Origin of the sequence: Prevotella sp. 10(H), assembly GCF_000711235.1 — a bacterium.
GTDB lineage: Bacteria > Bacteroidota > Bacteroidia > Bacteroidales > Dysgonomonadaceae > Dysgonomonas.
In genome coordinates this window covers 115344-173014 of record NZ_JOMI01000007.1, presented here as the reverse complement: position 1 = coordinate 173014, position 57671 = coordinate 115344, and the positions used below count along the sequence as shown (strand labels likewise).

Genomic DNA, 57671 nt, shown 5'->3' with positions numbered 1-57671 from the left:
GCGCTCAGAAAAGTTTCGATGAGAAAAAACAGGATTATTTCCGGCGTATCAATTCGATGAACCTGCGCAATCCGCGTCTGATAGGTTTCGGTATTTCTAACAAAGCTACTTTAGAAGCCGCACAGGAAAATTCAAGCGGGGCCATTATAGGCAGTAAGTTTATTACTTTTTTAAAGGAAAGTGATAGTATAAAAGAGGCTGTGAAGAATTTGAAAGAGGCATTGAGTAAATAAACAATCAAAATATAAAAAGAAGTAAGGTATAACCTGCAATGAGATTTCTCGAATTAATTTATAAGAATGACATTTTTTGATAAATACTTAGCTTAAGTTAGTATCAAAATCATGGGAAACCTATAAAAATTATTTAAGATTACTATGCTTAGAAGGATATTCGTATATTTGCACTTCTATTTATAATATGTCGAACATACAGGAATATTTAAAGAAAGCAGGTAAATTTATTTACAAATATAAATTTACTGTCTTATGCCTCTCTTACTTCTGCACAATATCTATACTATCGCAATATATTGTGAGTAAGCCTGCCATAATAAATGCATTATCCTTTATTTTGGTTCTGAATATACTGGCAAAGACAAAATATTCTTTGTGGCTTTCCCTTATATTATCCTTTTTTATCTCATTCGATGCCTATTTTGCCTTTGTCTACTCAAACAAAGCTTCGATAGGAACAATGGCTTCGATACTGGAAACCAATGCTACTGAAGCCGGCGGTGTTTTATCTGAAGTTATATTTATTGCTTTGGCCTGTCTGGCGGCCAGTATATTCCTGATTTTAATGTCGCAGCGCGAACTGAAAGAAAGTAAGTTTACACGTAAATCAGCGGCAATAATGTTATTGATTTACTGGATTGTAGTAATGCCCGCCATAGGATATTGGAAAATAAAAGCCTTGAAGTGGGAATACTATGTTTCTACATTCCCTGTAATAAGCCTGAATAATCTGGTAGGGAATAATTTTCCGCTTGTATATATCGACATTGCTAATATTGTGGCTTATATGCGAGAAAAGCATCATATGAAGCTTTATATGCAATTGGAAAAACAGATGCCTGACGGAATATCTTTCAATTCCCAGAAAGAAAGCCCGAAAAAGATATTCTTTATTATCGGGGAAAGTGCTTCCCGCAAGCATTACTCATTGTATGGATACAAGGAAAAGACAAGTCCTTTTCTGGATAGTCTCGCACAGATAATGCCTGACGATTTACACTATTATGATGCCTATTCTCCGGCATCTATTACACGTGATGCATTGCGTCTCATCCTCTCGTTTTCCACTCCTCAGAATATTCAGCCTTTCTATGATTATTTCAATGTTATAGATATGGCAAATATAGCTGGATATGAAACTATATGGATATCTAATCAGGATAAGGTGGGTGAAAGTGAGAGCTATATAGGATATGTTGCCAGCAATGCAACACAATCTTTCTACGGAAGTTCATTTATCAGGGACGATTTCAATCTTCTACCCTATCTTGAAAAAGTCTATATTCCTGGTAAAAAGCAATTTTTTGCAATCCATCTCAACGGCAGCCACGTACCATATGGAGAACGTTATGATGAGATAGACGTCAAAGCGTTGCCGGGTGCAAACACTAAAACAAGAGAATATGATCGCTCTCTGCATCATACCGATCGTCTATTAGAGAAAATTTACAAAATTATGAAAAGGGAAAATTCGTCTATTCTCTATTATTTCTCCGATCATGCGGAACTGGTAGAAGGAGGCGGGCACGGTGTTCTGGTAATGGATCACAATTTGTTCGACACTCCTCTGGTAACGATTAATAATAGCACTGTTCCTGTTGATTCTATTGTAAAGAAGTATATCGATCCTGAAATGTCATTGATTAATAATTCCAACAGCACCTATATAATGTCTGAAATAATGGGTTATGATGTGTTGGACAAGAATGTAAAAAAAGCAATAGAAGACGGGCAATATATTTTCCACGTAGATAAAAGTTCTTATCTGTATAAAGATTTAGGGCCTAAATAATTTCAGCTTTTAGTTTATATCTATTTGAAATTCAAAAGATATGACATACAGTCCTTTTCATTTTCTATTATCAGCTTTCAACAAAAATTAGCACATTGGCATATATGCTAATTAGCACATTAATTTTCGTTACCTTTGTAACCGGTAACAGGAATAAACAACATACATGGCAGATTCCCTTAAGAAAAAGACAGGTTTGGCCTTGTTCTGGAGCTTTATAGATAAAGGCGGACAACAGGTTATTTCCCTGCTTTTTTTCTATATTCTCGTCCGGCTGATATCAAAAGAAGATATCGGTACGGTCAATCTTCTTGCCATATTTACTATTATATCGGGATTGTTGCAGGATAGCGGTTTTTCGTCGGCCCTTGTGCGAAAAAAAGAAGTGCACCCCGATGAATATACATCTGTTTTTTACATCAATATAACAATCAGCTTTATATTGTATTTCATTTTGTTTATATGCGCACCATTCATCGGGTCATTCTATGACAAACCTGTATTGACCGACTTATCACGTTTCATATTCCTAGGCTTCGTATTTAATGCTTTTGCCGTCGTTCAGAATGTAAACCTTATCAGGGAGATGAACTTCAAGCTGAACACGCGTATCACATTATTTGCATGGTGTATATCTGGATTAATTGCTATCTACATGGCATACAACGGATACGGAATCTGGAGTATGGCAGCGCAGCAGGTTATTCAAAGCTTCCTGAGGTGTCTATTGCTTTGGTTGTTTGTACGATGGCGTCCTAACGGACACTTCTCTTTTCAACGAATCAAGGAGATGTCGCGATATAGTATAAATTTGTTGTTATCCAGCCTTTTCGGACAGATATGCAATAATATATCGCCGTTGATTATCGGTAAGAAGTTCTCGCTGTCGCAGGTGGCTACATATACTCAGGGCTTAAAGCTAACCAATATACCGCAGTCAGTAATCAGTGACGGGATGAAAAGCGTAGCCTATCCTTTACTATCAAAAATCGGTGAAGATAAAGAGAGAGGAAAAAGAGCATACAGGAAAGTAATACGCATCACATCTTTTATATCCTTTCCTGTGGCTGCAATGCTTATAGTGACAGCGAACCCGATAGTATCTATATACCTCACAGAAGAATGGACGGACGTAATACCTATCTTGCAGATACTGGCTGTCGGCGGTTCATTTCTGCCATTCTTCGGATTGATATCATCCCTTTTGCAATATGAGGGAAGGTCGGGTATGTTATTAAAAATCGAAGCATGCAAAAATATACTTATACTGGTTGCTATAGCTATCGGCATACAATTCGGAATACAGGGACTTGTTGCAGGATTGAGTATAGTGAACGTACTTTCTTATTTTATCAGCATGTACATCGCCGGAAAGAATATATCTTACTCTTTCAGGGAGATACTTAAAGACACGGCGCCTTATATTGTGATTGCTATAGCATCCTTTTCACCGTTCTTTTTGCTATATAAGGCAGGTATAGATAATGTATTTCTAAGGCTTGCAATTCCCGTTTTGGCAGGTAGCGGAATCTATCTGCTGATTATGAGAATGTTCGGGTCGGTTATCCTGCGGGAAACAATTGATTTTGTAAAACAATCGTTACGGAAACTCAATATATAATACTATGCCGAAAGTTTCAGTATTAATGCCGGTTTATAATGCGGGGAAATATCTTTCCCGGGCAATAGACAGTATTATACACCAGACTTTCAAGGATTGGGAACTTATACTGATTAATGACGGCTCGACGGATGATAGTGAAGAAATTATTACCCGATACGAGGAAGCACGCATCTATTATGTAAAGAACGAAACTAATCTGGGATTGATAAAAACCCTGAACAAAGGAATCGCCCTGTGCGGCGGAGAGTATATTGCACGCATGGATGCCGACGATATATCTCATCCGGAAAGATTAAAAAAACAGGTCGATTTTCTTGACAAACACCCAGACTACCTGATGTGCGGAACAAATGCCGCAGTAATCGATAACTCGGGGAAAAAGACCGGGCGAATCAGGAATCTTACGAAGAATGACTTCCTACAGATATGCCTGTTATTTACGCCCTCTTTTGTTCACCCCAGCATGATGATACGCGCCGATGTATTACGGCAAAACCCATATGAAGTGGCTTATAAGCATGTTGAAGATTACGAACTGTGGTGCAGAATAGCTAAACAAGGGAAAATCGCTAATCTAAAGGACGAGCTGTTAGAATACAGATGGCACGACACGAATGTATCCGTATTAAATAATGAGGTACAGGACAAACTGAAAGATAAAATTATATCTGATGAACTCCGACATCTCGATATAATACCGACAGAAGATGAATTGTATTGCCATAAAATCACATTCCAATTATATAGCTTAGGCAATAAACAGGCAATAAACATCGAACGATTCGATGATATTCTGGCATGGTTTACAAAGCTAATCAGGCAAAATGAGATGAAAGACATCTATGAGCAAGAAAGCTTTATTGCCTTTCTCTGGTCACGTTGGATTGTACTTTGCCTTTCGCAAAAGAGATATAGTAAAGTCATACCGTCTTTTGCATCCTTTAGTCCTTCTGTAATAGGTAAACTTTTAAAACTAATCCTCTTTCTAAAAGATAAATAATGGCAGACGAAGACCTGAAAGCAATATATAACCCCGAGGGTTCGGAACTAAGGACATTACAGCTTAAGATGCTGGATATACTGATAACTGTAGCGAAGATATGCGACAAGCATAATCTCCCCTATTGGATCAGCGGCGGCACATTGCTCGGAGCAGTACGGCACGACGGTTTTATCCCGTGGGACGATGATATAGACATAGAACTGCTGCGCCCCGATTATAAAAAACTGCTCAGGATATTACCGAATGAATTACCCGATAATCTCTATCTGCAAACGCCAAAAGAAAAGAGTTATCGCCTACTTTTTTCCAAGGTTAGAGATAGAAATTCCATAGTACATTCCGAAGAAGAAGATATGGCGAGATATAAGGAAAAGGGTGTATTCATCGATATATTCAGTGAAGAGAGGAGTTACCGCTGGATGAAGAATATAGTCGATTTCTTCTATGGACGGGCTTTCAGACGGTTAAAACGCGGCAGACCTTTTCACTCACTGAAGTATTTCTATGAATATGCAACATCGCTATTCCTGTACCCTATCGGTATAATACTGATGTGGATTGCCAGAGGAATCTGTGCTATTACGAAGCCTGACAATATACTACATAGCTATGGTATAGGTAATTCGACCAATCACAATGCTTCATACATGTTTCCGGTAGGAAAGGTAACCTTTGAAGGATATGAATTTTCAGCACCAAAAGATATAGATACCTATCTGCGAAAACAATACGGAGACTATATGTCCATCCCTCCAAAAGAGAAACGGGCCTCACATTTTATGAAAGTCGAGTATCTCTGATTAGAAATAAAACTCTGCAAACAATTTGGATTCTTTTTTCTTAGCTATTTCTACAGAAGCCGGATCATCAGGATCGATTCCATATTTTTCGGGAGCAGGAATCACCAAAACAGCACCTAAATCTACATTATTCGGGTTAGTGATTGTACCCTTATTTTCTTCATAAATATATACCCAGAAAGTGTTTTTGCCGTAATATTTCTTTGCCAGAGCGCCAAGTGTATCTCCCTCCTTTATAGTTTCTGTTGCCAATGGCACATCGGCAATCGGGATAGGCTCATGATTCTGGATTAAAGAATCTGCCGGCGCTATTTTATCTAATACGACAACAACCTGCTTATCTTTATCGGAACCTGTAGTCTGTTCGCCGGTTATAAATTTAGCAACCTCCTGAAAATAATATCCTCCTACAGCAAATCCGGCTATTATCAAGAAGATAATGAATCCGAGAGAGATATAACGTCTGCGTCTGGCTCTCTTTCGGTGATTTTCGAATGCTGAATCTATATTGTCGGTAGAGGTCAATACCTGTTCTTCTTCTGCAAGTACAAACCCGGCATTCGTCTGTATGTTCTCTTCAGTATCAACAGCCATGTAAGTACTTCCCACAGGCATTTCTTCGGACACTTCTGTTTTATCTTCTTTAACTGATGAGACTGTTTCGATAACATCCTCTGCCGGCGTTTCCGGTTCAATGATAGCCTCTTCTTCCGCCTGTTCGACAGCCGATACAGCCTCTTCCTCCCTTTCCTCTTCAGGAGATTCAATAGCAATAGATTCCGGTTCCTGTGGCTCTTCTACATCTTGTTGTTGCACAGTTACTGATTCCTCTTCTTGTTTTATTGGAGGTGTAACAGCTTCTGAAATTTCTGCAATTGTATCTTCTTCCGTTAAATCTATATCATCCAGACTTTCCTGTATCTGGTCACTTATCTGATCGATATTATCGAATGAAACACCCTCCTCTAAAACTACACTCTCGAAGTTGGCAAAAGGGCGGTTTATAGCCTCTTTCAACAGTTTATCCGGAGTAAAACTCAGTTTATAATGTGCGGGAATTTCTATAGCTTCTCCGGTATTCACATCCACACTTCTACGGGAGTTTACCTTTACAAGTTTGAATGTACCAAAGTCCTTTATTTTTACGGGTTCGTTTTTTTCTATCGTCGCTGAAATGATGCTAAAGAACTCACGCAAAAACGTTTCCGATTCTTTTTTTGTTATACCTTGCTTTCTTGCCAGAAAGTCAATCAAATCCTGAAGGCTAAGACGTTCATTCATTTACTTCCAGATTTTTAAGGTTATCTTTTATTGTCTGACCGGGACGAAATGCGAGAGTGATTTTAGGGGGAACCAAAAAACGTTGTTTCGATACCGGATTTACCGATATACGTTCGTTTTTCTTCTTTGTTTCAAAAAGGCCGAATCCCTGAATATTGATGGAATTACCGCTTTCCAGATTAGTATTCATAATAGATACTGTAGCTTCGAGTATCTCGGATGTCTGACGCTGTGTCCATCCTGTTTTTTTGGCTAAGGCTGCTACTAATTCCTGGTTTGTCATAGCAATTGTTTTAGTTTAAACTAGTTCACCGTATAGGTCGAAAGGTTGTGCTGCTGTTATTTTTATATCATAAAAGTTTCCAATATTAAGCATTTTATTTTTCTTTATCAATACCTCGGGGTCAACTTCGGGCGAATCATACTCTGTCCGACCTATGTAATAATCAGGCTCTTCCCTGTCTACAACCACTTTTAAGGTACTTCCAATTTTTTGCTCATTTATTTCAAGAGCTATCCTTTCCTGTATGGCCATCAATACATCCATACGTTCCTGTTTCAGTTCGTCCGACACCTCATCCTTGTAATGAGAGTATGCATATGTGCCGTCTTCGTGCGAATAAGGAAATGCTCCCATCCGGTCGAAGCGCATATCTTTTACAAACTGCAAAAGCTCTTCAAAGTCTTTGTGCGACTCACCCGGATGCCCTACCATCAACGTTGTGCGGATATGAATACCCGGAACTTCTTCACGTATGCGTTTCATAAGAGTATAAGTCTCATCCTTAGTTATATGGCGGCGCATCTTTTTCAGCATATTATCGCTCACATGCTGAAGAGCTATATCGAGATAGTTGCATACATTATCGTTTTCCCTTATCACCCTGAGCAAATCAAACGGAAAATTTGCAGGATAAGCATAATGCAGCCGTATCCATTCTACTCCTTCAATTTTTGCCAGTCGTTCTATCAGTTCAGGAAGTTTTGCCTGCTTATAGTTATCCAGTCCGTAATAGGATAAATCCTGTGCAATCACCTGAAATTCCTTTACTCCCGATGCAACAAGGTGTCTCACTTCCTCCTCTATTTCCTCTATAGGACGGGATTGGTGCTTGCCTGTCATTATCGGAATTGAACAATACGAACATGTACGGTTACACCCCTCAGATATTTTCAGATATGCATAATGCGCAGGGGTGGTTATGTTCCGTTCCAGAGCCAGATCCTGATTGTATGATTTCCCCAGATCGGCTATCAGTGCTTTCCAGTTGAACTTCCCATAGAAATTATCTACTTCCGGAATTTCTACCCGCAACTCTTCCATATATCGTTCGGTGAGGCATCCCATAACAAAAAGCTTATTCAGTTTTCGTTCTTTTTTCGCCTCTGCAAATTCGAGTATCATATTTATGGACTCTTCTTTTGCATCCCCGATAAATCCGCATGTATTAATAACAACAATCTCACCTTCCGATCTATCTGGATCGTGTTTTACTGTGTAACCATTGGCCAGTAGTTGTTTCATCAGCAACTCGGAGTCGACCAGGTTTTTTGAACAACCGAGCGTGATGACATCTATTCTGTTTTTCTTCATTCCTTATTCTCCAAAGAGGCTGTCGACAAACTCGCGGCGCCTGAACACCTGAAGATCATCTATTCCCTCTCCCAAACCTATATATTTTACAGGTATTCTAAATTGATCCGAGATACCGATTACCACACCGCCTTTTGCTGTGCCATCCAGTTTTGTAATGGCCAGCGCGGTAACATCGGTAGCTGCTGTAAATTGTGTAGCCTGCTCAAAAGCATTTTGCCCGGTTGAGCCGTCAAGTACAAGCAGTACTTCATGCGGTGCTCCCGGAACTATTTTATCCATCACTTTCTTTATTTTCGAAAGCTCGTTCATTAATCCTACCTTATTGTGAAGACGGCCTGCCGTATCGATAATCACCACATCGGCATTATTTGATTTTGCAGAACTCAATGTATCGAAAGCAACTGAAGCGGGGTCGGAACCCATCGCCTGTTTGATAACCGGAACCCCAACACGCTCTCCCCATATTACAAGCTGCTCAACGGCAGCAGCGCGAAAAGTATCGGCTGCACCGAGGTATACGGATTTTCCGGCTTTCTTGAATTGGTTAGCGAGTTTGCCTATAGTGGTGGTTTTTCCTACTCCGTTAACGCCGACAACCATTATTACATATGGTTTCACGTTTTCCGAGACAGAGAAATCTTCGTTATCTACAGCATTGTTTTCTGTGAGCAGGTCGGCTATTTCTTCGCGAAGGATATTTTTGAGTTCCTTTTCATCAACATATTTGTCCTTAGCCACCCGCTTTTCGATGCGCTCGATGATTTTCAATGTGGTATTTACTCCCACATCCGATGTAATGAGAACTTCCTCCAGTTCGTCGAGCACATCGTCATCTACCTTCGATTTTCCGGCAACGATACGCGACAACTTGGAAAACATCGATTCTTTGGTCTTTTCCAGACCTTTATCCAGTGTTTCTTTCTTTTGTTTCGAAAAGAAATCGAATAATCCCATAGATTTTATTCTTTTTGATTTTAAAGGAGATAAATGTATCTCTTCTATCCTGTTACCACTCTGTATATACCTTATACAAAGCTACAAAATGGATAATAAAAAACCTCCCTACATATGAATGAAGGAGGCGTTTTAGATATTTTTAACAAGATTATTTCGCGAAATAATCTTTTACTGATTCGTTTGGAACCATTTCTTCCTTAAATGTGTAAGCTCCTGTTTTCGGAGATTTTACCATTTTGATTACTTTAGCGTAGTTACGACCGTCTTTTGCAGATGGGTCACGGTAACCAGCGACTGTTTTCTTTGCCATGGTCTATCTTATTTTTACTTGATTTCTTTATGTACTGTTACCTTCTTCAATACCGGATTGTATTTTTTCAATTCCAGTCTTTCAGTTGTATTTTTTCTGTTCTTAGTAGTAATGTAACGGGATGTGCCCGGCATACCACTGGCTTTGTGCTCTGTGCACTCCAGTATTACCTGGATTCTGTTTCCTTTTGCTTTCTTAGCCATTTTTTCTGTTCCTCCTTAATTAAGCGTTTAAAAAACCGTCTGCGGCCGCTCTTTTGATTGCAGCGTCCAATCCTATTTTATTGATTGTACGAAGGCCTGCTGCTGAAACATTAAGGCTGACCCAACAATCTTCTTCTACCCAGTAGAATTTTTTCTTGAAAAGATTGACATTAAATTTTCTCTTAGTCTTTCTGTTCGAGTGAGAAACATTATTGCCAACCATAGCTTTTTTTCCTGTAATTTGACAAATTTTGGACATCGCTATTGTGTTTTATATGTTTATTTTTATATTATATCCTATCCAAATCGGGATGCAAATTTAGTCATATTTTTCAAACCTACAAATATTTATATCGTTAAAGTTCGGTCATTTTAAAGAAATAACATCTAAGGCTTGTATAGATAAAGATATACATAACTTATTAATTTGCCTTGGATAATATACTAACGCGCCTACCGGCTTGTTTTTCATTTTGGCATTGCCCAAAACAAAACAAAAAGCTAGTGCTCCGTTCCCCGCCGACCTGTCATCGGCTTGTCGGCTGAAAGTGACATACGGGCTATCGCCCCGTCCCTTTCTACGCCGCCTACACCGGACAGGTACCCGTCTTGGGAACTAATGCACGGAAAGCTGACGCCCTAGTAGAAAACTTTTATATACACATATTTATCAGGTTTAAGTAAAAGAAATCCAAGTATTCTTCAATTATACGCAGTTATAAATATTCCACTTCAATGCGTTATCGAATTGAGATATATAATATTATTGTAAATTTGTAACCGATATGAACACCAAACGTATACTTATCACAGGAGCCAGTGGCTTTATTGGCAGTTTCCTCGTAGAAAAAGCCCTCGAAAAAAATTTCGAGGTATGGGCAGGTATCCGCAAAAGCAGCAGCCGCGAATACCTGAAAGATGAACGCATCCAGTTCATCGACCTAAACTTTAGCAATACTGAAAAACTGACAGAGCAATTGAAAGATTTTGCAGCCGAACATGGCAAATTCGATTATATCATACATAATGCGGGAGTAACGAAATGCCTCAATACCGACGACTTCGACAGGGTGAACTTCCAATATACGGCTAATTTCATCGATGCGCTTATTGCAGCAAATAGCACTCCTGAAAAATTTGTACTGATGAGTAGCCTCAGCGCTTTCGGACTGGGCGATGAGATAAATTATACACCTATAAAGCTAAGCGATGCGCCCCACCCGAATACAGCATATGGAATAAGCAAGCTTAAGGCAGAAAAGTACCTGCAAGAAAAGAAAGATTTTCCTTATATAATATTACGTCCGACGGGAGTATATGGCCCGCGTGAGAAAGATTACTTCCTGATGCTGAAAACAGTGAAATCGGGGCTGGATGTCGGTGCCGGGTTTAAACCGCAGCACCTTACGTTCATATACGTAAAAGATCTGGTAGATGCTGCATTCCTCGGACTGGAAAGCACAGTAAGCAACCGTGCTTATTTCGTTGCAGACGGTGACGTATATACCGACAAGGAGTATACCCGGCTGGTAAAAGAAGTGATAGAAAAAAAGCATGTACTAAGCCTGAAAGTGCCGTTATGGCTGCTAAAAACAATATCCGTTATCGCTGAAGATATTTCAAAAATAACAAAGAAGCCTTCGACGCTGAACAGGGATAAATACAAAATCATGAAGCAGCGAAACTGGGAATGCGATATTACCCCGCTTATCAACGATCTACATTTTTCACCCAAATATAACCTGCAAAAAGGACTGGAAGAGTCGGTAAAATGGTATAGAGATAACAGGTGGCTATAAGATGATTTACCTTGCTATCCGTATTGAATAAAACATAAAAATTCCTAACCGATATTACTGCTTTTAACCAAAATAGTCAAAAAGCCAACCCGACATTACAAAATGGGTAAAAACGTGATTATCATTACAAAAAACAGTTGTTTTGGCATTAAAAATAGCTAACGGATGTCTTAAATAATAAATATTTTTGTTACTTTTGTATGGCTTTAAGAAAAGGATGTTTTATAACATAAAATACATATTCCGAGAATAAGCGTTATACAAGGATATACTCAATTTTTTAACTATAAAATTAAAACGAAATGATTAAAGTAGGTATTAACGGTTTTGGACGTATCGGTCGTCTCGTATTCCGTGCTGCACAAGGCAGAAGTGACATTCAGGTTGTTGGTATCAATGACCTTATCGATGTTGAATACATGGCATATATGCTAAAATATGACACTGTTCACGGAAAATTCGACGGTACTGTTGAAGTAAAAGACGGTAAGTTGGTTGTAAACGGAAACGCTATCCGCGTAACATCTGAAAGAAATCCTGCCGACCTGAAATGGAACGAAATCGGCGCTGAATATATCGTTGAGTCTACAGGTCTTTTCCTTGAAAAACCTAAAGCTCAAGGTCATATCGACGCAGGTGCTAAATATGTAATCATGTCTGGTCCTTCAAAAGACGATACTCGTATGTTCGTTTGCGGAGTAAACCACGATAAATATGAAAAAGGAGAGCAATTCGTTTCTAATGCATCTTGTACTACAAACTGTCTTGCTCCTATCGCTAAAGTATTGAATGACAAATTCGGTATCGTAGAAGCGTTGATGACTACAGTACATGCTACTACTGCTACTCAGAAAACAGTAGACGGACCTTCAGCTAAAGACTGGAGAGGCGGACGTGCTGCTGCTGGCAACATCATCCCTTCTTCTACAGGTGCTGCTAAGGCTGTAGGTAAAGTTATCCCTGAGTTGAACGGAAAACTTACAGGTATGTCAATGCGTGTTCCTACTCTTGACGTTTCTGTAGTTGACCTTACTGCACGTCTTGCTAAGGAAACTTCTTACGAAGAAATCTGTAAAGCTATGAAAGAAGCTTCAGAAGGCGAATTAAAAGGTGTTCTGGGATATACTGAAGATGCTGTTGTTTCTTCTGACTTTATCGGTGACCCACGCACTTCTATCTTCGACGCTAAAGCTGGTATCCAGTTGAGCCCAACATTCGTAAAAGTTGTTAGCTGGTATGACAACGAGTGGGGATTCTCTACTAAAATGCTTGAGCTTATCGCTCACATGGCTAAAGTTAACGCATAATATACGTTATCACTATATGAGAAAGAGCAGCCGTTTGGCTGCTCTTTTTTTATCGGCGCATTTATTTTACATTTGCATATCAACCTTATTTTTGCTAATATGAAAAACTTGCTATTCTACCTGCTTATACCTCTTATATCCTGCAATTGCCTGGCACAATGTACCGATACTGTTTATACCGTTGTGGAAAAGATGCCCTCTTATCCGGGAGGAGAGGCGGAAATGCATAAATTCCTGCATGAAAATCTTACATATCCGGTTATTCCCGAAGATAAAGTAATGGAGAACTTTAGTACAGTTGTCAAGTTCACTGTTACGAAGACCGGGGAGATAAAGGATATTCATCCCGCTATGGAAAAATATAAGGGAACAATACTTACCGACTCACTGACAGCAGTTGTAAAACGGATGCCGAAATGGATTCCCGGAAAGCACAATGGCAAGAATGTAAATGTATATTATTCGCTGCCTTTGCGGGTAAATTTGCAAAGATAAATAACGTAGCTAAGTATTATCTTAAAAACAAACCGCAATACCTAAATTCACCGCGCTATTTCCAAAATTTTTACGCACCTTATTTGCTATAGAATACGGCATATAATGATATTCGAGATATAAACCGACTTTCTTATATCTGACATTTACCCCGCCGAATACATCCAGCGTTTCGAAAGTCTCCCATTTACTTTCATCACTATCGTAATATTCCTTTTCAAGGTCTGTCTGTACCGAAACAATCCCCGCCCCAACGTAAGTAGTCCAGTATACATTTTTAGCAGCTTCCTGCTGATAACGGAAACGGATATTAGCATTCACCATCAGGTCGGCTTCGGTTTCGTACGGTACCCTGCGGTCGTAAAAATCAAACAGGCTTTTATTTACGGGAAAGGCTACCTGAAAACCTATATCGACAGCCATTACCTTCTTTATTGGAAAGCCCATATAAGCTCCCAGTGACGGCGCCGCCTTAAAAGAGCGACTAAGATTACCGAGAGGAACCCAGCTTCCCGCCCTTACCTCAAAGAGATTGATAAGGTATTCTTTTTCTTCCTTTTCCGGCTGCGGATGATTTTCATATTGCGGAATACTGAACTGATTATATCCGCCTTCAGGCAGTTGAGTTATACTCATTACTTCCTGCAGAAGCGGAGCCAGTTCATAATCATCCCTGTTGTATCCGTAGTTGCTAAGAACACAGCTTACATATCTGCCTCTTACTTCCTGAACGATATAATAAACGACAAGCGGGTCTGTACGGCGTCCGACTCCCGACTTCTGCTTATATACAATCCTGTGAGCAAGTGAGGGTATTTCTTCAAAAACGACATCCACATCATTTTCTGCCAGAATGGTCATATTATCGTTCACATTGGCGTCGATGCGGGTGTTTATATCCAGCATAGCGCTCTCGAACGACGGAAACTCCGACCAACTCATCTGTCCTCCTTTACAATGAACATTATGCGGGCTCATCCATTTACAAGCCGAGCCAAGATAGATTTTTCTTCCTGCAAAATCTATTTCGTTCGCTGCCAAGTCTGCTTCGATATATGGCTCAAGTCCGTTTTCAAGATATTCTTTGATGACTTCCTGTTCAAGGATTACATCCCGCTGATTTAAAGTCGAAAACATAACAATATCAACTTCTTTATCCGACTTGTTGAAAATATAATATACCTGATTCAGTTTTACTTTCGGCCTGTCCTTTACTTTCGATTCGGCTTCTATAATCTTATTTGTACGGGAAATCTGCGGTTCGGAATATTCGGCCAGCACAGCCTCTATATTATACTTTTTCTTTATGGAAGATATTGTCTTCTCATTATCGATCTGCCCTTTCATGACTGCTATAGAAATATCATAGCCGCTCAGTTCCAAAAGCACCTGACCATCTTTATTTCTCAATCCCTGCATACCTGAGAAATCATATTCCTGTGAAAAAAGATATACCGGAAACAGCATTAAAAGACTTATAAAAAGTAAGTTCTTCATATTACAGATATTAAGAAAAGTGAAAACAGATTATCGGGAACGAAGTATATTTATATCCCCTCCCCTCTTGTATCGCACACCGTCAGCCCCTAAAGCTTCTATTACATAGTAATATACGCCTGTATTGACATATTTCCCCTTATATTTACCGTCCCAGCCCTTTGCCGGATCAGACCATTCGTAAAGCTTTTGTCCCCAACGGTTAAAAATCGTACATTTAAACTTCGTGATAGATTTATATGCCACCCTGAATTCATCATTCACCCCCGGAGAATCCCCCGGAGAAAAATAGTTGGGTATATCCAGATAAGAATCTGTAACCCTGAAAGAAAAAGTATCTTCGACTGTATTTGCATCCTTATCGGCAACTTCAAGTTTCACCACATATTCGCCCATTTGCTCAAAGGTATATTTCATATCCTTGTCACTGTAGCGGGCTATCGGATTATTCTGATCTTCTTTCTTATAAATAAACCATGTATAGAAAACTGCATCTTTACCACCGCTTCCGTAAAAGCTAAATAATACAGGGGCGGAAAATATTTTATTATTTATTTCGTCCTGAGTGATTGTTTCATTTAGTGCATCACGCCTTTCAGCCTCATAGTCGATATGTGCAACCAAGTCTTCTTCCGCATCCTGAGAAAAAAGCTGAACGGAAAAAACAACCGTAAATAATAAAAAGAATATCTTTTTCATAGGCGTTTCAATTCGTAAAAAAAAATAAACCCTCTATCTTTTAACGGACAGAGGGTTATCTTATTTTGTATAACAGTTATATAATGTCGCTCCGCCCGACTTGTCAGGCTTTTGCGTGCAACAGTACTCCCATTTTATTGAATACCTGCTCTATTTTTTCAAGAGCAATATCAACCTGCTCTTTGGTATGCGTAGCCATTAATGAAAAACGTATCAGAGTATCCGATGGCGCCACTGCAGGCGAAACCACAGGATTTACAAATACTCCTTCTTCGAAAAGAAGTTTCGTAATCATAAATGTCTTTTCGTTATCCCTGATGAATAATGGAATAATCGGAGTAGCAGTATGTCCGATTTCAAAACCTTTGCTGCGGAAACCGTCTAATGCATAATGGGTTATATCCCATAAATTACTGATTCTTTCCGGCTCGGCTATAATAATATCTAAAGCTGCGCTGGCTGCTGCAGTAGCTGCAGGTGTAGCACTGGCAGTAAATATATACGGGCGTGAATTGTGTCTCAGATAATCCAGCACAACTGCATCCCCGGCAATAAATCCGCCGATAGAAGCCAATGACTTACTGAACGTACCCATTATAAGTTCGACATCGTCAACCAATCCGCATTGCTCAACCAATCCTTTTCCGCTAAAGTTACTACCTAAAACCCCCAGGCTGTGTGCTTCGTCAACCATTACACTTGCATTGTATTGTTTTGCAAGTTTTACGATTTCAGGCAGTTTGGCTATGTCTCCTTCCATACTGAATACGCCGTCCACTACTATAAGTTTCACCTTATCAGGTTCACACCTCTGTAGTTGTTTTTCAAGCGATTCCATATCGTTATGACGGAATTTCAATTTGGTAGAATAAGAAACTCTTGCTCCTTCAATAATAGAAGCATGGTCAAGCTCATCCCACAAAATATAGTCTTCACGTCCTGTAATACAAGACAAAACACCTTCATTTGTACCGAATCCGGTGGAATAAACCATAACATCTTCCTTACCGACAAAAGCGCCAAGCTTCTTTTCCAGTTCGACATGAATATCGAGTGTTCCGTTCAAAAAACGGGAACCTGCCATCCCTGTACCGTATTTTTTAGTCGCATTTATAGCAGCTTCTTTTACTTTGGGATGATTTGTAAGTCCCAGATAGGCATTCGATCCGAACATTAAAACCTTTTTACCATTAATGATTACTTCGGTGTCCTGATCGCTCTGGATTTGTCTGAAATAAGGGTAAATTCCTGCAGCGCGTGTGTTTCTGGCCGCATCGTACCGATATAACTTTTCAGTTAATAAACTCATAGTCAATTTATAACAATTGTAGATTATTATAACTCTATCTCGGGGAAAATCTCACATCCCCATGAATTACAGGCTGCAAAAATAGCTAAAAAAAATAAGAATGAGGCGGTTTTGGAATAAATATTTAAAAAAAGGATATTTTAAGACATTCTTCTTACGCTTCTGCCCCTAATATATAGCTTTTTTCTTAAATTTGCAGTTTACTGGCTACATGATGTAAATAATATACTTCCGAGAGCCTTTAAACGGCGGAAAAGCCGAAAACCAAATGGTGAAAAAGAAGAAGAACAAACATAATCTATGGAAGCGGTTGCACTTTAAATACCGCCTTTCCGTAATGAACGAAAATACACTTGAAGAAATATGGAAGATAAAAGCATCCATATTTTCGGGGGCTGTATTGGTTCTTGTTTTTGCCTTTATACTCGTCTTCGTCACCTCCACCATCATCATTGCAACTCCTATCCGTTATTATCTTCCCGGCTACCTCGACGCCGAAGTAAGGGAAAAAGCTATCCGCTCCGCTATTAAAACCGATTCTCTCGAGCGGCAGCTGAAATATCAGGAAGCTTATATAAGTAATCTGCGCAGTATATTCGACGGCTCGGTACAAATAGATTCGGTAAAAATTCTGGACACAATCTCTATTTCTGAAAATGATCCTTTACTGAAGAAAACAGACAGGGAAAAGACTTATACACAGAAATATGAAGATGAAGAAAAATATAACTTGTCAGTTTTGTCAACTGCAGTCTCCACTCCTCTGGACGGAACTGTATTTTACAAGCCTGTCAAAGGTGTGGTAACCGGAAAATTCGATCCTTCAAAAGGAGACTTCGGAATAACAATCAAAACCGGACCGAAAGAAACGGTGTCGGCAACGCTTGAAGGCTCTGTAATCTTCGCCGGATATGATATCAAAACGGGATATACAATACAGGTTCAGCACAAAAACGGATTTATATCCATATATAAAAACAATACTTTACTTTTGAAGAAATCGGGCGATAAAGTCCGCACAGGAGAGGCTATAGCCACCATAGAGGAAAATAAAGAGAAGAAGCAGAACAAAGAAACAACAGATAAAGAAAAACAGTTGGCACAACTCCTAGAATTTGAACTCTGGTATAGAGGTAGTGCCGTCAATCCTGAAAATTATATATCTTTCTAAGAAATGAAAGTCACAGGTCAAAAACATATATGAAACGAACAATCGCTATATTAGGCTCTACAGGCTCTATCGGAACACAGGCGCTCGACATTGTCAGGAAAAACCCCGACTCTTTCGAAGTCTACGCTCTTACAGCGAACGAAAATACAGACTTGTTGATAAAGCAGGCGAGGGAATTTCTACCGGAAGTGGTCGTTATTGCCAACGAAAGCAAATATGAGCTACTGAAAGATGCCCTGAAAGATTTACCGATAAAAGTCTGGGCAGGCAGCGAATCTATTTGTCAGGTAGTGGAAAGCGAACCTATCGATATGGTTCTTACAGCCATGGTCGGATATTCCGGACTAAAGCCTACAATTCATGCGATAAAGGCGGGGAAAGCAATAGCGTTAGCTAATAAAGAGACACTTGTAGTTGCCGGCGAATTGATTACAGCATTGGCTATAGAAAAAAATGTACCCATATTGCCGGTCGATTCGGAACATTCGGCTATTTTCCAATGCCTCAACGGTGAATGCTCGCCTATCGAAAAAATACTTCTCACTGCATCAGGCGGCCCTTTCAGAAACCATACGCGCGAGCAACTCAGCAAAGTCACTAAAAAGGAAGCACTCAACCACCCTAACTGGGATATGGGAGCCAAGGTTACTATCGACTCGGCATCCCTTATGAACAAGGGGCTGGAAATGATAGAGGCCAAGTGGCTTTTCGATGTCACTCCCGAGCAAATAGAAGTGGTTGTACATCCGCAGTCTATCATTCATTCCATGGTTCAGTTCGAAGATTCTTCTATCATAGCGCAATTGGGCTTACCGGATATGCATCTGCCTATCCAGTATGCACTCGCTTATCCGAACAGGATAAAATCTGACTTTGAACGGCTCGACTTTTTCAAGCTGCAAACGATGACATTCGAAAAGCCGGATACAGAACGCTTCCGCAATCTTACATTTGCTTTCGAAGCTGCCCGTGTGAAAGGAAATATGGCATGCATCATGAATGCTGCCAACGAAATTGCAGTTGCCGCATTCCTTCAAGACAATATCGGCTTTCTCGAAATGAGCGATGTAATAGAAAAAACAATGCACAAAACTAGTTTTATAAAGGCTCCGTCTTACGATGATTATGTAAAGACAGATGCGGAAGCCCGCCAAATAGCAAAAGAATTAATAAAATAACACGCTAAAATTTTTAATGGAAACGATTTTAATTAAAGCATTACAATTAATCCTGAGTTTATCGATACTGGTTATTATCCATGAGTTCGGGCACTTCTTATTCGCCCGCCTCTTCAAAATAAAAGTCGAAAAATTCTATCTGTTTTTCAACCCGTGGTTTTCCCTGTTCAAGTTCAAACCCAAAAACAGTGATACCGAATACGGAATCGGCTGGGTTCCGCTCGGCGGTTATGTAAAAATAGCAGGGATGATAGACGAATCCATGGACAAAGAACAGATGGCTTTGCCGCCTCAGCCATGGGAATTCCGCTCTAAACCGGCATGGCAACGCCTGCTAGTAATGGTCGGCGGTGTACTGTTCAACTTCATTCTGGCTATCATTATATTTTCCATGATGCTGTTTGCATGGGGCGATACATACTTGCCCTTGAAGAATGTAAAGGACGGCATGGTGTTCTCTGAGACGGTAAAGGCTAACGGCGGTTTTAAAGATAAGGATATACTTGTCAGCGCCGACGATGAAGAACTCGTACTCGGACGCGGTGTGCTGGATATGAATACGCTTATGCACTTCATCGACGCAGAAAAAGTAAGCATTATCCGCGACGGGAACCCGATGGACATAACTCTGCCTATAGGATTTGCCGACAGCGTAATAGCTTCCAAGCAGGCTCCATACGACTATTGGAGCTCTCCTGTTCTCGACAGCATACAAAAGGGCAGCGAGGCCGAAAGAATCGGGCTGATGCGTGGCGATAGTATTGCAGCAATAGACTCTAAGCCTATTACTTCCTTCCTCGGTATACAAAGGGCTGTGGCTAATGCAAGCAAAGACTTGAAAGATAATGACAAAAGTTCTTTATTGCTCACATATTACCGCGACGGTGTGGCTCACGATGTAACAGCATCAGTCGATACTGCGGGAATTATCGGATTCTCATCAATTTCGAGAGATTCGGATATAAAATCGAAAGAGAACTTACGTACTGATAAATACGGATTCTTCGAATCTTTTCCTGCGGGTATAAAGAACGGAGTGGCAACACTGAAAGGATATGTAGCGCAGATACGCTTTGTGTTCTCTAAAGAAGGGGTGAAAAACCTCAGCGGATTTGCAGGTATCGGCAATATGTTCCCTGCGCAATGGAACTGGTATGCATTCTGGTCGATGACGGCATTCTTATCCATAGTCCTTGCGTTTATGAATATACTGCCTATTCCGGCTCTCGACGGCGGGCATATCATGTTCCTGCTCTACGAAGCCATTACCAAGCGACAACCGAATGAGAAATTCATGGAATATGCGCAGGTGGGCGGGATGCTGTTCCTGTTGCTGCTGCTTATAGTAGCCAACGGAAATGACATAATGAGAATATTTTTTAAGTAAACAATCGGACATGACTGTAACTGAACTGATAAATAAGAACAAAAAGACAGCTTTCTCTTTCGAAATATTGCCGCCATTGAAAGGTAACGACATCGAGAAAGTATACAACATAATAGATAAACTGATTGAGTTTGACCCTCAGTATATAAACATAACAACGCACCATAGCGAATATCTCGACCAGACGATGCCCGACGGCTCGGTAAAAAGAGTGAATGTGCGCAAGCGTCCGGGTTCGGTGGCTATCGCTGCTTCTATCCAGCATAAGTATAATGTGACGGCTATCCCTCACATGATATGCAAAGGTTTTTCGAAAGAAGAAACGGAGTATGCACTTATCGACCTTAATTTTCTGCGCGTACATAACCTGCTATTGCTTCAGGGCGACGGTAAACGCCTTGCACCGGAACAGATATACCCCAATGGAAATGAATATGCGACGGACTTACAGCTACAGGTAAATAACTTCAATGAAGGAATTACTGCCGACGGCTCCAGATTCGAGAAAAATGCTACGCCATTTGCCTATGGCATGGCTTGTTATCCCGAAATTCATGAAGATGCGCCGAGTATGGAATCGGATATTTTCTATATGAAGAAAAAAGAGGAAAATGGTGCCGAGTATTTCGTTACGCAAATGTTTTTCGACAATGAAAAGTATTTCTCTTTTGTGGAAAAATGCCGCGAAGCAGGTATTACTAAACCAATAATCCCGGGTGTGAAACCGATTGTGCTTATGAGCCAGTTGGAAGTGCTGCCGAGAATATTCCGCTCGAGCATACCTGAAGAACTAGCCTCCGAACTGCGAAAATGCAAGACTGACAAAGAGGCTAAAGAAGTGGGTGTGGAATGGGGAATCAAACAATGCAAAGAGCTTATCGCATATGGTGTGCCTAGCCTGCATTTCTATTCCTTAATGGCTACCGATAGCGTTCGGAGAATAGCTAAAGAGATATATTAAAGGTGCTGAAAGGTTTGATAACTTTATCTATAAAGTGAAAGCGATAGCTTTTAGCCGTTAGCTAGTAGCTTATTGAAAAGTTTAGAAACAAAATTAGTAAATTTGTTACTTTCGTTACTTTTTAACTATATATAGTTAACAAATGTAAAAATTGGAAATAAAGAATTATAAGTTGTGAGTTCGTATTTTTATAGCTTTGCTGCATTGGCACATTTTCATATTTACTAATTAGCACATTAATTTTCGTTACCTTTGTTACTTTTTAACAGTATATAGTTAATTAATGTAAACACAGAATAATAATCAAATAATGTTCTTTAAAGATATAATAGGACAAGACGACGTAAAAGTGAGGCTGATAAATTCGGCTAAGAAAGGCATAATCCCCCATGCCCAGCTCTTTTGCGGGCCCGAAGGAACCGGAAAATTCCCTTTGGCGCTTGCCTATGCACAATATCTTAATTGCGAAAATCCGTCGGAAACAGATGCATGCGGAAAGTGCCCGTCGTGCGTAAAATACAATCATCTGGCTCATCCCGACCTGCATTTTGTATTCCCTATCGTAAAAAAAGCCGCGAAGAAGAAAGAAGTCTGCGACGATTATATAGCCGAATGGCGTGAATTTATCAAACAAGGTAATTACTTCAACCTCAACCAATGGCTCGAATTTATCGATGCGGAAAATTCGCAGGGGCTTATTTATGCGAAAGAAAGCGAGGAAATTATCCGCAAACTCAGCCTGAGGATATACGAGGCTAAATATAAAGTAATGATTATCTGGCTTCCCGAGAAAATGCATGAATCGTGCGCCAATAAACTGTTGAAAATAATCGAGGAACCGACCGATAATACGATTTTCCTGCTCGTATCCGATAGTCCCGACAATATCATTACCACGATACAATCCCGTTGCCAACGGATTAATATACATGGTGTGAAAGAAGAGGATATCTGTTCTGCCCTCGAATCCGCTTACAACATCACTCCGGAAGATGCCGCAAGTGTGGCACACCTGTCAAACGGCAGTTATCTGAAAGCACTCGAAACTATCAGCCTGAACGATGAACATAAGTTCTTCTTCAATCTGTTTATACAAATGATGCGTGCTTCATATGCCCGCAATATAAAAGAAATAAAATCGATAGGTAACGAAATAGCAGGTGTAGGCCGTGAAAACCAGAAAGGTTTCCTGCGATACAGCCAGCGGATGATACGTGAATACTTTATCAGTAACCTGAACCAGCCGGAAATGGTATATCTGGCACAGGATGAAGCAAATTTTGGCACTCGTTTTGCACCTTTCATTAACGAACGGAACATTACCGGATTTATGGACGAACTGGCATTAGCTGAACGACATATAGAACAAAATGTAAATGCAAAGATGGTTTTTTTCGATCTTTGTCTGAAAATAACCATGCTAATTAAACAATAATATAGACCCACAAAGCCGTAGAAGGGGCTTTGATACAATGAACTAAAACTTTAACTAATGGATTCAAATCAAAATACATTTATCCCCAACGACAGTGAGGGCGCCGGTATAAATCCTGCCGTACCTAACTATGAGAAGGCCGCTACTCCTGCTTTGCAGACGGCCGGAACAGATACCGAAGTCAAAGAAAAAAAATGTTGCAGCAAATCGAATGGCTGCTGCCGTAAAAAAGCAAATGCCTGCTGCTCGGGAACTCATAAACTGGAAGTATATAACTGGCTCGAGGATTTGCCTGAAATTACCGGCGAATCGCAAATGGTAGAGGTACAGTTCAAGAATACACGCAAGGGATATTATCTGAACAGTAATAATATAGAGGTATTTAAAGGTGATATTGTTGCCGTAGAAGCCTCTCCGGGACACGATATAGGGGAAGTTACCCTGACCGGAAAGCTGGTACAACTGCAAATGCTGAAAAATAATTACCGTGGCGATACCAAGCGTATCTATCGCATTGCCAAGCCGAACGACATCGATAAATGGAATGAAGCAAAAGCAAAAGAGCATAAGACCATGCTCAGGGCGAGGGAAATAGCCGAAGACCTCAAACTGGATATGAAAATCAGTGATGTGGAATTTCAAGGCGACGGCAACAAAGCCATTTTCTACTATATCGCCGACGAGCGTGTAGACTTCCGTCAGTTGATAAAAGTTTATGCTTCCGAATTCCGTGTAAAGATAGAAATGAAACAGATCGGCGCGCGTCAGGAAGCCGGACGTGTAGGTGGAATAGGCCCGTGCGGACGGGAATTATGCTGCTCCAGCTCGATGTCTAACTTTATATCGGTTTCTACATCAGCAGCGCGTTTACAGGATATACCACTGAATCCTCAAAAGTTAGCCGGACAATGCGGGAAGTTGAAGTGCTGCCTCAATTTTGAAGTGGATACATATGTGGAAGCACAACGTAAACTGCCTTCAAGAGAGATAGTATTGGAAACAAAAGACGCTTCGTATTATCACTTTAAAACTGATATTCTTTCGGGTGATATGACATATTCTACCGACAAGCATTTTGCGGCTAACCTCATTACCTTGTCGAAAGACCGCGTATATGAAGTGATCAGGATGAACAAACAGGGAGGAAAACCAACTCATTTATCTGTAGAAGTACAGGAGCAAAATGAAAAACCGACATCACATGACATCCTGCAGGAAAATATCAACCGATTCGATAACAGCGGAAACAATAACCGCAACAACAAAAAGAAAAAGTTCTCAAAAAATAAGCCTGAAAACAGCGGACCGAAAGGCCACAACAATCAGGGCAACAATAACAAGCCGGAAAATAATAAACTGGATAATAGCGCCAAGCAATTAACTAAACCTGCCAACAGGCCGGAAAACAATAACCAGCAAGGTAATAACCAAAGTCAGAATCACAATAGGAATAACAAACACCGTAATAACAGAAACGACAGAAACCGACACAATAATAATGGAAAGCCTGACCAGAAGAAGCCTGAAGCATAAAGGTTTATTAGCTATATGCTGCTTGCTGTTATTAGCTATAAGTGTTTCCTGTAACAGGCAGGATATTTATTATCATTTCCATGAAATCAAAAACGGTGAATGGTCATATAGCGATACCCTTATATTCGACATAGATACTACTAAGTTTGAACTGAATGTACCTTATACAATGGATATAGAAGTGACGAATAATGTCAACTATCCGTATCAGAACATCTGGTTCTTCATTCAGAACAATTTCGAGAACGATTCGGTATTTGTAAAACAGGAAAAAGAGTATATGCTGGCTGACGAGTTCGGCAAATGGAAAGGATCGGGATTCGGTACGTTGCACCAATTATCTCTTGCTTTGGATAATAATATAGTCTTCAAAGAAAAGCGTAATTACCGCATAAAGATAGAACACGGTATGCGCGATAAAGACCTGACAGGGATTGAGAAAGTTGGGATAAGGATCAGTAAAAAGGATAACTAGAGGTGTATATAATAAAAAAGGCCTATCGGTATGATAAGCCTTTTATTTATATGATCAAGTAATTACTTCAATAATTCGGTCACTTTTGTTGTAGCATCTTCGGCACTAAGTCCGCGGGCAAGAATCTTTCCGTCCTTGTCTAATAGAACAAGGTGAGGAATAGAGTTCACTCCGTATGCTGCAGCAAGTTCGCTATCCCAGAATTTGATATCGGAAATCTGAGGCCATGTAATACTAAGATCTTTGATACCTTTTACCCAGGCGTCATTTGTCCTGTCAAGTGAAATGCCGACTATTTCGAAGTCTTTATCTTTATATTGCTTATATAGCTCAACAAGCTTAGGCATCTCGGCACGGCAAGGAGGACACCACGATGCCCAGAAATCGATGAGTACATATTTGCCTTTTCCTGCATAATTAGCCAACGCATCATCTTTGCCTTCCGGGGTCTTTCCTTTGAGGTCGACGAATGCTTTCCCTACCGATGTAGCATCCAATGCCTGAATACGGGCTTCAAGCTTTTGCATTCTTTGATTTGTCTTGTATTCGGGTTTCACCCAGGCAAATATTTCTTTCATCTGGTCGAGACTAAATACATATGACCTTGAAGCGAATACATAAGCACCTATCTGGTTCTGTATATTGGCTTTGACATAATCATATATCGCTGTAGACTGTTCTTTTTCTTTTTCGTCGAACTGTTTTTTTATAGCTTCTCTGCCTACCTTGGTGGTATCTTCTTTACCCTTTTGGAATAAGGTACTGAAATCCGCTTCGAAAGCGTTCATCTTATCATTGTATGCCTGATAAGCGTCGTTTGAAGGAGTTCCTTTAATAGTAGAGGTACTATCGAGAGTGACTTCTATTTGCCCCGGTTCTACAATTAAGAGTGTAGCTCTATTTACCTTATTGGTAGGTTCAGCCAGTTCTAAATAGTGTACGGTAGGACCTTCTTTCGCTAAGCCTTTAAATTCGAAAATGCCATTTGCAACTGTAGCAGTGTCAATAGTTACAAGATCATTCCAATTATCACCCAATACTTTTAGATAAACGATATTGTTATCGTTCTCAGGGTCGACAAGTTTTCCTTTGATTGTGAATTCTTCCTTTTCGGCACATGAAGCAAACAGCATCATGATTGCCGAGAAGAATAATATGACTTTCTTCATTCTATTTATTGTAATAAGATTGTTAATATACCAAGCTATTAATCTGTGAAATATTCAAGCTTCCTATTTAAACAAGGAAGTTATCTTATTGTTTATTCAGGACTTCGGCGATCTTCTCATCGAGGGCTGCCCCTCTCAGCTCTTTTGCCACAATAATACCATCTTCATCTACTAATATTGTGTGAGGAATAGTATTGATGCCGTACATCTCCGATGCAGATTTTGTATCATCTCCTAGTTGAACCCATGTCATCTTGTGAGTATTCACGGCATTTTGCCATGCCTGTCTGTCATCATCTACTGAGATACCGACTATTTCAAAGCCTTTCGACTTATAGGTATTATAAGTCTTTATCAGGTTAGGCATTTCCTGAATACAAGGTCCGCACCACGATGCCCAGAAATCGATAAGCACACATTTGTGTTTACCTGCATAATCGGATAATGCAACTCTGTTTCCCTGCATATCCACCAGCTGAACATCAACCAACGGTTGCCCCACTTCCGGAACTACCCTGTTCAGTTCTACCGAGAGTGCTTTCATTTCAGGCGTATTGAGGAAAGTAGTATCTGCAAGCGTAAGCAGTTCTTTCAATTGTTCTTTTGTAAAGGCAGATGCTGTAGAATAGAACAGGAATTCTCCAGCCTGATTAGACATATTGGATTTCGTAAATTCGAAGCTAGCTTTCTGAATTTCTTCCTGTATAGCCTGCATTCTCTGGTTTGCATCAGGAATAGCCTGCACACCGCCTGCTTCGTTAACTTCTTTATATAATCCTACCATTTTATTCATGGCCATGTGGACTTTATTGAATTCCTCGTTTCTAGGGCTACCGCTTGTAGTTACGGCATTCTTATCGAAAGATATCTTTATTGTTCCCGGCTCAAGTATCAATGTACCGACAGGAGTGTTCTGTTCTGCAGCTTCCAGTTTGCCAACAGAAACAAATCCCATTATCGGCCCGTTATCGATGGAACCTTTGAATGTAAATTTACCGTCTTTTAATACCACCGAATCTATTATCGAAGACGATTCAGCTTTCATGCTATCTATTTTCTGAAGATATACTGTCTTACCATCAAATGTATTTTCTTTGAAATCACCTTCAATAGTGTAAGAATTTTTCTGACATGATGCGAATATAACAGCCAGAACGGAAAGGAGTAATGTGATCTTTTTCATCAAAAGAAAAGTATTATAATTTTTTTATCGTTGAATTATCGCAAAGATAAGTAAATAGTTCGGAGAGAAATCATTATTTATCAATAATACTTAAGAGCAGGATAATATAAACGAAAGAAATTTATCTATACATTATAATAACGGATTTGGTATAATTATAAAATATTACGGTTCAGGAAATTCTTTTAGTAAGTAAAATTGTTACTTTTGTTAGCTTTTAAAATCTCGGAGGAAAGGAAATTATATTCATAAAGGAAATGAAACTGACAAGTAGTCATTTTGAGATTGACAACCCCTGCTTTTTTGACAGAAATCAATTTTGGCACAGAATTCGCTTCCTGCTATACAGAAAAATATTAAAATTAATATATAACAATTTAAAATCTAAAAAATCATGAGTATTAAACCATTAGCAGACAGAGTGTTGATTAAACCAGCCGCTGCAGAAGAGAAAAGTGTGGGTGGTATTATTATTCCGGACACAGCTAAAGAAAAACCGCTTAAAGGTGAGGTTGTAGCTGTAGGTAACGGAACAAAAGACGAAGAAATGGTGGTTAAACCGAAAGATCAGGTTCTTTACGGTAAATATGCCGGAACTGAGATCGAACTCGATGGCGAGACTTATCTCATCATGCGCCAGTCTGACATTCTTGCAATCATTTAATACAAATCAAAAAAATAACGAAAAATCATGGCAAAAGAAATTATTTTCAATATCGATGCCCGCGACGAGCTTAAAAAAGGTGTAGATGCGTTGGCTAACGCAGTAAAAGTAACACTGGGACCAAAAGGCCGTAATGTAATCCTTGATAAAAAATTCGGTGCGCCTCACATCACAAAAGACGGTGTAACAGTAGCTAAAGAAATAGAACTGGAAGACGCTTTCCAGAACATGGGAGCACAGCTTGTTAAAGAAGTAGCTTCTAAAACAAACGACGATGCCGGTGACGGTACTACTACTGCAACTGTACTTGCACAGTCAATCGTAAGCGTGGGTCTTAAGAATGTTACTGCAGGAGCAAACCCAATGGATCTGAAACGTGGTATTGACAAAGCGGTTATTAAGGTTGTAGATAACATTAAGAATCAATCTATAACTGTAGGTGATGACCTCCAAAAAATAGAAAACGTAGCTAAAATATCTGCAAACGGTGACGAAACTATCGGTAAGCTGATTGCAGAAGCTATGGGTAAAGTGAAAAAAGAAGGTGTTATCACTGTAGAAGAAGCAAAAGGTACTGAAACTTACGTTGACGTAGTTGAAGGTATGCAATTCGACAGAGGATATATCTCTCCATACTTTGTAACCGATACAGAGAAAATGGAAGCAGATATGGAAAATCCTTATATCCTAATCCACGACAAGAAAATCTCTGTACTGAAAGATATTCTTCCAATACTTGAAGCAGCTCTTAAATCAGGACGTTCTTTACTTATCATCGCAGAAGATATCGACTCTGAAGCATTGACTACATTGGTAGTTAACCGTCTTCGTGCCGGTCTTAAAATATGCGCTGTAAAAGCTCCGGGATTCGGTGACCGTCGTAAAGAAATGCTGGAAGACATCGCTATCCTTACAGGTGGTACAGTAATCACAGAAGAAAGAGGTCTTTCTCTGGAAGCAGCTACTCTGGATATGCTAGGTACTGCAGATAAGGTGACAGTAAACAAAGACAATACAACTATCGTAAACGGCGCAGGCGACAAAGCAGCAATCTCAGCACGTGTAGGCCAGATCCGTTCGCAGATGGAAAAAACAACTTCTGACTATGACAAAGAAAAACTACAGGAACGTCTTGCTAAACTTGCAGGCGGTGTAGCTGTTCTTTATGTTGGTGCTGCTTCGGAAGTGGAAATGAAAGAGAAGAAAGACCGTGTGGAAGATGCACTTTCTGCAACACGTGCTGCTATCGAAGAAGGTACAGTACCGGGAGGTGGTGTAGCTTATATCCGTGCTATCGACGCTCTGGAAAATATGAAAGGCGAGAACGAAGACGAAACTACAGGTATCGAAATCGTTAAACGCGCTATCGAAGAGCCTCTTCGCCAGATTGTAGCAAACAGCGGTAAAGAAGGTGCCGTAGTAGTACAGAAAGTACGTGAAGGTAAAGCAGACTATGGATACAACGCCCGGGCAGACAAATATGAAAATCTGAACGCAGCCGGTGTTATCGACCCTGCTAAGGTTGCACGCGTAGCTCTTGAAAACGCTGCTTCTATCGCCGGTATGTTCCTTACTACAGAATGTATCATAACAGATAAGAAAGAAGACAACCCTGCTCCTGCAATGCCTATGGGCGGCGGAATGGGCGGAATGATGTAATAATCAATCCAATCTGACACACATACGGAAGCGGACAGCTAAAATAGCTGTCCGCTTTTTTATTATCTATAACCTTTTATCTTCTCTGAAAATATCCATCAATTAGAAAATGGGATGTATATTTGTACCTGATATGAATAAAGCTTTGCTGAGTATAGGAACCAATGAAAACCGGGAAGAGAACCTTTCCCTTTGTCATCATTTGTTAGGTAAAATATTTACCGATCTGTTTTATTCCCGAACATCCATAACCGTTCCCTATGGAGCAAACTATAAAAGCAACTTTCTCAATCAATTGGCTCTTATCCATACCGATAAAAGTAAGGATGATGTTATAAGTCTATTAAAGTCAATCGAAACACAGATAGGCCGTGTGAGTTCCGATAAAGAAAAGGGTACCGTAAAAATAGATATAGATCTCGTTATCTGGAATAGTGAAGTATTAAGGCCGGTAGACATCAGCCGAAGTTATATAGCTGATTTATTGCCCGAACTGCAAGACAGGCTTCTACCATAATTCTTTCTTTATCTTCTCCAGTAATGCCCCGCTATCATCATTAAATTTCCTTGCAAAATACGGGTAGCGCTTTCCGTACTCATCGTTAAATTCAAGATGATCTTTCAGAAATTCGATATGCCGTTCATCAATTAGTGCAGGAGGCACAGGCACTTCCCAATCAGTATATGTAAGATTTGCCGCCGTATTATTCCGAAAAGGAGAGTTTCCTATTATGGTTTGAAAGAATGCCTCATCGGGAACAAGAGTATGCTTGAAAAAGTCGATATATCTCCTATCCTCATCTGCAGTCTCTAATATATACTTAACACAATTATTAGTGAGACTAAACCATTGGGTACCTGCATAAACTTTGAAAGGTGCTTTACGTTTTACTCCGATTTTCTTTAATAATACTTCCGTGAGGAATTTAGGATTAAAGAGCTTAATATTACGACGGTTATAATCGAAGTAGTAATTCTCATATCTTTCCACTGGCTTGTACGGTACAGGAACAGGCGCAATATCGATATATTCTTTTCCTTTTTCTAACAGGCTTTTCAGAAAGCTTTTAGGCCGTACAGGATAATCTACTCCACTGATCAGTATATAATAATCAGCTTCGGGCGAATATTCTATTCCATATTTCATTAATGATAAGGTAGCTTTTACCATTGAGAATCCTCCCCAATTGATATCCGTATGCTCCGGAATAATCTTTACATTTTGAAAGGTAGATGTGTATTTATCCGCTGCTTTTTTATCTATATGTATATAGAATGACGTTTCTATATCATTCAGTGCATCTATCAGACGATCTAAATGAAGAAAGTTATTATGAGCCAGTATAAGATAGCAGATTTTCATATTATTTCCGATACATACAAAAGTAAATAAAAAAGTTAGCGATACTGAATAGAATTTAAAATACTGTATAAAAATAGACTCCAATTGTAAATTTTCTTTACAACCTGCCATATGGCACAACCAACGCAAAACACTGTATATCTGATTTTTATATTTTTTGGCACGGCTTTAGCATATTATATTGCAGATAACGATTAAATAATAACAAATAAAATATACAATTATGAAAACAACTATTTTAACATCAGTATTCGCAGTTTTAGTTTCAATAATGAACGTAAGCGCACAAAATGTAAACGTACTTAGCAACATCTCAAATGATGAAACAGGAACAAAGAAAGAATATATAACAGTAGACAAAGCCTATGCACCTCTGACAAAAGTATATTACTTCTATGATGTAAACGGTAACCTGAAAGAAAGAACAACTAGTGTATGGAACAACGAAAAAGGTTGGGAAAACCGCATCACTTACTCTTATGAATATGAAATCGATAACACTCTGGCTTATGTAGCTTTCAAGAAATGGGACAACAATACAAACAACTGGTCAAACAATCCGGAAGTGATTATGAATGAGAGGATAGATAATGAATACCTTGCAGTTAAACCATTCCAGATTAATTACGATGAAGAAGATACAATATTGTTTGTACAGAAGTAATCAGCATCCAGAATACAATAAGAAATAATAATCAAAATAAACAATTAAAATATACAATTATGAAAGCAACTATATTAACTTCACTATTCGCAGTATTGTTATCAGTAATGAGTTTGAGCGCACAAAACGATAAAGATGTCTTGACAAATTCAATCAGTAACGGCACAACTGTAGAAAAAGAGCACATAGAGATGAACAGCGAAACAGGCGAACCGTATAAAAGAAATTTTTACATATACGACAACAACGGAAAAATGCTCTCAAAGACAGTTGATAGCTGGAATAGCAAAACAGGTTGGGTAAGCGTGGCTAAGTCAGAGTTCGGCTATAACGAATCAGGAAATGTGGATTATATTGTTTATACAAAATGGAACGAATCGAAAAGTCGCTGGGAAAAGAATTCACAATATATTGCTTATGTTTATGATGAAAGCGGAAAGTACTTGTCAATGGAGAAAAAGGTAGTAAAAAATACAGATATTCTCTTAACACAAAGATAAAGGTTATTATAAATAAAGAAACCGGCTACCCAATCAGGATAGCCGGTTTGATTATTTTTAGACACTAATTATCGTTTTCTCTTTGTACTGTTCGTCTTATTTTTTTCTCTCAGTTGTTGCTGCTGTATGCGCTGGGCTTCTTCCAGGCGTGCCATAAATCCTGATTTCTTTTTAGGCTTGGCCTTGTTCGCTTCAAGCTTAGCCAGTACTTTCTCTTCATCGATCATATAACGGAAACCGATAGTTAGTAATATGGTTATCAACAACGAGAGGAAGTAGTAATATGTAAGACCCGACGGATAATCATTCAACATGAAAAGGAAAATCAATGGCATCAGATACATCATCCATTTCATACCCGGCATCTGTTGCTGTCCGGTATTTGTCATTTCCATATTAAACTTCGTGTAAATGATATTGGTTACAGTCATCAGTATACAGAACAAACTGAGATGAGTACCGATTAGAGGAATATGTGTCCCCCACTCGATGACAGCGTCATAAGTAGACAAATCGCTTGCCCAAAGGAAACTTTGCTGGCGCAACTCTATTGCATTTGGGAAAAACTGGAATAAAGCTATTAGTATCGGCATCTGTAGAAGCAACGGTATACACCCGCTCATCGGATTCACTCCCGCTTTATTATACAGAGCCATGGTAGCCTGCTGTTTTTCCATTGCTTGCTCCTGCTTCGGATACTTGGCACTCAATTCTTCTACCTGAGGACGCAGTACCCGCATTTTAGCAGATGACATAAACGATTTGAATGTCAATGGAGATATAACCAACTTCACGATGATTGTCAATAGCAGGATAACAATACCCATAGATATCCCTGTACTCCTCAATAAGTTGAAGATAGGAATAACGAAATACTGATTCACCCAGCGGAATAATGTCCATCCCAGCGGAACGAGTTTATCGAGATCCAGTTGTTTGTTTGCATCATCGATATGACTGTCATATTTCTTAAGTAAAGAATACGACATAGGTCCCAGATAGTAAGTAAATCCGGCACTTACCGTTCCTGTATTCATATCCAGTTGAGCCGGAGCATAAATAGCAGCCTCACAAACTTTTAGATATTCGCTGGATTCGTCCGTAACTAAAACTTTAGAATCAAGCAGGGCTGTTTCTATCTTATCATCGGCAATCAAAATGGGTGCAAAGAACTGGTTTTTGAATGCAATCCATTTAGCAGGTTCTTTCACTTCAAGTTGTTCATTCTTGTCACTGCTCAATTCATTGACATCACCGCCAACATATTTGTAATATATATGTGAGTAGCGCTGCTCATTTTTAACACTTTTCTCCTGCCTGCGCATTTTCTGTCCCCAATGCAACTCTATAATATCCGCCTTGTTTCTGTCCAGCATAGGCTGCAGGCCGACAAGGGTGATATCATATTTCATCATATAATCGTCATCCGCCAGTTTGTATAAGAAATCGATGTGCTGGTTGTCAGAATAAGAGAAGCGCATAATAAGCGAATTATCCCCATCTGTCTTTATTGGAGTAAACATCAGTTCGTTTGTATGCAGAACCTTGTTTTGTTTGTTGGTAAGTTGAAGAGAGAAGTTCGCGTCGTTATTAAAGAGATATAAAGAATCCCCGTTGTAGCGCGAATACTCTTTCAACTGGGCACTGACCATCTTTCCGCCTTTAGTAGAAAAGACTATCTTTACTTTACTATTCTCAAGGGTTATAAGCTGCTCGGTCTGTTGTGATGCGGATTGAAGAGAATCCCCTCCCAGATTTAAAGAATCCTTTTCCTGAACCGGCGCAGTAAAGAAATTATCTACAATATTTTCCGGCTTGGCTTCTTTTGCTGTATCTTTCAGGTTCGCCAAATCCTTTTCTTTTTCGCGTGCCTGCGCATATTCGATCGAATCACGAGTAAATTGCTCTTTCTGTCTGGCCTGCTCTTCCGCCGAAGGTCTGTTGAGAAGCGTAAATCCGATAACTACCGCCGCAATGAGTACAAACCCGATAATCGTATTCTTATCCATTAATAGTAATATAAATTTAGTATTGAGGTCTTTCCCTTTCTTTATTTCTTCTTATTATCTATAATCGCTTTTACAAAGCTGATAAACAACGGATTCGGAGATATAACCGTACTGTTATATTCAGGATGAAACTGTACTCCGATAAACCATTTCTTTTCAGGCACTTCCACAACTTCCACTAATCCCATATCAGGATTTATTCCGGTACATTTCATACCGTTCTTTTCGAAGTCTTCCCTGTAGTCGCCGTTAAATTCGAAACGATGACGGTGACGTTCCTGTATCAGTTTCTTTCCATAAATTTTATATGCCAGCGATCCTTTCTCCAGTTCGCACTTATATGCTCCAAGGCGCATTGTACCACCCATATTGGTAATGTTCTTCTGCTCTTCCATCAGGTCGATAACTTTGAACGGAGTATGAGGATTCATTTCCGTTGAATTTGCATCCTCTAATCCGAGTATATTACGTGCATATTCGATAACCATACACTGCATACCTAGGCAGATACCGAATGTAGGCACATCGTGCTCTCGCGCATATTTCAGGGCCTGAATTTTCCCTTCGATACCACGTTGTCCAAATCCCGGAGCAACAACTATGCCATCCATCGACGATAATATTTTTTCCACATTCTCTTCGGTCAATTTGTCAGAGAGAACAAACTGCAGATCGAGCTTGCGTCCGTTATATATTGCAGCCTGCATCAACGATTCGTTAATGGATTTGTAAGCATCGGGCAGTTCTACATATTTTCCGACTAAAGCTATACGGACTGTCTCTTTAGCATGCTTTTTCTTATCAAGGAAATCGCGCCATGGCTGCATTGCCGGTTTCTCACCGATCGGCATCCCCAGTTTGCGAAGTACGATCTCGTCCATATTCTGATCCTGCATCTTCAACGGAACTTCGTATATAGTAGACACATCCACAGATTGTACGACAGCATCTACTTCCACATTACAGAATAAGGCTACTTTCTTAAGGATATCTTTATTCAGCGGATGTTCGGTACGCAGTACAAGCATATCAGGCTGAACCCCTTCCGACTGCAATTGCTTAACAGAATGCTGTGTAGGCTTGGTTTTTACTTCTTTAGCTGCTGCAATGTAAGGTACATATGTAAGATGCACACACAGGCAATTCTTACCGAATTCCCAACGCAACTGACGTACACTTTCGATAAACGGCAGCGACTCTATATCACCCACTGTACCTCCGATTTCCGTGATTACAAAATCGTAATCGTATTTTGTACCCAACATCTTAATGTTGCGCTTTATTTCATCTGTTATATGTGGTACGATCTGAACTGTTTTTCCCAGATAGTCACCTTTACGTTCTTTATTAATTACGTTCTGATAAATACGTCCGGTAGTGATATTATTATCCTTATGGGTAGGCTGGTTTAGAAAACGTTCATAGTGACCGAGGTCTAGATCGGCTTCATGTCCGTCGACAGTTACATAACATTCTCCGTGCTCGTATGGATTTAAAGTTCCGGGGTCGATATTAATATAGGGATCCAGTTTTTGAATTGTTACTTTATATCCCCTTGCCTGTAGCAGTTTACCTAATGATGATGCAATAATACCTTTTCCTAGGGAAGATATAACCCCTCCTGTTACAAATATATACTTCGTATTAGCCACGACTTTTCGTTTTATATTTTTTACACTGTGAAAAGAAAGCACAAAAGTACAAAAATATTCCGATACTCGGTGCGAAAATCTATGTCTGTAATAACTTCAAATCAAAATAATTATTAACAGGAAGTTATCGTCGGTCAGCTATTTTATAAAGATCGCCCATCAAACAATCGTGATTATAAAATGTTAATATAATAACAATAAGAAAGTGCTATGATATTCTATACAATATTTATCATAATAGGTTCTATACTTTTTATCTCAAGTATTGTTCTGTGGTTCAGATCGGGAATGATAAAACGCAAGAATAATACCCAATCGAAAAAAGACGACAATATAGGGGGGTATATGTTTATATCGTCTCTGTTTTCCTTTACCATAGCGTTGCTGATCTGGTTACTGGCCTAATAGGCATAATTCCATCCCCATATAATTAATTATAGAATAAGCATATATTCGGATAAATCCCCTCACCTTTTTTAACAGAACTTATAAAAACGTACAAAATCATACGTATTCAATATTTTTGTACTAAATTTGCACACTTGGAATACTTGTGTGCAATTTTGATATATGGCCATAAACAAGACCCGAAATATCCTGATCGACGTTGCCCGTCAGCTTTTTGCTAAACTGGGAGTAGAAAATACTACCATGAACGATATTGCTGTCGCTTCCCACAAGGGGCGTCGGACACTATATACATACTTCAATAACAAAAATGAAGTATATCAGGCTGTATTGGAAAACGAACTCGACCAGATGTACCACGCCTTGCAATCGGTGGCAAGCAAAAAACTCCCTGCCGACGAAAAGCTTCTGCTATTCTTTTACACCCGTTTCGATGCTATAAAAAATGTTGTAGCCCGTAACGGTACGCTTAAGGCCGACTTTTTCCGGGATATATGGCGTGTACAAAACGTGCGGAAATGGTATGATGTGAAAGAAATTCAGGTATTGAAAGATATTCTAACAAAAGGAGTAGAAGAAGGAACCTTCGAAATGCCGGATACAGCTGCCACCGCTGAAATCCTGCATCATGCGTTAAAAGGGCTCGAAGTACCGTACATACGCGGGCAGATAAGAGCCGAAAGCCTCAAAACAGAATCGCAACGCGAGAATATAGCCTATCTGATATTCGAAGGAATCAAGAAGAAGAAATAAGAATTAACTAAATCATATATTAATTTATATTTTGAATTATGAAATTACTAGAAGGTAAAACCGCTGTCATTACAGGTGCAGCTCGTGGTATTGGTAAAGCCATTGCCCTAAAATATGCAGAACAAGGCGCGAACATCGCATTCACCGATTTGGCAATAGATGAGAATGCAAAAGCTACGGAAGCAGAAATAGCCAAATTCGGCGTAAAAGCAAAAGGATATGCATCGAATGCAGCAGACTTCGACGAAACCCACAAAGTGGTGGAAGAAATAATGAATGACTTCGGACAAATCGATATCCTTATTAACAATGCTGGTATCACACGCGATGGGCTTATGGTTCGCATGTCTGAGCAACAATGGGATATGGTAATCAATATCAACCTAAAATCTGCTTTCAACTTTATCCATGCTATTACACCTATCATGATGAAACAGAAAAGCGGAAGCATCATCAATATGAGTTCGGTTGTAGGCCTTTCCGGTAATGCAGGCCAAACAAACTACTCAGCATCGAAAGCAGGTATGATCGGCCTTGCCAAATCTATCGCTAAAGAAGTTGGTTCGAGAGGCATACGTGCAAATTGCATCTGTCCCGGCTTCATCATCACTGAAATGACCGGAGTATTATCAGAAGAAGTAAAGAAAAAATGGGCAGAACAAATACCTTTGCGTCGTGGAGGTACACCGGAAGACGTTGCTAATGTAGCAGTATTCTTAGGTTCTGATCTTTCTTCTTACGTATCGGGTCAAGCAATTCCTGTTTGTGGCGGAATGAATATGTAATATAATTTACTTATATAAAAAACGGTTTTAGTTGATGGACTAAAACCGTTTTTTTTTATTCGTGATGATAAGGCTCATTATTTAATATCGTCATCGCCCTGTACAGCTGTTCGACAAATATGAGCCTCACCATTTGATGAGAGAAAGTCATACGCGATAATGTTAGCTTTTCATTTGCCTTATCATATATTGCCGGAGAGAATCCATAAGGGCCACCAACAAGGAATACAAGACGCTTAGCTACCGTATGCGTCTTCTTTTCAATATAAGATGCAAACTGAACAGAAGTATATTCTTTTCCTTTATCATCCAGCAACACCAGATAATCGCCCGACTGCAGATTTTTCAGTATAAGTTCTCCTTCCTTTTCCTTCTGCTGATCCGGAGTTAGGTTCTTCGTATTTTTAATATCCGGAATAATCTGCATTTCAAAAGGTATATAATGTTCGAGACGTTTCTGATATTCATTTACGGCCTCGATAAAATAGCCTGCATCGGTCTTACCGATAACTAAAAGGATAATCTTCATAGGAAATGATTTTACAGTACAAAAGTAAAGAATTTACTAATCGGGAAAAATAAAAACGGATGACGTTAACATGTCATCCGTTAAATCATTTATACAATATCTATTATTTCGTTGCATCAATTACGCCTCTGAAATAGCCGATAGATTCGGCAATACCGGCTAAAGGAGCTTTCATATTCCGTTCATATTCCAAGCTACATGCCCCTGAATACTTCACCTGACGAAGCATCTTTACAAACTTAGGAATATCGATAATACCGCGACCGATCTCTCCGGTCTTTCCCGCTTTTGTAGCAGCGGTAGTATTTTTCATATGAATATCGAATACACGGTCTTTATATTTCTTCAAGTCGGCAATCGGGTCTTGTCCGTCACGGGCATCATGACCGATATCGAGACACATACCGATACGCGGATCGAGGTCTTTTACATGCTCATATATATCTTTTGCATTCGGATACAGTTCAATATCGGGCCCGTGTAAATGTATCGCATACTTAAAATCATATTCCTTTACTTTCTGGTCAACATACGGAAGCATATCATGATTCGGCACGCCTACTATAAGCTTTACTCCTACCCGTTTGGCATAGTCGAATGCACGGTCGACTTCTTCTTTGGTCTTCATATAAATAGGGCCAACGGCATATCCGGTTACATCATGTGCCGCCAGTTTTGCATGGAATGCCGCAATCTGTTCATCATTACTGTTTAATGGTAAATGGAAATCTTTTATACATAAATAATGTACATCTACCTCCTGCATCATCTTCAATGTTTCATCCAAATTGAAATTGACAAAGGTAAATCCGGCTATAGCAACTTTGAAAAGTTCCCCGTCATCTCTTAATGTTTTCTCCGGCTCTTTAGCATTTAAGCTTCCCGAGAAAAGAAGCGTGTGCGCACACACAATTGTAAGTAGTAATTTAATTTTCTGTTTCATGGTTATTTATCATCAAAAAAAATAAGATTCTGTTTATATGATAGAGGTCATATTTAGCAAGACAAATATAAACAATAATATTAAGAAATCAATTAATCGGTTATTTCATTATCAATTCTTTCATTAGTAAAATAATCGGTCAAAAATCTCTATCTTTGCAACTTAAATAAAAAAGCTATGCGAATAATTCCGGATTCAGAACTCATAATAAACGATGACGGCAGTGTATTTCATCTGCATATAAAACCCGAACAGCTTTCGGATAAGATAATAATGATGGGCGATCCGGAAAGGGTAAACCTTACCGCCTCATTTTTCGATAGTATAGAATGCGATATCCATAGCCGCGAGTTTCATACTATTACAGGTACTTATAAGGGAAAACGCATAACAGCACTTTCGCACGGCATCGGCCCCGACAACATAGATATAGTTATCACCGAACTGGATGCTCTTGTCAATGTCGACTTCAAAACCCGTGAAGTAAAGAAAGATTTCCGGCAACTGACAATGGTGCGGGTAGGTACATCAGGCGGACTACAGCCTCATTGCCCTATCGGATCATATGTTGTAGCAGCAAAATCGATCGGCTTCGACGGTGTATTGAATTATTATGATGGCCGTAATAATATCACACTCAATGATTTTGAAGAAGCATTCAAAAAGCATGTCGGATGGAATCCGCAACATTGCTCCCCATATGTAGTAAAAGCAGATGAAGATTTAGTGTCGCGTGTCGGTCATGATATGATAAAGGGAGTTACTATTTCGGCTATCGGTTTTTACGGGCCACAGGGAAGATATGTCCGTATGCCGCTTGCCAATCCGGATCTGAACAGCAGAATAGAATCGTTCAAATTCGATGGCGAGACAATCACAAATTACGAAATGGAAAGCGCCCCGCTTGCCGGTCTTAGCAGGCTAATGGGACATAAGGCAATGACAGTATGTACTATCATAGCAAACCGCCTTGCAGGAGAATCGAATGCAAATTACAAAGGATCGATAGAAGATTTAATTAAGAAAGTTTTGGAACGTATCTGATGAAATCCCGAACGAAGAAAATAATTAAGAAAGTTTTGCTGATAATATTTATACCCGTTATATTGGTAGCGCTAGTTGTTGCCTTTGCCAACTGGAAGATACCGCACGATACCAAAGATTATGTCTACAATAATGTAGACAGCATACCACCTCAAAAGGCAGCGCTGGTATTGGGTGCAGCCCGATACGTCGGTAATCGCCAGAATTTATATTTCACATACCGCATGCAGGCAGCTAAAAAGCTTTACGAAGCGGGAAAGGTGAAAGTCTTTGTAGTCAGTGGAGATAACAGCCGCAAAGACTACAACGAAGCTAATGATATGCGCAACGCCCTTATCGAAATGGGTATTCCTAAAGAAATAATTCATATGGATTATGCCGGATTACGCACATTGGATTCGGTGGTACGAATGAATGAGATCTTCGGACAGGAATCATTTATCATAGTATCGCAGGAGTTCCATAACGAAAGGGCAATTTTTCTTGCACAATATTACGGTCTGGAAGCATACGGATATAATGCACAGGATGTCGTTTTAGGCCGATATTCGTATAAGACTAAAATACGGGAAGTCTTTGCCCGTGTAAAAGTTTTTATAGATATCCTTACCGGGAAAGGACCGAAATATCTGGGAGAGCCTATCAACATCGATTAAATTAACATTAACATAATTTATTTTCAAAATTCTATGAAGAAGCTGTTATCCATGCTATTAATCATTACGGCATGTACAACTATTTATGCGCAGGACTCTAATAAGGAACTTATCGATAAACTGGTTGAGAAAAATATTTTGTCACGAAATGAAGCAGACTCTTTATTGTCTTCATCCACAGAAAGTTCGAAAAGCACCTCATTCACCCACACTGTAGAAAAAGTCAGAGAGGCATTCAATACCCCTTATATGCAATTCGGCGGATACGGACTGATGATGTATAAATACAGCGACGTAAACGATGTAAAACACACGTTGGATGCAAGGGTCATATTCCTGACGATGCAGGGACAGTTATTTAATAATTTCAGGTATTTTGCAATGATGGAATTCGTAAAGCCTACTCTTACTGAATTTTATATAGACTGGACTCCTTCTTCCAAATTCAATCTGAGAGTGGGCCAGGCAAAAACACCCTTTTCACAGGAAAATCAATTTTCACTGACAGCTTTGGAATCTATAGTAAATACGCGTTCGGTTTCTGCATTAGCGGGTATGGGCGACGATGTATTAAAGAAGCAGAATGACAGAAATAATATCGGACGCGATCTGGGTATTAAGGCTTCCGGTAGCCTTATAAATATGCATACTCATGACTTTCTAGAGTACGGAATAGGTCTTTATCAGGGTACAGGGCTAATCACCAGCGAAACAAATAACTCGAAAGATTTTATTGCCAATATTATGCTGCAACCTTTAAAAGGTTTCCGTATAGGCGGTGGCGGATATTTCGGCGAAGCAACCTACATCAAAGACGGGGAAACAGAAAAAGCCGACCATGTGCGTAACCGCTGGATTGTCAGCAGCGATTATAAAAGCAGTTGCTTCTACGCCCGTGCCGAATGGATAAAGGGTAACGATGGCGGTATAAAGAAAGAAGGTATTCATGGCGTCGGATTATGGTATTTCATTCCAGAGAAGCTAAATGCTTTTGCTAAAGTCGACTACCTAAATATGGATAAGGCAATAAACAGTGAAGTAATGGATTATACCTTCGGTGTCAACTATTACTTTTATAAGTCGTGCCGCTTCCAACTCAATTATACATACTCGGATTATTCCAATAAATGGGATGCACCCAACTCAAATGTCGTATTGGGACAAATGCAGATTGTATTCTAATTTCCTCATATGACCGACTGGCTGGATATAGAATATCTCAAATCGGGAAACGACAGGCAAAGAAATGCTCATCGGATATTGAAAGAGATAGACATATTTTCTGTATTGCGAGAGTGCGAGCCGGTATTAGTAGGCACTATTCCTATCGGAATTGATATATCAGGAAGTGATCTGGACATCATATGTAATGCCGCTGATCTAAGCAAATTTCAGGAAATAGTACGCGGGTATTTTTCCAAATATCAATCTTTTTCTGATTATTTCAGATCAGATTCATATGTGGCTTCTTTCGAATATAAAAAGACACCGATTGAAATTTATGCAGAGTCTAAACCGACTACCGCTCAGCATGGATATAGGCATATGTTAATAGAAGACCGTATCTTAAAGTTGGCAGGAGATGATTTCAGAAACAAAATTATTGAATTGAAAACCGCAGGGTACAAAACAGAACCGGCATTCGGCATATTACTGAAATTAGAGAATCCATATAGCGACCTCTTGAATTTGGAAAGCCTATCTGACAATAAGTTAAATGCTTTTATCCAATCAAATTTAACAAATTAGATTTATATAATATATCGGTCGTAAAAATTACATATATTTGCGATGCCTTATCCTTTTGGAAACACCAAAGATATATTACCATAATCTATAGAAACATGAAAAGAATCACACTGTATTTAGTAATTATCCTTTTATTATCCGGATTGTCCGGATTGAATGCTCAGAAAAAAGCAGACTTTATCCTCCCTACCCCTTGGTCTGAAATCGCGTTTAATACAGAAGTACCGTTACCCGAATATCCACGTCCGCAAATGGAACGCTCGGAATGGGTCAACCTGAACGGAACATGGGATTATATGGGAGGGAAAGAACTGGCTGATCCGGTTACAGCCGACGTGCCTCCTACATTTAAGGCAAATCCTGAGAAAATACTTGTACCATTTGTACCAGAAGCCGATTTATCCGGTATTAAGCGTAAAGATGAAGTAAACCTTTGGTATAAACGAAATATCACTATTCCCGAAAACTGGAAAGGCAAACGAGTTCTACTTAACTTCGGTGCTGTAGACCGCATCGCTACCGTATTCGTAAACGGTAAAAAAGTCGGTAGTCATACAGGCGGATACACCAGTTTTAGTTTCGACATAACCGACTATCTAAAACAAGGTAACAATACCCTGATAGTAGGAGCTTACGACCCTAACGACGGAAAAGCTGCATCAGGCAAAAACGGTCCGAAAGGAGATTATACTTTTTCATCGGGTATATGGCAGACTGTATGGATGGAACCGGTAGAAAAAGAACATATCGCACAATTGAAACTCATCCCCGACCTGAAAAATAACCGCCTCGAGATAACCGTATTATCGGATAGAAACGATATGATAGTTTCTGCTATTGCATCCGACAACGGCAGGGAAGTAAAAAAAGCAGACGGAAGTACAAATCAGAAATTTTATCTGACACTTACCGAACCTAAATTATGGAGTCCTGAAAATCCATTCCTGTACGATCTCAAATTGCAATTGAAAGACAAAAAGGGAAAAGTCGTGGACGAAGTAAAAAGCTATTTCGGTATGCGCTCTATTTCTTTAGGTAAAGTCGACGGAGTAACAAGAACATTGCTAAACGGAGAATTTGTATTGCAACTCGGACTTCTCGATCAGGGTTACTGGCCTGACGGTATTTTCACTGCACCAACAGAAGAAGCCCTGCGTTATGATATAGAACTGACACAAAAAACAGGCTTCAACGTAATACGTAAACATATCAAAACAGAGCCTCAGCGCTGGTACTATCACTGCGACCGCATGGGAATATTGGTATGGCAGGATATGCCTAATATATGGGAACCTGATGGTGTCGACTCTGTAGCCGTTCGCCAGCAGTTCCGCACCGAATGGAAAGAGATTATCGATCAGCATATCAGTTCGCCGTCTATAGTTACATGGGTACCTTTCAATGAAAACTGGGGAGCATTTGAGGTTACGGATATTACAGACTGGACAAAGAAATACGATCCTTCAAGACTGGTGAATGGTAATTCGGGCTATAATTTTGCACCGGGATACCGCAAAGCCTACGGTGATCCGGGCAACGGAGATTTTGTAGATTTACACAACTATGGTGAAATTAATGAGAAAAACACCCCTAAAGCAGAAGAAAACAGAGCATCATCCATTGGAGAATTCGGAGGAAAAGGATTGTTTGTGAGAGGCCATCTGTGGCCGGTAAGAAATAATGCTTATCAGATACTGGTCAATAAAGAGATATTATCCGATACGTATGTTATGCTCATTACTGAAGTGGAACAGATGATGAATTACCGTGGGGTAAGTGCGGCAATATATACACAGACTACCGATGTAGAGCATGAAATAAACGGTTTGGTTACTTATGACAGGAAAGTTGAAAAAATGGACTTCGAAAAAGTAAGAAATATCAATCAATCTATCATTGCAAACAGTAAAAAGCTGAATAAAAAATAATCAAATCAAAACCAGTATAATAAGAAAAGGGATTATTCAAATGAATAATCCCTTTTTATTTTAAATAGTATAATATTACTTTAACCCATTATATGAGAAGCATCCAATATTATTTTCAGTAAGAACAATACCGCTATCACATATACTGTTGTCGAAACATCTTTGTATTTTCCTGCACATACTTTGATAAATGCAAAGCTCAACATACCGAATACAATACCTTCTGCTATACTGTATGTAAAAGGCATAAACACGATTGTCAGGAATGCAGGCAATCCTTCACTCATATCATTGAAATTGATTTTCGCTACGGATGAAATCATAAACAAACCGACGATGATTAACGCCGGAGATGTCGCTGCCGGAGGAACCATCAGGAATAACGGTGCGAAAAACAATGCCAAAGCAAACATTAATGCTGTACTTACAGAAGTAAGTCCAGTACGCCCACCCGAAGCAACACCGGATGCACTTTCCACATATGCTGTAATTGTACTTGTACCAAGTATCGAGCCGACAGTAGTACCTAATGCATCAGAAAAGAGAGCCTTTTTCATTTGAGGAAAATTACCGTCTTCATCGGCAAGTCCTGCTTTGGATACTACGCCTATCAGTGTACCTACCGTATCAAAAAGGTTTACAAACAATAGGGTAAACACTACAACCAGCATATCGAAAGACAGAATATGTTCCCAGTCGAATTGTGCAAAAATAGGCGCAATAGACGGAGGCGCACTGATTATGCTTTTGTCAGGTAATGTAACATCACCGAGTATAATGCCGAATATTGTTGCAGCAACTATACCTATCAATATCGACCCGTTCACATTTCTCACAAATAATACAGCCGTTACAATCAATCCGAGTAATGCAATCCAGACGCTATGTTGCGAAAAATCCCCCAAAGCAACAAGTGTATCAGGGTTAGAAACTACGATATTCGCATTTTTGAGACCTATTAAAGTGATGAAAAGCCCAATACCGACAGGAATTGCATCTTTCAGCACTTTAGGTATACTCTTTACAATCAGTTCGCGTACATTGAAGAATGTCAATAAAATAAAGACAATACCTTCAATAAATACAGCGGTGAGAGCGAATTGCCACGGATAACCCATTACTCCGCATATAGTAAAAGCGAAGAACGCATTCAGCCCCATACCCGGTGCCTGTGCAATAGGAAGTTTTGCATATAAAGCCATCATTAACGTGGCAAAAACCGTCGCTAACGCTGTTGCCGTGAACAATGCATCTTTGTCCATACCGGTAGTCGATAATATACTTGGATTTACAATCAGTATATACGACATAGTAAGAAATGTAATAAGACCCGCCAAAAATTCTTTGCGTATGGTCGTCTTATTTTCTTTCAGTTTAAAAGTCTTCTCTAGCAGATTTTTCATTTTCTAAAGTCTTAGAAGTTCCACTTAGCGGCAATAGTAGGATTTATGTAAGCCTTATCTTTATTATTTGTAAGGAAATTGTTGCTTATTTCAATTTCGCTTCCTAAAGCCAGATTCTCGGTTACATTATACCAGAATTGAGGTTCGGTCAGTAATACAATTTCTTTACCGCTTTCACCTTCTGCATGGAATTTATTCTTATTCTGAGTCCATAAATCCATAAACCCGCATACTCTGAATTTATTATTGAACAGGTCTATACCCCAAGTTACAGTCCATTGGACATCATTACTTACTTTTTCAAAGGCATTGTATTTATAAACAAGGTATGTTCCCAATACTGCCTTTCCTATCATAGTTGAATAAGATGCTCCTGCCATATAAGCATTTGCTATCGAGAATCCGAAATTTTCAGCTTTCCCTACCCCACCGTTAAATTCAGCATGCGCCATAATCGGGCTTTTACCTATCTTGATATCGCGGGCTATTTCGAGATAAGCCGTTCCGATATTGCCACGGCTCTGGTTAAAATCTAAATCAACGAACATAAATGTCGAACCCCATCTATCAGGCTTAAACATCTCGAAAGTTGCCGTAAAATAATTTTTCTGGGACATCTTATCTCCATGTAAAGCATGACGCGGATCGAAATGCAATTGCAGATTCTGGGCATGCACAGAGAAAAATGAAAGCATTAATAACGCTATCGTAAAGAATACCTTTTTAACCATATTTTTCAGATTTGGAATTAAGATGCAAAAATAAACAAAAAAAAGGGCTATTATTAAGATGATGCCTATTTAACTAAATAAATTTGCTACCAGTAAGTTATCGGAGATAATTGTATTCTGTAAATAAAAAGAACTAAAATAACAAACAGAATTTTTCATTTATTTGTTTTGAAATATAAAAAAATATCATACCTTTGCACCGCTATAAGCAAAAAACGGGATGTAGCGCAGTCCGGTTAGCGCACCTGCTTTGGGAGCAGGGGGTCCCAGGTTCGAATCCTGGTATCCCGACAAAATTTGAGGTCTAAATTATTCATGTAATAGTTTAGACCTCAATTCTTATAATAGCTATTTAAGAATTGAGGCCTAAATGATCAAAGAAAATAATATTATCACAGCTATATCTACTCCTGCCGGAATGGGGGGAATAGCCATTATCCGTCTTTCCGGTAAAGGTTGCATAGAACTGACAGATACCGTTTTCAAAGCTCAAAATAATAAGAAACTTTCTGCTCAACAACCTAATACTATTCACTTCGGTTCCATAATCAAAGATGACGCAGTACTCGACGATGTACTTATTAGTATATTCAAAGCTCCACATTCATTTACAGGCGAGGATACTGTAGAAATATCATGCCATGGATCGATATATATCCAGCAAAATATCTTGCAATTACTTTTGTCTAAAGGTGCTACACTAGCTCGTCCCGGAGAATTTACACAACGAGCTTTCCTTAACGGAAGAATGGATTTATCTCAGGCTGAATCCGTTGCCGATCTGATCTCCTCTTCATCCGCAGCAAGTCACCGTCTTGCTATGAACCAGATGCGCGGTGGTTTTAGCAATAAGTTGGTTGAACTACGCACAGAATTACTCAATTTTACTTCATTGATTGAACTTGAACTCGATTTCTCTGAAGAAGATGTAGAGTTTGCCAATCGTGAAAGGTTGAAAGAAATCGCTTATGACATTTACCTTCATATTAATAAACTGGCTGATTCATTCAGTGTTGGAAATGCAGTAAAAAATGGAATTCCAGTTGCTATTATCGGGGAAACCAATGCAGGAAAATCCACTTTATTAAATTTGCTTTTGCATGAAGAAAAAGCCATTGTTTCAGACATTCATGGTACAACACGTGATGTTATAGAAGACACAATCAACATCCAGGGCTTAACATTTCGCCTGATAGATACAGCGGGGATACGCGACGCATCAGATGAGATTGAAACAATCGGAATAGAGCGCACATTCAAAAAACTGGCACAAGCGAGTATTGTTCTGTGGATAACAGATGTTAGCTCTTCCGATGAACATATTAATGATTTAGCAGAAAAAATACTCCCTTCGATAAAGAATCAAAAATTAATTCTCGTTTTTAACAAAGTTGATACTATATCGGCAGAAAGAAAGAAGAATAAAGAACAACTTCTCCTTGATGAAATACCCGACCGCATTTTTATTTCAGCCAAATATGAGCAGGGAGTAAAAGAGCTAGAAGGCTTTCTCGTAAAAACGGCAAACATTCCCGAAATATGTGAACACGATATAATAGTAACAAATGTAAGACATTATGAAGCTTTACAAAATGCCCTTACCGCAATAAAACGTGTTATTGACGGACTGGACTTAAATCTTTCCGGAGATTTTCTTGCTCAGGATATTAGGGAATGCATGCATTATCTGGGCGAAATAACTGGAGAAATTTCTACAGATGAAATATTAGGGAATATTTTTAGTAAGTTTTGTATCGGCAAGTAATTAGAAATTAAAATTAATCGAAAATAATTATAAACTATCATTAAACCACTATTTTATAGTGGTTTTCTTTTTTTCTATTCTTATATTTGCTACTCAATAAATCGTGTTGTTTTGAATGATTTTCTGTCAGATTTGTACCGTTTCTGTCAGATGTCGATAAAAGGCATAATTTTTGTTCATAGATTATGCATGATTAGAACACAATGAAACACAATGAAACACAATGAAACATCATGAGACAAAAACAAGGAGAAATAAACTGATTTCTGATGAGTTGGAAAAAACGGTAAAAATGACCCCTTAAAAACGGCGGAAAATGATCCCTTGAAGTTATGCCGTTCAAACAGTAAAAAGTTGTTCTCGGGATTGGGGTCTAAAAGAAGAAGATTTAAGCCCGAGTTAAACTTAATATTTATCGGTCTACCCAGGTAATGGGTCCACAGATTTTACAAAAATAGGTATAAGTCCCAACATCTCTATATTCGGACCCACATAATTTATCAGCGATACATATTTTCATTTTTAGTTTTCCTTTTTCTGATTGATTCTCCAAATAACTCTACCCTCAGGGAATGATGTACTAATCGGTCGAGTACGGCATCGGCAACTGTTTTCTCACCAATAACGTCATACCAACCTTTAACAGGGACCTGCGAAGTAATAATAGTAGATCTCTTTTGATGCCTGTCTTCTATTATATCCATCAGTATTCCCCTTGCCTGAGAGTCGAAAGCCTGCATACCGAAGTCATCCAGTATAAGCAGGTCCATCCTCTCGATACGTTTAAAGTCGTTTATAACAGAGCCTTTGACCTTTGCAATCTTCAGTTGGCTCATCAGTTTTGCAGTACTGGCATATAATACCTTATATCCATCCTGGCATGCTTTATTACCCAATGCGGTAGCCAGATAGCTCTTACCTGTTCCTGTGGGTCCGGTTATGAACAGGTCTTTACTTTCTGCGACAAACTCCAGGGCAGCTAACCGCTCAACCTGATTACGGTCCAGTCCCCGCTCAAAGGTGTAATCAATCTCTTCTATCGAAGCATTGTAACGGAATGAAGCAGCTTTAACCGCCCTTTCAATAGCCCTGTTTCGGCGGTTGTCGAACTCACTGGCCACCAGGTGTCCTATAAACTGATCCTGGGTCATTTGTTCTTTCAATGTATTTTCCAGTGATGTCTTGAAGGCGTCGTGCATACCAAAAAGGCGCATCTGACGCATTTTGTCTAATGTTTGATTGTTCATTGTTTTATTTATTAAAGGTTATTTATAATAGTCTTTCCCCCTGATATTTTCATGCTCCGGGATGTCTGCCGTTTCTTCGGGAACCTCAATAAGTTCAGACTGGGTTTTAAGTATATCCTGTATCTCAAGGAAACTATACCTGCCATAGCTGTCGGCAAGACGGCATGCGGCAGCCAGCCTGAGAGGACCTACCTTACGGGCTAAAGACAGGATGCCCGAACAGCTTTTATTAGCCTGGTCAACATAGCGCTTCTTCTCCAATACCTTACGGATGTAAAACTCGACATCTTCATTTATCTCGGCAGCCTGTTTAATAAAGGTCTCAGGTGACCATTCCAGGATAGCCTTATGCTTTGGAGACAAATGTTCAGGATTGGTTGTATGTTTAAACTCAAGGCGGTTACGGGTATGGCAAGCCACACAGGTATAGCCGTCAAATATCTCCACATCACTTGTCGTATAGGATATCTTCAGCTTTTTACCGATATAGATATAAGGGACGCTATAATAGTGGATATCTTCACGCAGACGGACATAGCCGTCTTTACCTACTGTTGCCATAATGTGCTTTTTTATCTGATAACGTATCGGATTTAGCGGACCCAATACATCGCGCTCAATCTCCTCAAAATAACTCCTGCGGGAGTAATTACGACGACTTAAAAGCTGGTAGTTATGTATCTCAAGGGCTGACCGTATAGCCGCATTCAATGACTTTAAGTCCGGACAACGCAGATGTTCTATCCGGGTAAAGATATCTTTGTATGTTAATTTTACAGCATTCTCTACTACTGATTTATCTTTAGGTTTACGCACACGGGCTGGTAGAACGGTTACGGCATAATGCTCGGCAAAACGCTCAAACTCTTCATTGAGTACCGATTCGTAACGTCCGGCTTTTGTCACGGCTGCTTTCAGGTTGTCGGGAACCATTGCCTGAGGGACCCCACCGTAATAATAAAAAGCGTTTTCACAGGCTGATATAAAATCTTCCTTTGTCTGGCTGGAAACCGCTTCTACATAAGTTAACAGGCTGCAGCCCAATATAGCTACGAAGACTTCTACCTGACGGGGAGATTCCCCATGAGGATATATCCATAATTTATCTCCTGTATAGTCGATAAACATTTTATCCCCGGCTTTATGCTCCATCCGCATCGAAGGGTTGGTAATCATCCGGTAACGCTGGATAGCCAATCGGAACTGAGTAAGTCCATAGCCATCAGGATGGTTCTGTCGATATTTATCCCATTGCTGGAGGGTAGTGGCTCCTTTACGTCCAAGTTCTTTGCAGATATCGGGCATTAAACCTTCCAATTCTTCCAGGCGGGGATTAGGTTGAAGCATACAAGCCGGTACACAAAACAGGTCGTGAAGCTCGGCATCACTTTTGCCATGAAACTCTTCGTAGGTCATTTTCAAAGAGTTCCACTTTTGAACGTATTTTTTTACTGTATTACGTGAGGTGCGAGCCATCGCTGCGATGGTCTTTAAACCCGTTTGCTCCTCATACAAACGGATAATGGTTCTAAGTTTGTTCATCTTAATTGGTATGTTCGGCATAATCTTCTGATTTTGGTCGCCGGTCAAGCTAACAAAATCTTACACTTTTAATACCATCTTTGAACAACTTTTTAACAATTACCCTTGCCGGGGTCAGTTTGAAACGTTTTTAGGGGATCACTTTCATCCGTTTTCAAGGGGTCAGTTTCGACCGTTTTTTAATGGCCATTTTCCGCCGTTTTTAAGGGGTCGTTTTTACCGTTTTTTCCATTAGTATGTTAAAACTACGACAAGTAATCCGTCTTTACAATCAGGGCAAAGGCACCAAAGCCATTGCCGGTATGTTGTTTATCTCGCGCAACACGATCAAGAAGTACCTGCACATTTTCCTTGGTTCAGGCCTTAGTTATGAAGCCTTTTCAGCGATGAGCGACTTGGAGTTATCCCAAAAGTTCCTGGTGGCGGCCCATCCAGAGAAAAGCCAGCGACAGGTAGATCTGGAGGCTCTGCTTCCGGGTATATGCAGGGAGCTCAAGCGTAAAGGCGTCACCAAAGAGATGCTCTACAGACAGTATATAGAGAAGTACCCTGAAGGTTACGGCATCTCCCGCTTCTGCGGTTTTATCCGGCTGTATTTAGCCCGGCATCGTCCGGTTATGCACATCGAACATAAAGCAGGAGACAAGATGTATATCGACTTTACAGGTCAAAAACTACATTTGGATAATGGTGACGGAACCAAGGGCAGTAAATACGAAGCGGTATTGAACGAGTCCTTCGCTTGCTTTGCCGAGCATTACTCGATGACTGTGCTTGCGGCAAGGGCCTACAAGCCACGTGATAAGTCCCTGGTCGAAGGTGCGGTAAAGCTGGTATATAAAACAATCTTTACCAAACTGGACAAGCGTATCTTCTATGACTTGAGTTCATTGAATGCTGCTATCCGGGTCGCTTTGGAGATACACAACAACACACCTATGTATAAACGGGAGTACAGCCGCAGGCAACAGTTCGAGGTGATTGAGCGTGATGTGTTGCAGGACCTGAACCCGATCCGCTATGAGTAGTTAAAGGAACAGGCTCAACTTACCGTCTGGAAGAACGGATATATGCGTTTAGGGGTGGATACCCATTATTACAGTGTGCCCTATAAATACATCGGTAAAACAGTCAAAGTCCTTTACTCGTCGCAGTCTGTCGAAGTTTACTACCGGCATGAGCTCATTGCCCAGCATGCGCAACAGACGTAAATATCAGTATACCACCAACACCGAACACCTGGCTTCCCAACACCAGTTCCTGACCGAGTGGTCTGCCGAGAAGTTCATCGCCCAGGCCATGGATATACATGAGGATGTGGCGGAGTACATAGCTAAGGTCCTGGAGGAAAAAACATATCCAGAGCAGGCCTACAAGTCTTGTTCGGGCATACTGAGTTTCTCCCGGCGTGTAGGTAACGAACGTCTGATAGACGCCTGCCGCTGCGCCCAATCCTTCGGACAATACGGTTACAGGGTAATAGAAGAGATACTGAACAAGCGTCTGGATAGGTTAAAGCTTGAAGATGAAGCTGCACGTATACCCAATCATAAAAATATCAGAGGTAAAGACTATTATCAGTAAACATTTAAATCAAAAATAAATCATGAACAATCAAACATTGGACAAGTTACGCCAGATGCGCGTATTTGGTATGTATGAGGCTTTTAAGACCAATCTGGAAGGCTCCTTTAAAGAGACATTACACCCGACCAGTTCATCTGCCTACTGGTAAACAGTAATGGGATGACCGTAAGAACAAGTCCATAGCCAGGCTTATCAAGATGGCTAACTTCCGCTACAAGGCATCCCTGGAACAGCTCGACTACTCGGTAGAAAGGGGTTTGGATAAGAATGAAGTACACAGGCTGGCTTCGTTGGACTTTATCAAGGAACACAAAGACTTGTTTATTACAGGTAGCACAGGGACAGGAAAAAGCTATTTGGCATCGGCATTAGGCTTTCATGCCTGTCAGATGGGATACAGAGTGCTATATGCTTCAACAGCCAAATTGATGGGACAGCTTAAACTGGCTAAAGCCAAAGGTACCAACCTGACCGAACTTAAAAGGATAGAGAGAACAGACCTGCTTATACTCGATGACTTTGGCTTACAACCTTTTGACTCACAGGCAAGAGTCACTCTACTGGTTATCATAGAAGACAGGCAGGGGAAGAAGTCCACATTGATTACATCCCAGATACCGGTTAAGGAATGGTATGATATCATAGGGGAGAAAACTATTGCCGATGCTGTATTGGACAGGATTGTACATCAATCCCTGAGAGTTGAGTTACATGGTGAATCACTCAGACGTAAAAAGTCTAACCAGGAATGTTTATATTTGTGAAATTTAATTAGTAAAAACCGACAAAAATAATGGCTTTTTACAAACAAAAATGACTGCTTTTTTTACTCCTAAACAAAAAATCTCTAGGGGGGCAATTTAGATTAGAGCATGGGGGCAATTTTAATGTTATTTCCAAAGAAAAACAATTTGTAATTTATTGAATATTAATAGATATGATAGATATTGCAAGTAAAAATTTTACATTTTTTCACTAAAAATACAAGATAAATCATAAAAGCCTCTCCGTTTTGTCTAATATTGCAGTTAATATATTGATAATAAATTATATACAAAGTGTGCATCGGCAAATAAAATACCCTATCCTTGAACGGCTTAATTAAGTAAATTCCCATAATGCAAAACGTGAACAAGGACACATTTAAAAACTAAAAGTGGGTATGTGCCATCTTATTTATTAAAAACTGTGAAAATCAATAAATAATATATACTAATATTTCCAACCCTGCTTTGTCGGAGTTACTTCTTTTATCGTTCCATCGGAGTTGTATTCCAACTTGTCTACACAAATAGAACGCAAATTTCCTTTTCCGGAAAGCGAACTGTCATGATAGAATGCATACCATTGTCCTTTATATTCTACAATTGATCCATGGTTTGTATCACAATCAGTAGGGTCCATGTATATTCCCTGATAAGTCCATGGGCCTAAGGGACTTTTACTGGTTGCATATTTTTTGCGGTTAGCTCCGGGATTATTATCCGAGTACGAAAGGTAATATGTGCCATTGTATTTGTGTACCCATGTTGCTTCATGAAAATCATCCAAACCTACCATATCTTGCAATTTCCCGTCTAACTCTACCATATTACTTTTCATCTTGGCTCCTTTACACCTGCCACCGCCTCCATAGTAGAAGTATGTTTGATTGTCGTCATCTGTAAAAACGCAAGGGTCGATCATAGCAAAGTTATCTTCGCCCAGATCGATGTATCCCTGTACTTTGAAATCACTGGCAGGCTTGTTACTTGTGGCAACTCCCACCTTCCAAGTCTTGTTCCATTCCGTACCGCTCGGATGAGGAAAATAAAAATAGTAAGTTCCATCTTTATAGGCACAATCCGGTGCCCACATAAACCCACCTTCGGGTCTTCCCCAAGGTACCTGACTCGATCTGAGAATTTCCCCATGGTCCACCCAATTGATCATATCATCGGTAGAAAACACATGATATTGATCCATCAGGTCACAACCTTTAGGTGGTGCAATATCATGTGAAGCATAGACATATAACCGTCCGTCCGCCCATACATGAGCAGAAGGGTCAGCTGTATACATATGCCTGATAAATGGATTCTGCTGACTGTAAATATTGTTTGATACGAGTGCTAATATCAGAAAACTGATAGCTAAAAGAATCTTTTTCATTATATGGTTTTTATCGGTTAAATTTTATTTCCATCCTTGTTTTGTCTGTTTCACCATCTGTATTGTCCCATCCGGATTAAAATACAACTTGTCGACACAAATTGAACGCAGCCAATCGTTAAATTCTCCATTCTTTAGCGAGAGTGAACTGTCATGGTAGAAAGAGTACCATTGGCCTTTATATTCAACGATCGAGCCATGATTTGTATAGCTATTGGTCGGTTCCATATAAATCCCCTTATGTTCCCATGGCCCGAGCGGACTTTTACTGGTAGCATAACGCATCCTGTTATCACCTTTTACTCCGTCATTCCAATTTTCGTCATGGTTATCAGAGTAAGACAGATAATAAATTCCGTTCCGCTTATGTATCCATGGTGCTTCGTGAAAGTCATGAAGCCCCTCCATCGTTTGCAGCTTTCCGTCCACTTCCATCATGTTGTCTTTCAGCTTTCCGCCTTTGCAGACACCTCCGCCTCCTTGATAGATATATACCTGTCCGTCGTCATCCATAAAAACATGAGGGTCTATAATAGACTCCATTCCTTTTACATAGCCCTGTACCGTAAAATCTTTCGCAGGGTACTTACTTGTTGCCACTCCTACTTTCCAGCTATGATCCCATTTCGATTCGCTAGGATGAGGAAAAAAGAAATAATAAGTACCATCTTTATAGAGGCAATCCGGAGCCCACATGAATCCACCTTCAGGCCTTCCCCATGGCACCTGGCTAGATCGTAATATCTCACCATGATCTACCCAGTTTACCATGTCGTCTGTGGAAAATACATGGTATTGATCCATAAGGTCACAGCCTCTTGGCGGAGCGATATCATGAGATGCGTACACATAAAGTCTACCGTCTGCCCATACGCGCGCTGATGGGTCGGCTGTATACATATGCTGTATAAAAGGATTCTTTTGAGCAAAAATATTCATAGAAAAGAACATTGATAAAGAAAGCCCTAGGAATAGGCCGGCTATTTTAGTTGTTGAGAAGAAAGATTTTTTCATATAGATTATTGATTTTAATGTTTGTATGTTGCTTTCAGTATAAAATCTACGATTGGAGAAGGATTTGGGAAGCTGTGCGGATGATGTTTAAAGCCCGGTTTCATTATTACTGTGATATCTCCACCTTGTGCTTTTATCTTTTGTTCGAACCGTATAGTCTGAGTCGGCGATACAGCTTCGTCCTGATCGGCACAAAGGATGAGTATCGGATACTTTCCTTTCACAATATCTTCTACTTTGTCTATAGGACTTCCTTTAAAATTGCGAATATCATCTCTGGTTTTCAGATTATATGCATCCATAAAGTCTTTAGTCATTTGCCCCAAGTCGCCTTCTTTGTCGGCCAGATATCGGCAGTCCAATAGGGGATTATCTATATACACGCAATTTACTTTATCGGGATTCGCCGCAGCCCAGCAAAGAGAGTACATAGCTCCGCGGCTCATACCTTCCATTGTGCTTTTCTTCGATAGTCCTGCTTTGGTGAGTATTGTATAGAAATCCGTCCAGATGGATAAAGCTTCATTATTTCCCATTAATTCGGCCACATCACAATAAACAAGGTGAAAACCTCTCTCAAGTAGTGCAATGTCAGTCTGAGGTTCGTGTGCCCAAAAACGTGTGCGCCATATCCACGGCTTGTTTTCTGCCGCAAATCTTGGTTTTACCACCTTACATTCCCGCCCTCTTATTTTGAAATCGGCACACGTATAACCTTTAAAGTTGCTGACTGTATACTGTTCCTTTATATTATTCAGTAAATCGAAACTTTTATCCGTACCGAGTACGACCTGATCATATAATCTTTTGGCTATGATAGACGAACCCTCATCTTCGGGATGTATATTATCTGGCATCAGGTCTTTCCTATCGATAAGTAGCGAATGCATATCCAGCACTTCTACGTTTTCTTCATAAGCAGCCTGCTGCAGCCGTGGAATTATCCGGTCTACTATTACACGATCCCATATCTGAGTAGTATCTGGCTCAAATGATACGAAAGGCAGCATTACTATTATACGCGGATTGGACGGAAGATTCTTGAAAGAACGTATCATATCTTTACAATCATCTGTCATTTCATCCATATATATTCTGTTCTGCAACTTTGCATCATTTCCACCCAGATCAATGAATACGATATCAGGGTTACACTCGAGTGCTTCTTTATATTGTTTTGTTTCCCAATATGAAAAATCACCTTTACGTAGGATTGTCCGGCTTCCGAGCCCAAAGTTGAGTACTTTGTATTCGCTACCGAGTAAACGGGCTAATTGCGAAGGATATGAGTCTTTTGCAGGATCCGTTGTGCGGACGCCCTCGGTAATACTGGCTCCTATGCATGCAATCTTCTTTTGTGCTTGTATTGATAATGTTATTGTCAAACAGCATAATAAACTGATAAAGTATTTCATTTTACAACATTTATTGTCTGGGTCAGGTGAATATTTTTAGAAGAACTGCCTACCATAATTTCGAATTCGCCCGGTTCTACAACACGTTTCATATCTGCATTTATCAATG

Annotated in this window: 56 protein-coding genes, 1 tRNA gene and 1 pseudogene (2 of these 58 cut by a window edge); 33 read left to right on the top strand and 25 right to left on the bottom strand. The window is 39.7% G+C overall.

From position 1 onward, the window contains the following. The 5 genes from trpA to K348_RS0112245 all read left to right on the top strand — a co-directional run. Positions 1-233, top strand: partial view of a tryptophan synthase subunit alpha gene (gene trpA / locus K348_RS0112265; RefSeq protein WP_029905236.1) — the end only. 541 nt of this gene lie to the left of the window's left edge; 233 of the gene's 774 nt are visible here — the last part of the coding sequence; its start codon lies off the left edge, out of view; its stop codon occupies positions 231-233. Positions 234-420: 187 nt separating this feature from the next. Beyond that, positions 421-2028, top strand: coding sequence for a sulfatase-like hydrolase/transferase (locus K348_RS0112260; protein ID WP_029905235.1), 1608 nt, complete (start codon positions 421-423; stop codon positions 2026-2028). A 166-nt stretch (positions 2029-2194) separates the two neighbouring features. Next, positions 2195-3649 carry a lipopolysaccharide biosynthesis protein gene (locus tag K348_RS0112255; protein WP_029905234.1) on the top strand — a complete coding sequence of 485 codons (1455 nt, stop codon included), beginning with the start codon at positions 2195-2197 and terminating at the stop codon, positions 3647-3649. A gap of 4 nt (positions 3650-3653) precedes the next feature. Beyond that, complete coding sequence (locus K348_RS0112250) at positions 3654-4652, top strand: glycosyltransferase (protein WP_029905233.1); 999 nt, start codon at positions 3654-3656, stop codon at positions 4650-4652. Then, positions 4652-5455, top strand: coding sequence for a phosphorylcholine transferase LicD (locus tag K348_RS0112245; protein WP_029905232.1), 804 nt, complete (start codon positions 4652-4654; stop codon positions 5453-5455). Before K348_RS0112250 ends, K348_RS0112245 begins: the two co-directional genes overlap by 1 nt. Here the strand turns inward: K348_RS0112245 and K348_RS0112240 are convergent, their stop codons facing one another. From K348_RS0112240 to rpmB, 7 genes are all read right to left on the bottom strand, one after another. Next, a complete protein-coding gene (locus tag K348_RS0112240) occupies positions 5456-6736 on the bottom strand; it encodes an HU family DNA-binding protein (protein WP_029905231.1) in 1281 nt (426 codons plus the stop codon). Then, a complete protein-coding gene (locus K348_RS0112235; protein ID WP_029905230.1) occupies positions 6729-7019 on the bottom strand; it encodes an HU family DNA-binding protein in 291 nt (96 codons plus the stop codon). The genes K348_RS0112240 and K348_RS0112235 overlap by 8 nt, the downstream gene beginning before the upstream one ends. A 15-nt stretch (positions 7020-7034) precedes the next feature. Next, on the bottom strand, positions 7035-8330 hold the full coding sequence (gene rimO / locus K348_RS0112230; RefSeq protein WP_029905229.1) for a 30S ribosomal protein S12 methylthiotransferase RimO: 1296 nt from the start codon (positions 8328-8330) through the stop codon (positions 7035-7037). Between the two features lie 3 nt (positions 8331-8333). Further along, positions 8334-9287: a signal recognition particle-docking protein FtsY gene (gene ftsY / locus K348_RS0112225; protein ID WP_029905228.1), complete on the bottom strand. Its 954-nt coding sequence runs from the start codon at positions 9285-9287 to the stop codon at positions 8334-8336. Between the two features lie 151 nt (positions 9288-9438). After that, positions 9439-9600: a DUF4295 domain-containing protein gene (locus tag K348_RS19050; RefSeq protein ID WP_006801312.1), complete on the bottom strand. Its 162-nt coding sequence runs from the start codon at positions 9598-9600 to the stop codon at positions 9439-9441. A 14-nt stretch (positions 9601-9614) separates the two neighbouring features. Beyond that, positions 9615-9803, bottom strand: a complete 189-nt coding sequence (rpmG, locus tag K348_RS0112215) for a 50S ribosomal protein L33 (protein WP_006842174.1) — start codon at positions 9801-9803, stop codon at positions 9615-9617. 19 nt (positions 9804-9822) lie between these two features. Then, complete coding sequence (rpmB, locus tag K348_RS0112210) at positions 9823-10062, bottom strand: 50S ribosomal protein L28 (protein WP_029905227.1); 240 nt, start codon at positions 10060-10062, stop codon at positions 9823-9825. A 526-nt stretch (positions 10063-10588) separates the two neighbouring features. Here rpmB and K348_RS0112205 point away from each other — a divergent pair. The 3 genes from K348_RS0112205 to K348_RS18490 all read left to right on the top strand — a co-directional run bounded on the left by K348_RS0112205 (position 10589) and on the right by K348_RS18490 (position 13404). Further along, positions 10589-11602 carry an NAD(P)-dependent oxidoreductase gene (locus K348_RS0112205; protein ID WP_029905226.1) on the top strand — a complete coding sequence of 338 codons (1014 nt, stop codon included), beginning with the start codon at positions 10589-10591 and terminating at the stop codon, positions 11600-11602. A 302-nt stretch (positions 11603-11904) separates the two neighbouring features. Next, the gene (gene gap / locus K348_RS0112200; RefSeq protein WP_029905225.1) at positions 11905-12909 is read left to right on the top strand and encodes a type I glyceraldehyde-3-phosphate dehydrogenase; all 1005 of its coding nucleotides are present in this window, start codon (positions 11905-11907) and stop codon (positions 12907-12909) included. Between the two features lie 99 nt (positions 12910-13008). After that, positions 13009-13404, top strand: a complete 396-nt coding sequence (locus K348_RS18490) for an energy transducer TonB (protein ID WP_029905224.1) — start codon at positions 13009-13011, stop codon at positions 13402-13404. Positions 13405-13425: 21 nt separating this feature from the next. Here the strand turns inward: K348_RS18490 and K348_RS0112190 are convergent, their stop codons facing one another. The 3 genes from K348_RS0112190 to K348_RS0112180 all read right to left on the bottom strand — a co-directional run bounded on the left by K348_RS0112190 (position 13426) and on the right by K348_RS0112180 (position 16909). Continuing rightward, positions 13426-14901 (bottom strand): hypothetical protein, encoded by a 1476-nt coding sequence (locus K348_RS0112190; RefSeq protein ID WP_156032877.1) that lies wholly within the window; start codon positions 14899-14901, stop codon positions 13426-13428. 30 nt (positions 14902-14931) lie between these two features. After that, positions 14932-15600 (bottom strand): gliding motility-associated C-terminal domain-containing protein, encoded by a 669-nt coding sequence (locus K348_RS18485; RefSeq protein ID WP_051697833.1) that lies wholly within the window; start codon positions 15598-15600, stop codon positions 14932-14934. A gap of 103 nt (positions 15601-15703) precedes the next feature. Next, a complete protein-coding gene (locus K348_RS0112180) occupies positions 15704-16909 on the bottom strand; it encodes a pyridoxal phosphate-dependent aminotransferase family protein (protein WP_029905221.1) in 1206 nt (401 codons plus the stop codon). 268 nt (positions 16910-17177) lie between these two features. Here K348_RS0112180 and K348_RS0112175 point away from each other — a divergent pair, with 268 nt between their 5' ends. The 7 genes from K348_RS0112175 to K348_RS0112145 all read left to right on the top strand — a co-directional run bounded on the left by K348_RS0112175 (position 17178) and on the right by K348_RS0112145 (position 25049). Continuing rightward, entirely contained in the window at positions 17178-18080 is a 903-nt protein-coding gene (locus K348_RS0112175; protein ID WP_029905220.1) for a murein hydrolase activator EnvC, read from the top strand. Positions 18081-18109: 29 nt separating this feature from the next. After that, positions 18110-19258, top strand: a complete 1149-nt coding sequence (locus K348_RS0112170) for a 1-deoxy-D-xylulose-5-phosphate reductoisomerase (RefSeq protein ID WP_029905219.1) — start codon at positions 18110-18112, stop codon at positions 19256-19258. A 16-nt stretch (positions 19259-19274) separates the two neighbouring features. Further along, positions 19275-20645 carry an RIP metalloprotease RseP gene (gene rseP / locus K348_RS0112165; RefSeq protein ID WP_029905218.1) on the top strand — a complete coding sequence of 457 codons (1371 nt, stop codon included), beginning with the start codon at positions 19275-19277 and terminating at the stop codon, positions 20643-20645. A gap of 10 nt (positions 20646-20655) precedes the next feature. Further along, positions 20656-21606 (top strand): methylenetetrahydrofolate reductase, encoded by a 951-nt coding sequence (locus K348_RS0112160; protein WP_029905217.1) that lies wholly within the window; start codon positions 20656-20658, stop codon positions 21604-21606. 310 nt (positions 21607-21916) lie between these two features. Then, positions 21917-23041, top strand: coding sequence for a DNA polymerase III subunit delta' (gene holB / locus K348_RS0112155; protein ID WP_029905216.1), 1125 nt, complete (start codon positions 21917-21919; stop codon positions 23039-23041). Positions 23042-23098: 57 nt separating this feature from the next. Further along, positions 23099-24574: a regulatory iron-sulfur-containing complex subunit RicT gene (locus tag K348_RS0112150; protein ID WP_029905215.1), complete on the top strand. Its 1476-nt coding sequence runs from the start codon at positions 23099-23101 to the stop codon at positions 24572-24574. Next, complete coding sequence (locus K348_RS0112145; RefSeq protein ID WP_029905214.1) at positions 24540-25049, top strand: gliding motility lipoprotein GldH; 510 nt, start codon at positions 24540-24542, stop codon at positions 25047-25049. Before K348_RS0112150 ends, K348_RS0112145 begins: the two co-directional genes overlap by 35 nt. Positions 25050-25111: 62 nt before the next feature. On the opposite strand, the gene K348_RS0112140 is transcribed toward K348_RS0112145, so the two are convergent. Together K348_RS0112140 and K348_RS0112135 are read right to left on the bottom strand one after the other, a co-directional pair. Beyond that, the gene (locus tag K348_RS0112140) at positions 25112-26218 is read right to left on the bottom strand and encodes a TlpA disulfide reductase family protein (RefSeq protein ID WP_029905213.1); all 1107 of its coding nucleotides are present in this window, start codon (positions 26216-26218) and stop codon (positions 25112-25114) included. An 85-nt stretch (positions 26219-26303) separates the two neighbouring features. Then, complete coding sequence (locus K348_RS0112135) at positions 26304-27401, bottom strand: TlpA disulfide reductase family protein (RefSeq protein WP_029905212.1); 1098 nt, start codon at positions 27399-27401, stop codon at positions 26304-26306. 394 nt (positions 27402-27795) lie between these two features. Between K348_RS0112135 and K348_RS0112130 the strand changes: the two genes are divergently transcribed. The 3 genes from K348_RS0112130 to K348_RS0112120 all read left to right on the top strand — a co-directional run bounded on the left by K348_RS0112130 (position 27796) and on the right by K348_RS0112120 (position 30241). Continuing rightward, entirely contained in the window at positions 27796-28065 is a 270-nt protein-coding gene (locus K348_RS0112130) for a co-chaperone GroES (RefSeq protein ID WP_029905211.1), read from the top strand. Positions 28066-28092: 27 nt separating this feature from the next. Further along, positions 28093-29724, top strand: coding sequence for a chaperonin GroEL (gene groL / locus K348_RS0112125; protein ID WP_029905210.1), 1632 nt, complete (start codon positions 28093-28095; stop codon positions 29722-29724). 133 nt (positions 29725-29857) lie between these two features. Beyond that, complete coding sequence (locus tag K348_RS0112120; RefSeq protein WP_029905209.1) at positions 29858-30241, top strand: 2-amino-4-hydroxy-6-hydroxymethyldihydropteridine diphosphokinase; 384 nt, start codon at positions 29858-29860, stop codon at positions 30239-30241. Here the strand turns inward: K348_RS0112120 and K348_RS0112115 are convergent. Further along, positions 30233-31087 carry a beta-1,6-N-acetylglucosaminyltransferase gene (locus K348_RS0112115; protein ID WP_029905208.1) on the bottom strand — a complete coding sequence of 285 codons (855 nt, stop codon included), beginning with the start codon at positions 31085-31087 and terminating at the stop codon, positions 30233-30235. The genes K348_RS0112120 and K348_RS0112115 overlap by 9 nt on opposite strands. A gap of 223 nt (positions 31088-31310) precedes the next feature. Between K348_RS0112115 and K348_RS0112110 the strand changes: the two genes are divergently transcribed. Continuing rightward, positions 31311-31751: a DUF3836 domain-containing protein gene (locus K348_RS0112110; RefSeq protein ID WP_081852565.1), complete on the top strand. Its 441-nt coding sequence runs from the start codon at positions 31311-31313 to the stop codon at positions 31749-31751. Between the two features lie 59 nt (positions 31752-31810). Further along, positions 31811-32251 (top strand): DUF3836 domain-containing protein, encoded by a 441-nt coding sequence (locus K348_RS0112105; protein ID WP_081852564.1) that lies wholly within the window; start codon positions 31811-31813, stop codon positions 32249-32251. A 68-nt stretch (positions 32252-32319) separates the two neighbouring features. On the opposite strand, the gene yidC is transcribed toward K348_RS0112105, so the two are convergent. Continuing rightward, complete coding sequence (gene yidC, locus K348_RS0112100) at positions 32320-34260, bottom strand: membrane protein insertase YidC (RefSeq protein WP_029905205.1); 1941 nt, start codon at positions 34258-34260, stop codon at positions 32320-32322. A 41-nt stretch (positions 34261-34301) separates the two neighbouring features. Beyond that, on the bottom strand, positions 34302-35912 hold the full coding sequence (locus tag K348_RS0112095; RefSeq protein ID WP_029905204.1) for a CTP synthase: 1611 nt from the start codon (positions 35910-35912) through the stop codon (positions 34302-34304). Between the two features lie 210 nt (positions 35913-36122). Between K348_RS0112095 and K348_RS0112090 the strand changes: the two genes are divergently transcribed. The 3 genes from K348_RS0112090 (at position 36123) to fabG (ending at position 37858) form a co-directional block, all read left to right on the top strand. Beyond that, positions 36123-36317, top strand: coding sequence for a hypothetical protein (locus K348_RS0112090; RefSeq protein WP_029905203.1), 195 nt, complete (start codon positions 36123-36125; stop codon positions 36315-36317). Positions 36318-36482: 165 nt separating this feature from the next. Continuing rightward, positions 36483-37073 (top strand): TetR/AcrR family transcriptional regulator, encoded by a 591-nt coding sequence (locus K348_RS0112085; RefSeq protein ID WP_029905202.1) that lies wholly within the window; start codon positions 36483-36485, stop codon positions 37071-37073. A 38-nt stretch (positions 37074-37111) separates the two neighbouring features. Then, positions 37112-37858 (top strand): 3-oxoacyl-[acyl-carrier-protein] reductase, encoded by a 747-nt coding sequence (fabG, locus tag K348_RS0112080; RefSeq protein ID WP_029905201.1) that lies wholly within the window; start codon positions 37112-37114, stop codon positions 37856-37858. Positions 37859-37913: 55 nt separating this feature from the next. On the opposite strand, the gene rlmH is transcribed toward fabG, so the two are convergent. Both rlmH and K348_RS0112070 read right to left on the bottom strand, forming a co-directional pair. Further along, entirely contained in the window at positions 37914-38387 is a 474-nt protein-coding gene (rlmH, locus tag K348_RS0112075) for a 23S rRNA (pseudouridine(1915)-N(3))-methyltransferase RlmH (RefSeq protein ID WP_029905200.1), read from the bottom strand. Positions 38388-38490: 103 nt separating this feature from the next. Beyond that, on the bottom strand, positions 38491-39330 hold the full coding sequence (locus K348_RS0112070; protein WP_029905199.1) for a sugar phosphate isomerase/epimerase: 840 nt from the start codon (positions 39328-39330) through the stop codon (positions 38491-38493). A 177-nt stretch (positions 39331-39507) separates the two neighbouring features. Between K348_RS0112070 and K348_RS0112065 the strand changes: the two genes are divergently transcribed. The 5 genes from K348_RS0112065 to K348_RS0112045 all read left to right on the top strand — a co-directional run bounded on the left by K348_RS0112065 (position 39508) and on the right by K348_RS0112045 (position 44707). Then, the gene (locus tag K348_RS0112065; RefSeq protein ID WP_029905198.1) at positions 39508-40374 is read left to right on the top strand and encodes a nucleoside phosphorylase; all 867 of its coding nucleotides are present in this window, start codon (positions 39508-39510) and stop codon (positions 40372-40374) included. After that, positions 40374-41030: a vancomycin high temperature exclusion protein gene (locus K348_RS0112060; RefSeq protein ID WP_029905197.1), complete on the top strand. Its 657-nt coding sequence runs from the start codon at positions 40374-40376 to the stop codon at positions 41028-41030. The genes K348_RS0112065 and K348_RS0112060 overlap by 1 nt, the downstream gene beginning before the upstream one ends. A gap of 33 nt (positions 41031-41063) precedes the next feature. Continuing rightward, a complete protein-coding gene (locus tag K348_RS0112055; RefSeq protein WP_029905196.1) occupies positions 41064-42212 on the top strand; it encodes a porin in 1149 nt (382 codons plus the stop codon). A 9-nt stretch (positions 42213-42221) separates the two neighbouring features. After that, positions 42222-42779, top strand: a complete 558-nt coding sequence (locus K348_RS0112050; protein ID WP_029905195.1) for a DUF4269 domain-containing protein — start codon at positions 42222-42224, stop codon at positions 42777-42779. Positions 42780-42874: 95 nt separating this feature from the next. Further along, on the top strand, positions 42875-44707 hold the full coding sequence (locus K348_RS0112045) for a glycoside hydrolase family 2 protein (RefSeq protein ID WP_029905194.1): 1833 nt from the start codon (positions 42875-42877) through the stop codon (positions 44705-44707). 80 nt (positions 44708-44787) lie between these two features. Here K348_RS0112045 and K348_RS0112040 read toward each other — a convergent pair whose 3' ends face one another. Both K348_RS0112040 and K348_RS0112035 read right to left on the bottom strand, forming a co-directional pair. After that, positions 44788-46110, bottom strand: coding sequence for an NCS2 family permease (locus tag K348_RS0112040; RefSeq protein WP_029905193.1), 1323 nt, complete (start codon positions 46108-46110; stop codon positions 44788-44790). An 11-nt stretch (positions 46111-46121) separates the two neighbouring features. Next, positions 46122-46841 (bottom strand): DUF5020 family protein, encoded by a 720-nt coding sequence (locus tag K348_RS0112035; protein ID WP_029905192.1) that lies wholly within the window; start codon positions 46839-46841, stop codon positions 46122-46124. A 216-nt stretch (positions 46842-47057) separates the two neighbouring features. Here K348_RS0112035 and K348_RS0112030 point away from each other — a divergent pair. After that, positions 47058-47132, top strand: a tRNA-Pro gene (locus tag K348_RS0112030). A gap of 79 nt (positions 47133-47211) precedes the next feature. Beyond that, the gene (gene mnmE / locus K348_RS0112025) at positions 47212-48606 is read left to right on the top strand and encodes a tRNA uridine-5-carboxymethylaminomethyl(34) synthesis GTPase MnmE (protein WP_029905191.1); all 1395 of its coding nucleotides are present in this window, start codon (positions 47212-47214) and stop codon (positions 48604-48606) included. A 500-nt stretch (positions 48607-49106) separates the two neighbouring features. Here mnmE and istB (K348_RS0112020) read toward each other — a convergent pair whose 3' ends face one another. Further along, positions 49107-49853, bottom strand: a complete 747-nt coding sequence (gene istB, locus K348_RS0112020; protein WP_029901791.1) for an IS21-like element helper ATPase IstB — start codon at positions 49851-49853, stop codon at positions 49107-49109. 18 nt (positions 49854-49871) lie between these two features. Further along, positions 49872-51395 carry an IS21 family transposase gene (istA, locus tag K348_RS0112015; protein WP_036930072.1) on the bottom strand — a complete coding sequence of 508 codons (1524 nt, stop codon included), beginning with the start codon at positions 51393-51395 and terminating at the stop codon, positions 49872-49874. A gap of 236 nt (positions 51396-51631) precedes the next feature. On the opposite strand from istA, the gene K348_RS19430 reads away from it, so the two are divergent. The 3 genes and pseudogenes from K348_RS19430 (at position 51632) to istB (K348_RS18475) (ending at position 53746) form a co-directional block, all read left to right on the top strand. After that, positions 51632-52423, top strand: coding sequence for a helix-turn-helix domain-containing protein (locus K348_RS19430; RefSeq protein ID WP_231496786.1), 792 nt, complete (start codon positions 51632-51634; stop codon positions 52421-52423). A gap of 166 nt (positions 52424-52589) precedes the next feature. Continuing rightward, positions 52590-52979 carry a hypothetical protein gene (locus K348_RS19425; RefSeq protein ID WP_231496783.1) on the top strand — a complete coding sequence of 130 codons (390 nt, stop codon included), beginning with the start codon at positions 52590-52592 and terminating at the stop codon, positions 52977-52979. A 22-nt stretch (positions 52980-53001) separates the two neighbouring features. Next, positions 53002-53746 (top strand): annotated as a pseudogene (gene istB / locus K348_RS18475) (IS21-like element helper ATPase IstB). Between the two features lie 448 nt (positions 53747-54194). Here the strand turns inward: istB (K348_RS18475) and K348_RS0112000 are convergent. From K348_RS0112000 to K348_RS0111985, 4 genes are all read right to left on the bottom strand, one after another. Further along, the gene (locus tag K348_RS0112000; RefSeq protein WP_029905190.1) at positions 54195-55133 is read right to left on the bottom strand and encodes a family 43 glycosylhydrolase; all 939 of its coding nucleotides are present in this window, start codon (positions 55131-55133) and stop codon (positions 54195-54197) included. A gap of 24 nt (positions 55134-55157) precedes the next feature. Then, a complete protein-coding gene (locus K348_RS0111995; protein ID WP_231496800.1) occupies positions 55158-56084 on the bottom strand; it encodes a family 43 glycosylhydrolase in 927 nt (308 codons plus the stop codon). Positions 56085-56161: 77 nt separating this feature from the next. Next, positions 56162-57562 carry a GDSL-type esterase/lipase family protein gene (locus tag K348_RS0111990; protein ID WP_029905188.1) on the bottom strand — a complete coding sequence of 467 codons (1401 nt, stop codon included), beginning with the start codon at positions 57560-57562 and terminating at the stop codon, positions 56162-56164. After that, positions 57559-57671, bottom strand: partial view of a beta-glucosidase gene (locus K348_RS0111985; protein WP_029905187.1) — the 3' portion only. It continues 2554 nt past the right edge of the window; the window shows 113 of its 2667 coding nt (coding positions 2555-2667); its start codon lies beyond the right edge, outside the window; the stop codon is at positions 57559-57561. Before K348_RS0111985 ends, K348_RS0111990 begins: the two co-directional genes overlap by 4 nt.

What these genes read in the sequence shown, in the direction of transcription:
- rpmG (WP_006842174.1), bottom strand. Translation starts at nt 9,803, where the DNA reads ATGGCTAAGAAAGCAAAAGGAAACAGAATCCAGGTAATACTGGAGTGC.
- K348_RS0112150 (WP_029905215.1), top strand. Translation starts at nt 23,099, where the DNA reads ATGGATTCAAATCAAAATACATTTATCCCCAACGACAGTGAGGGCGCC.
- holB (WP_029905216.1), top strand. Translation starts at nt 21,917, where the DNA reads ATGTTCTTTAAAGATATAATAGGACAAGACGACGTAAAAGTGAGGCTG.
- K348_RS0112135 (WP_029905212.1), bottom strand. Translation starts at nt 27,401, where the DNA reads ATGAAAAAGATCACATTACTCCTTTCCGTTCTGGCTGTTATATTCGCA.
- K348_RS0112045 (WP_029905194.1), top strand. Translation starts at nt 42,875, where the DNA reads ATGAAAAGAATCACACTGTATTTAGTAATTATCCTTTTATTATCCGGA.
- K348_RS0112180 (WP_029905221.1), bottom strand. Translation starts at nt 16,909, where the DNA reads ATGAGTTTATTAACTGAAAAGTTATATCGGTACGATGCGGCCAGAAAC.
- K348_RS0112090 (WP_029905203.1), top strand. Translation starts at nt 36,123, where the DNA reads ATGATATTCTATACAATATTTATCATAATAGGTTCTATACTTTTTATC.
- K348_RS0112105 (WP_081852564.1), top strand. Translation starts at nt 31,811, where the DNA reads ATGAAAGCAACTATATTAACTTCACTATTCGCAGTATTGTTATCAGTA.
- yidC (WP_029905205.1), bottom strand. Translation starts at nt 34,260, where the DNA reads ATGGATAAGAATACGATTATCGGGTTTGTACTCATTGCGGCGGTAGTT.
- K348_RS0112000 (WP_029905190.1), bottom strand. Translation starts at nt 55,133, where the DNA reads ATGAAAAAGATTCTTTTAGCTATCAGTTTTCTGATATTAGCACTCGTA.
- K348_RS0112055 (WP_029905196.1), top strand. Translation starts at nt 41,064, where the DNA reads ATGAAGAAGCTGTTATCCATGCTATTAATCATTACGGCATGTACAACT.
- K348_RS18490 (WP_029905224.1), top strand. Translation starts at nt 13,009, where the DNA reads ATGAAAAACTTGCTATTCTACCTGCTTATACCTCTTATATCCTGCAAT.
- K348_RS0111995 (WP_231496800.1), bottom strand. Translation starts at nt 56,084, where the DNA reads ATGTTCTTTTCTATGAATATTTTTGCTCAAAAGAATCCTTTTATACAG.
- rpmB (WP_029905227.1), bottom strand. Translation starts at nt 10,062, where the DNA reads ATGTCCAAAATTTGTCAAATTACAGGAAAAAAAGCTATGGTTGGCAAT.
- K348_RS0112035 (WP_029905192.1), bottom strand. Translation starts at nt 46,841, where the DNA reads ATGGTTAAAAAGGTATTCTTTACGATAGCGTTATTAATGCTTTCATTT.
- K348_RS0112085 (WP_029905202.1), top strand. Translation starts at nt 36,483, where the DNA reads ATGGCCATAAACAAGACCCGAAATATCCTGATCGACGTTGCCCGTCAG.
- K348_RS0112040 (WP_029905193.1), bottom strand. Translation starts at nt 46,110, where the DNA reads ATGAAAAATCTGCTAGAGAAGACTTTTAAACTGAAAGAAAATAAGACG.
- K348_RS0112050 (WP_029905195.1), top strand. Translation starts at nt 42,222, where the DNA reads ATGACCGACTGGCTGGATATAGAATATCTCAAATCGGGAAACGACAGG.
- K348_RS18485 (WP_051697833.1), bottom strand. Translation starts at nt 15,600, where the DNA reads ATGAAAAAGATATTCTTTTTATTATTTACGGTTGTTTTTTCCGTTCAG.
- K348_RS0112160 (WP_029905217.1), top strand. Translation starts at nt 20,656, where the DNA reads ATGACTGTAACTGAACTGATAAATAAGAACAAAAAGACAGCTTTCTCT.
- K348_RS0112120 (WP_029905209.1), top strand. Translation starts at nt 29,858, where the DNA reads ATGAATAAAGCTTTGCTGAGTATAGGAACCAATGAAAACCGGGAAGAG.
- K348_RS0112130 (WP_029905211.1), top strand. Translation starts at nt 27,796, where the DNA reads ATGAGTATTAAACCATTAGCAGACAGAGTGTTGATTAAACCAGCCGCT.
- K348_RS0112190 (WP_156032877.1), bottom strand. Translation starts at nt 14,901, where the DNA reads ATGAAGAACTTACTTTTTATAAGTCTTTTAATGCTGTTTCCGGTATAT.
- mnmE (WP_029905191.1), top strand. Translation starts at nt 47,212, where the DNA reads ATGATCAAAGAAAATAATATTATCACAGCTATATCTACTCCTGCCGGA.
- K348_RS0112245 (WP_029905232.1), top strand. Translation starts at nt 4,652, where the DNA reads ATGGCAGACGAAGACCTGAAAGCAATATATAACCCCGAGGGTTCGGAA.
- K348_RS0112260 (WP_029905235.1), top strand. Translation starts at nt 421, where the DNA reads ATGTCGAACATACAGGAATATTTAAAGAAAGCAGGTAAATTTATTTAC.
- rimO (WP_029905229.1), bottom strand. Translation starts at nt 8,330, where the DNA reads ATGAAGAAAAACAGAATAGATGTCATCACGCTCGGTTGTTCAAAAAAC.
- ftsY (WP_029905228.1), bottom strand. Translation starts at nt 9,287, where the DNA reads ATGGGATTATTCGATTTCTTTTCGAAACAAAAGAAAGAAACACTGGAT.
- K348_RS0111990 (WP_029905188.1), bottom strand. Translation starts at nt 57,562, where the DNA reads ATGAAATACTTTATCAGTTTATTATGCTGTTTGACAATAACATTATCA.
- K348_RS0112115 (WP_029905208.1), bottom strand. Translation starts at nt 31,087, where the DNA reads ATGAAAATCTGCTATCTTATACTGGCTCATAATAACTTTCTTCATTTA.
- K348_RS0112255 (WP_029905234.1), top strand. Translation starts at nt 2,195, where the DNA reads ATGGCAGATTCCCTTAAGAAAAAGACAGGTTTGGCCTTGTTCTGGAGC.
- rseP (WP_029905218.1), top strand. Translation starts at nt 19,275, where the DNA reads ATGGAAACGATTTTAATTAAAGCATTACAATTAATCCTGAGTTTATCG.
- K348_RS0112140 (WP_029905213.1), bottom strand. Translation starts at nt 26,218, where the DNA reads ATGAAGAAAGTCATATTATTCTTCTCGGCAATCATGATGCTGTTTGCT.
- K348_RS0112175 (WP_029905220.1), top strand. Translation starts at nt 17,178, where the DNA reads ATGGTGAAAAAGAAGAAGAACAAACATAATCTATGGAAGCGGTTGCAC.
- K348_RS19050 (WP_006801312.1), bottom strand. Translation starts at nt 9,600, where the DNA reads ATGGCAAAGAAAACAGTCGCTGGTTACCGTGACCCATCTGCAAAAGAC.
- K348_RS0112065 (WP_029905198.1), top strand. Translation starts at nt 39,508, where the DNA reads ATGCGAATAATTCCGGATTCAGAACTCATAATAAACGATGACGGCAGT.
- K348_RS0112240 (WP_029905231.1), bottom strand. Translation starts at nt 6,736, where the DNA reads ATGAATGAACGTCTTAGCCTTCAGGATTTGATTGACTTTCTGGCAAGA.
- K348_RS19430 (WP_231496786.1), top strand. Translation starts at nt 51,632, where the DNA reads ATGTTAAAACTACGACAAGTAATCCGTCTTTACAATCAGGGCAAAGGC.
- rlmH (WP_029905200.1), bottom strand. Translation starts at nt 38,387, where the DNA reads ATGAAGATTATCCTTTTAGTTATCGGTAAGACCGATGCAGGCTATTTT.
- gap (WP_029905225.1), top strand. Translation starts at nt 11,905, where the DNA reads ATGATTAAAGTAGGTATTAACGGTTTTGGACGTATCGGTCGTCTCGTA.
- K348_RS19425 (WP_231496783.1), top strand. Translation starts at nt 52,590, where the DNA reads ATGCGCAACAGACGTAAATATCAGTATACCACCAACACCGAACACCTG.
- K348_RS0112145 (WP_029905214.1), top strand. Translation starts at nt 24,540, where the DNA reads ATGGAAAGCCTGACCAGAAGAAGCCTGAAGCATAAAGGTTTATTAGCT.
- groL (WP_029905210.1), top strand. Translation starts at nt 28,093, where the DNA reads ATGGCAAAAGAAATTATTTTCAATATCGATGCCCGCGACGAGCTTAAA.
- istA (WP_036930072.1), bottom strand. Translation starts at nt 51,395, where the DNA reads ATGAACAAACTTAGAACCATTATCCGTTTGTATGAGGAGCAAACGGGT.
- K348_RS0112170 (WP_029905219.1), top strand. Translation starts at nt 18,110, where the DNA reads ATGAAACGAACAATCGCTATATTAGGCTCTACAGGCTCTATCGGAACA.
- K348_RS0112060 (WP_029905197.1), top strand. Translation starts at nt 40,374, where the DNA reads ATGAAATCCCGAACGAAGAAAATAATTAAGAAAGTTTTGCTGATAATA.
- K348_RS0112070 (WP_029905199.1), bottom strand. Translation starts at nt 39,330, where the DNA reads ATGAAACAGAAAATTAAATTACTACTTACAATTGTGTGTGCGCACACG.
- K348_RS0112110 (WP_081852565.1), top strand. Translation starts at nt 31,311, where the DNA reads ATGAAAACAACTATTTTAACATCAGTATTCGCAGTTTTAGTTTCAATA.
- fabG (WP_029905201.1), top strand. Translation starts at nt 37,112, where the DNA reads ATGAAATTACTAGAAGGTAAAACCGCTGTCATTACAGGTGCAGCTCGT.
- istB (WP_029901791.1), bottom strand. Translation starts at nt 49,853, where the DNA reads ATGAACAATCAAACATTAGACAAAATGCGTCAGATGCGCCTTTTTGGT.
- K348_RS0112250 (WP_029905233.1), top strand. Translation starts at nt 3,654, where the DNA reads ATGCCGAAAGTTTCAGTATTAATGCCGGTTTATAATGCGGGGAAATAT.
- K348_RS0112205 (WP_029905226.1), top strand. Translation starts at nt 10,589, where the DNA reads ATGAACACCAAACGTATACTTATCACAGGAGCCAGTGGCTTTATTGGC.
- K348_RS0112235 (WP_029905230.1), bottom strand. Translation starts at nt 7,019, where the DNA reads ATGACAAACCAGGAATTAGTAGCAGCCTTAGCCAAAAAAACAGGATGG.